The organism is Stenotrophomonas sp. 86156_Sma, from assembly GCF_056481625.1.
In genome coordinates this window covers 4,184,437-4,241,601 of the sequence record NZ_CM151157.1, presented here as the reverse complement: position 1 = coordinate 4,241,601, position 57,165 = coordinate 4,184,437, and the positions used below count along the sequence as shown (strand labels likewise).

General features: G+C 67.1%; 46 protein-coding genes and 1 pseudogene (2 of these 47 cut by a window edge). 19 read left to right on the top strand and 28 right to left on the bottom strand.

Going from position 1 to position 57,165, the window contains the following annotated elements; translation table 11 throughout:
• Nucleotides 1-800 carry the 5' portion of a pyridoxal phosphate-dependent aminotransferase gene (locus ACZK33_RS19615; RefSeq protein WP_005414441.1) on the bottom strand. 475 nt of this gene lie to the left of the window's left edge, so 800 of the gene's 1,275 nt are visible here — the first part of the coding sequence; its start codon is at nt 798-800; its stop codon lies beyond the left edge, outside the window.
• Between the two features lie 114 nt (nt 801-914).
• Between ACZK33_RS19615 and rsgA the strand changes: the two genes are divergently transcribed.
• Nucleotides 915-2,024, top strand: coding sequence for a ribosome small subunit-dependent GTPase A (gene rsgA / locus ACZK33_RS19610; protein ID WP_032129866.1), 1,110 nt, complete (start codon nt 915-917; stop codon nt 2,022-2,024).
• A 228-nt stretch (nt 2,025-2,252) separates the two neighbouring features.
• On the top strand, nt 2,253-3,506 hold the full coding sequence (locus tag ACZK33_RS19605; protein ID WP_423175638.1) for a flavohemoglobin expression-modulating QEGLA motif protein: 1,254 nt from the start codon (nt 2,253-2,255) through the stop codon (nt 3,504-3,506).
• A gap of 440 nt (nt 3,507-3,946) precedes the next feature.
• Here ACZK33_RS19605 and ACZK33_RS19600 read toward each other — a convergent pair whose 3' ends face one another.
• The 5 genes from ACZK33_RS19600 to ACZK33_RS19580 form a co-directional block, all read right to left on the bottom strand.
• Nucleotides 3,947-6,244, bottom strand: coding sequence for a TonB-dependent receptor (locus ACZK33_RS19600; RefSeq protein ID WP_423175807.1), 2,298 nt, complete (start codon nt 6,242-6,244; stop codon nt 3,947-3,949).
• 137 nt (nt 6,245-6,381) lie between these two features.
• Nucleotides 6,382-6,918, bottom strand: a complete 537-nt coding sequence (locus ACZK33_RS19595; RefSeq protein WP_478453765.1) for a hypothetical protein — start codon at nt 6,916-6,918, stop codon at nt 6,382-6,384.
• 148 nt (nt 6,919-7,066) lie between these two features.
• Nucleotides 7,067-7,807, bottom strand: a complete 741-nt coding sequence (gene phbB, locus ACZK33_RS19590) for an acetoacetyl-CoA reductase (RefSeq protein ID WP_012481221.1) — start codon at nt 7,805-7,807, stop codon at nt 7,067-7,069.
• 24 nt (nt 7,808-7,831) lie between these two features.
• A complete protein-coding gene (locus ACZK33_RS19585; RefSeq protein ID WP_032130486.1) occupies nt 7,832-9,160 on the bottom strand; it encodes a CitMHS family transporter in 1,329 nt (442 codons plus the stop codon).
• A gap of 75 nt (nt 9,161-9,235) precedes the next feature.
• Nucleotides 9,236-10,375, bottom strand: a complete 1,140-nt coding sequence (locus ACZK33_RS19580) for an OprO/OprP family phosphate-selective porin (protein ID WP_153854486.1) — start codon at nt 10,373-10,375, stop codon at nt 9,236-9,238.
• Between the two features lie 242 nt (nt 10,376-10,617).
• On the opposite strand from ACZK33_RS19580, the gene ACZK33_RS19575 reads away from it, so the two are divergent.
• From ACZK33_RS19575 to ACZK33_RS19560, 4 genes are read left to right on the top strand one after another with little or no spacing between them, the layout of a single operon-like run.
• A complete protein-coding gene (locus ACZK33_RS19575; RefSeq protein WP_049463657.1) occupies nt 10,618-11,307 on the top strand; it encodes a response regulator transcription factor in 690 nt (229 codons plus the stop codon).
• Complete coding sequence (locus ACZK33_RS19570) at nt 11,300-12,691, top strand: sensor histidine kinase N-terminal domain-containing protein (RefSeq protein ID WP_423175812.1); 1,392 nt, start codon at nt 11,300-11,302, stop codon at nt 12,689-12,691. Before ACZK33_RS19575 ends, ACZK33_RS19570 begins: the two co-directional genes overlap by 8 nt.
• Nucleotides 12,688-13,743, top strand: coding sequence for an ABC transporter substrate-binding protein (locus tag ACZK33_RS19565; RefSeq protein WP_423175810.1), 1,056 nt, complete (start codon nt 12,688-12,690; stop codon nt 13,741-13,743). The genes ACZK33_RS19570 and ACZK33_RS19565 overlap by 4 nt, the downstream gene beginning before the upstream one ends.
• A gap of 28 nt (nt 13,744-13,771) precedes the next feature.
• Nucleotides 13,772-14,422 carry a response regulator gene (locus ACZK33_RS19560; protein ID WP_197612228.1) on the top strand — a complete coding sequence of 217 codons (651 nt, stop codon included), beginning with the start codon at nt 13,772-13,774 and terminating at the stop codon, nt 14,420-14,422.
• A gap of 638 nt (nt 14,423-15,060) precedes the next feature.
• Here the strand turns inward: ACZK33_RS19560 and ACZK33_RS19555 are convergent.
• Together ACZK33_RS19555 and ACZK33_RS19550 are read right to left on the bottom strand one after the other, a co-directional pair.
• Nucleotides 15,061-17,703 (bottom strand): hybrid sensor histidine kinase/response regulator, encoded by a 2,643-nt coding sequence (locus ACZK33_RS19555; RefSeq protein ID WP_423175212.1) that lies wholly within the window; start codon nt 17,701-17,703, stop codon nt 15,061-15,063.
• Between the two features lie 66 nt (nt 17,704-17,769).
• Nucleotides 17,770-18,939 carry an OprO/OprP family phosphate-selective porin gene (locus ACZK33_RS19550; protein ID WP_423175211.1) on the bottom strand — a complete coding sequence of 390 codons (1,170 nt, stop codon included), beginning with the start codon at nt 18,937-18,939 and terminating at the stop codon, nt 17,770-17,772.
• A 332-nt stretch (nt 18,940-19,271) separates the two neighbouring features.
• Between ACZK33_RS19550 and ACZK33_RS19545 the strand changes: the two genes are divergently transcribed.
• On the top strand, nt 19,272-20,615 hold the full coding sequence (locus ACZK33_RS19545; protein ID WP_049398388.1) for a dicarboxylate/amino acid:cation symporter: 1,344 nt from the start codon (nt 19,272-19,274) through the stop codon (nt 20,613-20,615).
• Nucleotides 20,616-20,845: 230 nt separating this feature from the next.
• Nucleotides 20,846-23,137, top strand: a complete 2,292-nt coding sequence (locus ACZK33_RS19540; RefSeq protein WP_032129106.1) for an NADP-dependent malic enzyme — start codon at nt 20,846-20,848, stop codon at nt 23,135-23,137.
• 496 nt (nt 23,138-23,633) lie between these two features.
• Here ACZK33_RS19540 and ACZK33_RS19535 read toward each other — a convergent pair whose 3' ends face one another.
• The 4 genes from ACZK33_RS19535 to ACZK33_RS19520 all read right to left on the bottom strand — a co-directional run bounded on the left by ACZK33_RS19535 (nt 23,634) and on the right by ACZK33_RS19520 (nt 29,180).
• Complete coding sequence (locus ACZK33_RS19535) at nt 23,634-24,086, bottom strand: hypothetical protein (RefSeq protein WP_478453761.1); 453 nt, start codon at nt 24,084-24,086, stop codon at nt 23,634-23,636.
• Nucleotides 24,083-24,898 carry a hypothetical protein gene (locus tag ACZK33_RS19530; protein WP_071228138.1) on the bottom strand — a complete coding sequence of 272 codons (816 nt, stop codon included), beginning with the start codon at nt 24,896-24,898 and terminating at the stop codon, nt 24,083-24,085. Before ACZK33_RS19530 ends, ACZK33_RS19535 begins: the two co-directional genes overlap by 4 nt.
• 206 nt (nt 24,899-25,104) lie before the next feature.
• Nucleotides 25,105-25,839 carry a basic secretory protein-like protein gene (locus ACZK33_RS19525; protein WP_049421780.1) on the bottom strand — a complete coding sequence of 245 codons (735 nt, stop codon included), beginning with the start codon at nt 25,837-25,839 and terminating at the stop codon, nt 25,105-25,107.
• On the bottom strand, nt 25,836-29,180 hold the full coding sequence (locus tag ACZK33_RS19520) for a GH92 family glycosyl hydrolase (protein WP_423175209.1): 3,345 nt from the start codon (nt 29,178-29,180) through the stop codon (nt 25,836-25,838). The genes ACZK33_RS19525 and ACZK33_RS19520 overlap by 4 nt, the downstream gene beginning before the upstream one ends.
• 421 nt (nt 29,181-29,601) lie before the next feature.
• Here ACZK33_RS19520 and ACZK33_RS19515 point away from each other — a divergent pair, with 421 nt between their 5' ends.
• From ACZK33_RS19515 to ACZK33_RS19500, 4 genes are all read left to right on the top strand, one after another.
• The gene (locus tag ACZK33_RS19515) at nt 29,602-29,799 is read left to right on the top strand and encodes a zinc-finger domain-containing protein (protein ID WP_005410967.1); all 198 of its coding nucleotides are present in this window, start codon (nt 29,602-29,604) and stop codon (nt 29,797-29,799) included.
• 15 nt (nt 29,800-29,814) lie between these two features.
• Nucleotides 29,815-30,930 carry a glycosyltransferase gene (locus ACZK33_RS19510; protein ID WP_032129103.1) on the top strand — a complete coding sequence of 372 codons (1,116 nt, stop codon included), beginning with the start codon at nt 29,815-29,817 and terminating at the stop codon, nt 30,928-30,930.
• Entirely contained in the window at nt 30,911-32,242 is a 1,332-nt protein-coding gene (locus ACZK33_RS19505; protein ID WP_049398384.1) for an O-antigen ligase family protein, read from the top strand. Before ACZK33_RS19510 ends, ACZK33_RS19505 begins: the two co-directional genes overlap by 20 nt.
• 203 nt (nt 32,243-32,445) lie before the next feature.
• Nucleotides 32,446-32,895: an REP-associated tyrosine transposase gene (locus ACZK33_RS19500; protein WP_423175208.1), complete on the top strand. Its 450-nt coding sequence runs from the start codon at nt 32,446-32,448 to the stop codon at nt 32,893-32,895.
• Nucleotides 32,896-33,041: 146 nt separating this feature from the next.
• On the opposite strand, the gene ACZK33_RS19495 is transcribed toward ACZK33_RS19500, so the two are convergent.
• Entirely contained in the window at nt 33,042-33,959 is a 918-nt protein-coding gene (locus ACZK33_RS19495; protein WP_049398382.1) for an LpxL/LpxP family Kdo(2)-lipid IV(A) lauroyl/palmitoleoyl acyltransferase, read from the bottom strand.
• A 60-nt stretch (nt 33,960-34,019) separates the two neighbouring features.
• Between ACZK33_RS19495 and waaA the strand changes: the two genes are divergently transcribed.
• Both waaA and ACZK33_RS19485 read left to right on the top strand, forming a co-directional pair.
• On the top strand, nt 34,020-35,318 hold the full coding sequence (gene waaA, locus ACZK33_RS19490) for a lipid IV(A) 3-deoxy-D-manno-octulosonic acid transferase (protein ID WP_049398381.1): 1,299 nt from the start codon (nt 34,020-34,022) through the stop codon (nt 35,316-35,318).
• A gap of 229 nt (nt 35,319-35,547) precedes the next feature.
• A complete protein-coding gene (locus ACZK33_RS19485; protein WP_423175207.1) occupies nt 35,548-36,765 on the top strand; it encodes an APC family permease in 1,218 nt (405 codons plus the stop codon).
• Nucleotides 36,766-36,865: 100 nt separating this feature from the next.
• Here ACZK33_RS19485 and ACZK33_RS19480 read toward each other — a convergent pair whose 3' ends face one another.
• From ACZK33_RS19480 to ACZK33_RS19470, 3 genes are all read right to left on the bottom strand, one after another.
• A complete protein-coding gene (locus ACZK33_RS19480) occupies nt 36,866-38,224 on the bottom strand; it encodes a TolC family outer membrane protein (RefSeq protein ID WP_132810755.1) in 1,359 nt (452 codons plus the stop codon).
• A gap of 16 nt (nt 38,225-38,240) precedes the next feature.
• Nucleotides 38,241-38,888: a protein-L-isoaspartate O-methyltransferase family protein gene (locus ACZK33_RS19475; protein ID WP_049398378.1), complete on the bottom strand. Its 648-nt coding sequence runs from the start codon at nt 38,886-38,888 to the stop codon at nt 38,241-38,243.
• Nucleotides 38,889-39,024: 136 nt separating this feature from the next.
• Nucleotides 39,025-39,705, bottom strand: coding sequence for a TetR/AcrR family transcriptional regulator (locus ACZK33_RS19470; protein WP_032129095.1), 681 nt, complete (start codon nt 39,703-39,705; stop codon nt 39,025-39,027).
• A 119-nt stretch (nt 39,706-39,824) separates the two neighbouring features.
• Between ACZK33_RS19470 and ACZK33_RS19465 the strand changes: the two genes are divergently transcribed.
• Both ACZK33_RS19465 and ACZK33_RS19460 read left to right on the top strand, forming a co-directional pair.
• On the top strand, nt 39,825-40,955 hold the full coding sequence (locus tag ACZK33_RS19465; protein WP_423175206.1) for an efflux RND transporter periplasmic adaptor subunit: 1,131 nt from the start codon (nt 39,825-39,827) through the stop codon (nt 40,953-40,955).
• 4 nt (nt 40,956-40,959) lie between these two features.
• Nucleotides 40,960-44,121, top strand: a complete 3,162-nt coding sequence (locus ACZK33_RS19460; protein WP_423175205.1) for an efflux RND transporter permease subunit — start codon at nt 40,960-40,962, stop codon at nt 44,119-44,121.
• A gap of 312 nt (nt 44,122-44,433) precedes the next feature.
• On the opposite strand, the pseudogene ACZK33_RS19455 reads toward ACZK33_RS19460, so the two are convergent.
• The 3 genes and pseudogenes from ACZK33_RS19455 to ACZK33_RS19445 form a co-directional block, all read right to left on the bottom strand.
• Nucleotides 44,434-44,577, bottom strand: a pseudogene (locus tag ACZK33_RS19455) (LysR family transcriptional regulator); the annotation flags it as partial.
• 79 nt (nt 44,578-44,656) lie between these two features.
• A complete protein-coding gene (locus ACZK33_RS19450) occupies nt 44,657-44,788 on the bottom strand; it encodes a hypothetical protein (RefSeq protein WP_440862312.1) in 132 nt (43 codons plus the stop codon).
• Nucleotides 44,789-44,919: 131 nt separating this feature from the next.
• Nucleotides 44,920-45,825 carry a LysR family transcriptional regulator gene (locus tag ACZK33_RS19445; protein ID WP_423175204.1) on the bottom strand — a complete coding sequence of 302 codons (906 nt, stop codon included), beginning with the start codon at nt 45,823-45,825 and terminating at the stop codon, nt 44,920-44,922.
• 117 nt (nt 45,826-45,942) lie between these two features.
• On the opposite strand from ACZK33_RS19445, the gene ACZK33_RS19440 reads away from it, so the two are divergent.
• The gene (locus ACZK33_RS19440) at nt 45,943-46,716 is read left to right on the top strand and encodes an SDR family oxidoreductase (RefSeq protein ID WP_012512043.1); all 774 of its coding nucleotides are present in this window, start codon (nt 45,943-45,945) and stop codon (nt 46,714-46,716) included.
• 168 nt (nt 46,717-46,884) lie between these two features.
• Here ACZK33_RS19440 and leuB read toward each other — a convergent pair whose 3' ends face one another.
• From leuB to ilvC, 9 genes are all read right to left on the bottom strand, one after another.
• Nucleotides 46,885-47,946 carry a 3-isopropylmalate dehydrogenase gene (gene leuB, locus ACZK33_RS19435; protein WP_423175203.1) on the bottom strand — a complete coding sequence of 354 codons (1,062 nt, stop codon included), beginning with the start codon at nt 47,944-47,946 and terminating at the stop codon, nt 46,885-46,887.
• A complete protein-coding gene (gene leuD / locus ACZK33_RS19430; protein ID WP_423175202.1) occupies nt 47,936-48,514 on the bottom strand; it encodes a 3-isopropylmalate dehydratase small subunit in 579 nt (192 codons plus the stop codon). Before leuD ends, leuB begins: the two co-directional genes overlap by 11 nt.
• Nucleotides 48,514-49,932: a 3-isopropylmalate dehydratase large subunit gene (gene leuC / locus ACZK33_RS19425; RefSeq protein ID WP_423175201.1), complete on the bottom strand. Its 1,419-nt coding sequence runs from the start codon at nt 49,930-49,932 to the stop codon at nt 48,514-48,516. Before leuC ends, leuD begins: the two co-directional genes overlap by 1 nt.
• Nucleotides 49,933-49,992: 60 nt before the next feature.
• The gene (locus ACZK33_RS19420) at nt 49,993-50,772 is read right to left on the bottom strand and encodes a class I SAM-dependent methyltransferase (RefSeq protein WP_423175200.1); all 780 of its coding nucleotides are present in this window, start codon (nt 50,770-50,772) and stop codon (nt 49,993-49,995) included.
• Nucleotides 50,773-50,782: 10 nt separating this feature from the next.
• Nucleotides 50,783-52,369 carry a 2-isopropylmalate synthase gene (locus ACZK33_RS19415; protein ID WP_032130450.1) on the bottom strand — a complete coding sequence of 529 codons (1,587 nt, stop codon included), beginning with the start codon at nt 52,367-52,369 and terminating at the stop codon, nt 50,783-50,785.
• Nucleotides 52,366-53,457 carry a threonine dehydratase gene (locus ACZK33_RS19410; protein WP_032130451.1) on the bottom strand — a complete coding sequence of 364 codons (1,092 nt, stop codon included), beginning with the start codon at nt 53,455-53,457 and terminating at the stop codon, nt 52,366-52,368. The genes ACZK33_RS19415 and ACZK33_RS19410 overlap by 4 nt, the downstream gene beginning before the upstream one ends.
• Nucleotides 53,458-53,553: 96 nt before the next feature.
• Entirely contained in the window at nt 53,554-53,805 is a 252-nt protein-coding gene (locus ACZK33_RS19405) for an ACT domain-containing protein (RefSeq protein ID WP_014038403.1), read from the bottom strand.
• Nucleotides 53,789-55,525, bottom strand: coding sequence for an acetolactate synthase 2 catalytic subunit (gene ilvG / locus ACZK33_RS19400; protein WP_423175199.1), 1,737 nt, complete (start codon nt 55,523-55,525; stop codon nt 53,789-53,791). Before ilvG ends, ACZK33_RS19405 begins: the two co-directional genes overlap by 17 nt.
• Before the next feature lie 39 nt (nt 55,526-55,564).
• Complete coding sequence (gene ilvC, locus ACZK33_RS19395; protein ID WP_032130453.1) at nt 55,565-56,539, bottom strand: ketol-acid reductoisomerase; 975 nt, start codon at nt 56,537-56,539, stop codon at nt 55,565-55,567.
• A gap of 196 nt (nt 56,540-56,735) precedes the next feature.
• Between ilvC and ACZK33_RS19390 the strand changes: the two genes are divergently transcribed.
• Together ACZK33_RS19390 and ggt are read left to right on the top strand one after the other, a co-directional pair.
• Nucleotides 56,736-57,155, top strand: a complete 420-nt coding sequence (locus tag ACZK33_RS19390) for a hypothetical protein (protein ID WP_423175198.1) — start codon at nt 56,736-56,738, stop codon at nt 57,153-57,155.
• On the top strand, nt 57,152-57,165 hold the 5' portion of the coding sequence (gene ggt, locus ACZK33_RS19385; RefSeq protein ID WP_423175197.1) for a gamma-glutamyltransferase. Its footprint extends 1,780 nt past the window's final position; 14 of the gene's 1,794 nt are visible here — the first part of the coding sequence; it begins with the start codon at nt 57,152-57,154; the stop codon falls past the right edge of the window. Before ACZK33_RS19390 ends, ggt begins: the two co-directional genes overlap by 4 nt.

Below are 57,165 nucleotides of genomic sequence, written 5' to 3'. Positions count from 1 at the left end.
CCCAGGCGGGCATCGTCGCCGCTGAGGTGGGCCCAGCCCACGCGCCAGCCGCAGGCGCGGTGCACCTTGCTCAGGCCGCTGAAGGTCAGGCACGGATGATCACCGGCCAGCGGTGCGACCGGCTGGAACACCGCGTCGTCGTACAGGATCTGGTCGTAGATCTCATCAACCAGCAACAGCAGGTTGTGGCGGCGCGCGATCTCCACCACGCGCTCCAGCAGTTCGCGTGGGTAGCTGGCGCCGCTGGGGTTGTTCGGGTTGATCAGCACGATGGCGCGGGTGCGCGAGGACACCAGCGTCTCGATCTCGCTCGGGTCCGGCTGGAAGCCGTTCTCCGGTGCGCAGCGGTAGTACACCGGGCGGCCATCGTTGAGGATGGTCGAGGCCGACCACAGCGGGTAGTCGGGCGAGGGCACCAGCACTTCGTCGCCGGGATTGAGCAGCGCACGCAGCGACAGGTCGATCAGTTCGCTGACGCCATTGCCGAGGAAGACGCGGTCCGGGTGCGCATCGGGCGCGCCACGGCGGGCGTAGTAGCTGGCGATGGCTTCACGCGCGACCGGCAGGCCCTGCTGGTGCGTGTAGGGGTCGGTGCGGCCCATGTCGTCGGCGATCGCACGCTGAAGGTGCTCCGGCGCGCGGAAACCGAAGGCGCCGGGATTGCCGATGTTGAGCTTGATCAGCTTGCGGCCCTGCGCCTCCAGCTCCCGGGCTCGCCGCGCCAGTTCTCCGCGGATTTCGTAGCGCACTTCGGAAAGGCGCTCGCGGATGGCCAGGGGCTTGGGCGAGTTGGTGGACATGGGAGCTGGGCCGTCAAAAGGCATGGGGCTTCCATCCTACCGGAATTGCTGCAATGCATGGCAAGGGCTCCGGGCCCGTCATTGCTGGGCTGGCAGGGCGCCGGCACAGGTAGAATGGCGGCGATGACCCAGACCCCCGATTTCATCGCCCTGCAGACCATTGGCTGGCCCTGGCCGGGCCCGGCGCAGCAGGCCGACTGGCAGGCCGCGATGGCCGCACATCCGCAGGCCCGCCCGGCACGGGTGATCGAACAGCACCGCACCCACTACGTGGTGGCCGATGGCCCGGATGCGTCGATCAAGGCCGAGTCGCTGCCGGAATGGCAGCGCCCGCGCTTCCCCAGCCATGAACGGCCAGCGGTGGGTGACTGGGTGCTGCTCGATGGCATCCGCATCGTCGCCCTGCTGCCGCGGCGTACCGCGATCAAGCGCGGTGCGGCCGGCGAGCATTACCACCAGCAGGTGATCGCCGCCAACATCGATACGGTGTTCATCGTCTGTGGCCTGGATGCCGACTTCAATCCGCGCCGCATCGAACGCTACCTGCTGCTGGTCGGTGGTGGCGGTGCAGAACCGGTGGTGGTGCTGACCAAGGCCGACCAGACCGAGTACAGCGAGGATGCGCTGGCGGTGCTGGAAGAGCTGGAGATGCAGGGCATCGCGCTGCATGCGATCAACGGCCTGGATGCCGACAGCGTGGCGGTGCTGCAGCCGTGGCTGGGCCCGGGCCGCACGGTGGTGCTGGTCGGTTCCTCCGGTGCCGGCAAGTCCACGCTGACCAACACCCTGCTCGGCGAGCAGCGGATGAAGACCAACGCAGTGCGCGCCAACGATTCGCGTGGACGCCACACCACCACGCACCGCGCGCTGATGCCGCTGCCGACCGGCGCCTGCCTGATCGACACCCCGGGCATGCGCGAGCTGAAGCCGACCGGCGAAGAAACGCTGTCCGAAGGTGGCTTCGCCGACATCGAAGCGCTGGCCGCACAGTGCCGTTTCAACGACTGCAAGCACCAGCAGGAACCAGGCTGTGCCGTGCGTGCAGCGATCGAGGCCGGCGAGATCGAAGAGAGCCGGCTGCTGAACTACTTCAAGCTGAAGGAAGAAGTGGCCGCCGCTGCCGCCAAGCTGGCAGTACGCCAGGCTGAGACCGCGCAGGAACGCGGTGGCAAGAAGGGCAAGGGCCAGCAGTTCCGCCCGGCCGGCAAGCCGCGCAGGCGTTGATCGGTATCGCGGGGTCGGATCCCATTGCACCGCAATGGGCTCTGACCCCTGCAATGAAACCCGCCTCTGCCTGCTTCGGGTGGATGCCAACTGCCCGCTCCTGGTAGGTGCCAACCTTGGTTGGCACGGATGTATCCGAAGCCCGCCTTCGGCGGATGCCAACCAAGGTTGGCAGCTACCCGATCCATTGCACCTACCAACGTGCGGGCAGAGCGCTATAGTCCGCGCATGGAACCGACTGCGACGCTGGACCGTGACGTGGCCCACCATGCAGCGCTCGATGCGCGCCTGGTCGAGGCCGTGGGAGGCATCCGCCTGCTGGGCCTGACCAGCTGGCCAGCCACGGTGCAGGCACCGTTCCTGGACAGCGTGGCGCGTGGCCAGCCGGTACTGCCGAAGGTGGATTACCCGAAGCTGGACTTCAGCGAAGAACGCCGCGCGCTGACCGCGATCGCCGCCGACTGTGACGACAGCCACCCGCTGGGCCACTACGTGCGGCAGTCGGCACAGAGCTGGGACCTGGCCGCACAGCTGCTGGAAGGGCTGGGTACCGCTGCAGTCGATACCTGTTCGGTGCAGCTGTTCGGCGCCCCCGAGCAGCCGCTGCCGGGCAATGGCCCCAGTACGCGTGAGGCTGCACGCCACTTCATCCAGATCGCCGCCGAACTGGACCACGAACTGCTGGCGCCGGAAGAACAGGTGCCGGTCTCGGCTATCGCCCTGCAACTGCAACTGCAGAACGATCTGGACGCGTTCTTCGAATCGCGCATCATCCAGGTACAGCTCGACCCGGAGCTGGTGTCCAAGGCCGCCGCCGGCCCGACCCGCATCCGCCTGCGCACCAGTGCACGCTTCAGCGCCTACGACCGCGCGCAGCTGTTCCACCATGAAGCGCTGGTGCATTCGCTGACCGCCCTGAACGGCCGCGAGCAGCCGGTGCTGCCGAGCCTGGCACTGTCCTCGCCGCGGGTGACGGCAACCCAGGAAGGGCTGGCCACCTTCGCCGAGCAGATCACCGGCAGCATCGACATCGAGCGCCTCAAGCGCATCAGCCTGCGCACCGAAGCGATTGCGATGGCCCGCGAAGGTGCCGATTTCATCGAAGTGTTCCGCTATTTCTGCGATGCCGGGCAGAACGCGGAAGAGAGTTTCGCTTCGGCGCAGCGCGTGTTCCGTGGGGTACCGCCGAGTGGCGGCCTGGCCTTCACCAAGGACACGGTGTACCTGCGCGGCCTGGTGTCGGTGCACACGTTCTTCCGCCACATGCTGGCCGAGGACCGCCTGCAGGTCTGCCGCTGGTTGTTTGCCGGCAAGATGAGCCTGACCGATGCGATCGCGTTCGCGCCGTTGTTCGAGGCGAGGGTGTTGAAGCCGCCGCGCTGGCTGCCGCACTGGATGAGCCGGGCGAACGGCCTGGCCGGCATGCTGGCGTTCTCGCTGTTCGCCAACCGGATACGGATGGACCAGCTGGCGCCGGAATGAAATGCGTTGGCGGGATGATGCGCTGGCGCCTCGATTGATATCGCTGGGCGGCGGTGGGGCACCCTGGCCAGGACACGCCGTAAACCCATCCATGGGGGCTCGATCGGCGCATCCATGCGCCTCACGGTCCTGGCCAGGGTGCCCCACCGCCGCCAGACAGTTTCCCGCGCGGGCGGCAGCACATCACCGCGCCGAAGGGATTGCGCTTGAAAAGCAAAGAGCCGGGTAGTGTCCGGCTCTTTGCTTTTGCTTTTGCTCTCAATTGCCTCCGCGCCGGCGCGGGGAACTGTCCAGCGTGGGTAGGCAGGCCCATGCAGGACCGTGAGGCGCATGGATGCGCCGATCGAGCCCCCATGGATGGGTTTACGGCGTGTCCTGCATGGGCCTGCCTACCCACGCTATGCAGGAACAATCAACGCGCCGCAGCGCCCGCTTTCGATTTAGAACTCCGCCGCCACCGTCATGAACAACTGCCGCGGTGCGCTCGCATGGATCGCATAGCGCTTGCCCTCCGGATCGGTCGGTGCGAACGAACTCAACTGGCCCGCATAGCGCTTGTTGGTCAGGTTGGTCGCGTTCAACGACACCCGCACATTGCGCAGGCCCAGGCCCGGGCCGAAATCGTAGCCCGCACCGGCGTCGAAGGTGGTCACGCCCGGCACCGACTGGTCGTTGGTGTAGGTGTAGTAGCGCTTGCCGGTGTACTTGGCACGCAGGCTGGCGAAGAAGCCATCGCGGTTCCAGCTGATTTCACTGGAGGCCATGCGCTGCGGCGTATCCACGGTGATCTTGCCGGCCACCGGCACCACCGCGCCGCCGGACAGGTAGTCGTCCTCGTAGGTGGTCTTGTTCCAGGACAGCGCGTTGTACCACTGCAGGCCGTCGATCGGCTTGAGGATGAAGGTCAGTTCCGCGCCGTAGCTCTTCACCGAACCGACGTTGATGAAGCGCGTCACGCACTCCGGACGCGTGCCGACTTCGATGCTCGAGCACGGGTTCAGCGACAGCAGGCGGTTGTCGAACTTCACGTTGTAGCCCGCGATCGACGCCTGGTACTTCTCGCCGAAGGTACGGAAGCCGGCTTCCAGGCTCTTGGACTTCTCCGGCTCCAGCCCGGCACTGGCCGCGAACGATTCCGGCGACACCTGCAGCGGGCCGCCGCTGCCACCGCCGACGAAGGCAGCGATGTTTTCGGCATACGAGGCGAACAGCTCGTTGTTGGCGTTGAGCTTGAAGCCTACGCCCACCTGCGGCAGCACCGATTCCTTGGCGGTCAGCGTGCCCGAGGCGATGCTGGTTTCCACGCCGGGGTTGGCGGTGGCGCGCATGCGGGTGTTCGGGCTCTTGATGCCCACGTCCACGGTCAGGCGCTGGTCCAGGAAGCGCATGCGGTCCTGCACGTAGAACTGGCGCGTGCGGATGTCGAAGTCCTGGTTGAACAGCAGGCGGTCCGGGTTCTTCAGGTACAGGTCGTCCAGGAACGGGCCGCTGATGTAGTAGAAGTTGCGCGAAACGTTATGGTCGTTCTGCTCGTACCACAGGCCGGCTTCCAGCTCGTGGATGCCCACCGTCCACGACAGTGCGGCGGTCAGGCCATCGCGGTTGATCGTGTAGTTGGTGCTGCGGATCGAGATCGGCAGCATCTTGTCGGTGCCCGGGTAGGACGGCTGGCCCGGTGCCCACCAGTGGCCCTGGCCACGGTTGTCGTGGTGGTAGGCCAGCAGCTTCAGGCGGCCCTGCTCACCCAGGCGCAGGTCGGCATCCACCGAGTACAGGTTGTCGTCACGCAGTGCACGGCTCTGGTAGTACGCATCGTCGATGCTGGTGACGCCACCGCTGAACCTGCACTTGCTGCGGTCCAGAGTACCCGGCGCGCAGTACGCAGCAGCCACGGCTCGATCCCAGTCCGGCGCGTAGATGTTCCAGTCATAGCCCAGGCCACGTGCCAGCATGTCCTTGGACAGGTAGGCGTAGTTGGCCTGGCTGGCGCGCGAGGTGGCCACGAACGCACCGAAACGATGGTCGCCCACGTTCCACACCGCCTTGGCGTTGAACTGGCGGGTGGTCTGGTTCTGGTACGGCGCAGCCCACATGTCCTGGTCCTGGTGCACGCCGGACACGTAGGCCGAGAAGCCGTTGATGTCGCCGGTATCCACGCGCAGGTAGCCACGGCGCTGGCTGTTGTCGCCAACGGTGACGCTGGCGCGGCCGCCGAATTCGGTGGACGGGTCCATCGAGAAGTACTGGATGGTGCCGCCCAGGTTGCTGGTCGAGGCCACGCCCAGCGAACCGATGCCCTGCGACAGTTCGGCACCGGCCAGGTTCTCGGCGATGATCGCGCGGGCGATGCTCAGGCCGTTGTAGTTGCCGTAGCTGTTGTCGCCCAGCGGGATGCCGTCCAGCGTGTAGCCGAGGCGGCTCTTGTCGAAGCCGCGCAGGCTGATGGTCTGCGATTCTTCGTTGGCGCCGAAGGCATCGTTGGACTGCACCGACACGCCCGGCAGCCGGTCGAGGATCTTCTGGCCGCTGGTGCCCGGCGGCAGCACCTGCTTGTCGACGGTGGTGATGCGCTGCACCTGGCGGGTCTCGCCCTGGCCGATCACGGAGACGGTATCCAGCGTCTGCGCGCTCAGCGCGGCATCGGTGCTGGCGCCGGCATCGGCGGCGGTGGCGGCATGGGCGCTGGCGGCGGCGGAGAGCGCGATCGCCACGGCGATCGTCAGGTGTCGGGTCTGCATGGTGGTCCGTTGCATTGGGGGTGGTCACCGGCACGCGTGCGCGGTGCATGGCCACTATGCGAACGGAACATGAAACCTTCTTTACGGAAAACCAACGAACGGTGCAGGACAGTGGTGTGCGTCCTGCAACATTCCTGTCATGGCGGCGATGCGTCTGCCGGCTTGAGGATCACCTCCGCGACGCACGTGTGATGCAATCCGGGAAAGAGGTAGCTCACCCATCGGTCCAGGGCCGGGTAGCTCAACGTCAATGCCTGCTCCGGGGCGTGGCCTGAAGGAGGAAGAACATGCGCTGGCGCGGCCTGGCGCTGGACGATCTGCCGACGCGTCACACAGACGCCTCCGACATCCAGGCGCACGGAGTGCACGTGCTGGCGATCGGCCTGCAGCAGGACTATGCCGCCGGTGATCCGAAGCGGTGGGGACAGGGCCACCGGCGGCAGCGTGATGCCCGGCAACGCATAAGGTGTTTCGATGACGGCCGCTGTCGCCGGCAGCATGGCGCGAAGGTCTTCCAGACGTGCTGCGCGTGGCAATGGTGCGCCCCAGCTGCGGGTCAGTTCGACCAGACGATCGGCCTGCACATCGTCAGCCATCGGCAACTGGTCGGGTGCGGCCGCCGCACACAGTGCAGGCAGCAGGATCGCAAGGTTTCCCCACCACAGACGCTGCATGGGCGAACTCCCGGTGCACGGATGCTGCCGGTATAGCACGCACCGGGTACAGGTAGAAAAAAGGGGCCGGATCACCCTCGCAAGCGAAGGTTCACCGGCCCCGCGCACTCCGTGGGGGAGGCGGTCCACGTACTGCGTGGACGAGGGCTTAGCCCATGTACAGGCCACCGTTGACCGGATAATCGGCGCCGGTCACGTACGAGGCTTCATCCGAGGCCAGCCACGCACACAGGCCGGCTACTTCCTCCGGGCGACCGAGGCGGCGCACGGGCACCGAGGCGGCCAGCCGGTCCAGCACATCCGGCGGGAAGCTGCTGATCGCCTGGCTGGCGATATAACCCGGCGACAACGTGTTGACGGTCACCCCGCGCGAGGCCACTTCCGCGGCCAGCGCACGGCTGAAACCATGCATCGCGGCCTTGGCGGTGGCGTAGTTCACCTGGCCGATCTGGCCCTTGTGGGCGCTGACCGAACCGATGTTGATGATGCGGCCCCAGCCCCGCGTGGCCATGCCGTCGACGACCTGCTTGGTCAGGTTGAACAGCGAGTTGAGGTTGGAGGCGATCACCGCATTCCAGTCCTCCACCGTCATCTGCCGGAACAGCAGGTCGCGGCTGCCACCGGAGTTGTTGACCAGCACGTCCACTTCACCGACTTCGGCGCGGACCTTGGCAAACGCCGCGCTGGTCGAGGCCCAGTCGGTCGCGTTGCCTTCGGAGGCGATGAAGTCGAAGCCCTGTTCGCGCTGCTCGCGCAGCCAGTTGGCCTTGCGCGGTGAGTTCGGCGCGCAACCGGCGACCACGGTGTGGCCGCTGCGGGCCAGGCTCTGGCAGATGGCAGTACCGACACTGCCCATGCCGCTGGTGACGTAAGCGATTCGAAGCGTCATTGCAGAAGGCTCCTTGGTAAGGGGTCAGGCCGCGAGCGGGTACAGGCCGAACAGCAGGCTGCCGACCATCAGCAGCATCGAGATGGCGATGGCCCACTTCAGGGTGAACTTCTGGTGGTCGGCGAACTCGACCTTGGCCAGGCCAACCAGCAGGTAGGTGGACGGCACCAGCGGGCTGAGCAGGTGCACCGGCTGGCCGGCCAGCGAGGCGCGCGCCATTTCCACCGGGGTGATGCCGTAGTTGCCGGCGGCCTCGGACAGGATCGGCAGCACGCCGAAGTAGAACGCGTCGTTGGACATGAAGAAGGTGAACGGCATCGACGCTACTGCGGTGATCACCGCCAGGTACGGGCCCCACGATTCCGGGATCACCGCCAGGAAGCTGTGCGACATCGCCTCGACCATGCCGGTGTTGTTGAGGATGCCGGTGAAGATGCCTGCGGCGAAGATCAGCGACACCACCGACAGCACGTTGCCGGCGTGGTTGACCACGCGGCGGCGCTGCTCGGCCAGGTTCGGGTAGTTGATCACCAGGGCGATGGCGAAGCCGACCATGAACAGCACCGGCATCGGCAGCACGCCGATGATCAGCGCGGTCATCAGCGCCACGGTCAGGGCCAGGTTGACCCACAGCAGCTTCGGACGCTTGATGTCCTCGGCGTCTTCCACGGTCGGCAGCGGGTTGCTGTCGTCGGACACGCTGTTGTCCATCCAGCTGCCACCCTTTGGCAGGGTCACCACACCCAGCCGGCGGCGTTCCTTCAGGCCCAGGTACCAGGCCAGCAGCAGCACGCCGGCGCAGGCGATCACCATCGACGGGATCAGCGGCACGAACACATCGGCCGGGTCCACGTGCAGCGCAGTGGCCGCGCGTGCGGTCGGGCCGCCCCACGGGGTCAGGTTCATCACGCCGCCGGCGAGGATGGTCACGCAGGTCATGTTCAGCGCGTTCATGCCCAGCCGCTGGTACAGCGGCAGCATCGCCGAGACGGTGATCATGTAGGTGGTCGAGCCATCACCGTCGAGCGAGATCAGCATCGCCAGCACCGCGGTGCCGAGCACGATCTTCATCGGATCGCCCTTCACGAAGCGCAGGATCACCCGCACCAGCGGATCGAACAGGCCGGCGTCGATCATCACCCCGAAGTAGAGGATGGCGAACATCAGCATCACGCCGGTGGGCGCGATCTTCTTGATGCCCTCCAGCATCATCTCGTCGATGTTGGCGCCGAAGCCGCCGATCAGCGCGAACAGGATGGGGATGGTGATCAGGGCGACGAGCGGCGACAGGCGTTTGCTCATGATCAAGTACATGAACGTAATGACCATGCCAAAGCCGAGGATGCTCAGCATCATCTGCGGACTCCTTGCGAATACAGGACGTGGGGGAGTGGAAGGGGCCCGGGCGGCATGCCCGGAACATCAGGTCTAGAAGTCGTACTGCAGGCGCCCGGTGACCGCGCGCGTGCGGTCCACCGTGACCCCGGCGAGGCGGTCGCGGTTGCGGCTTTCGATCACGTTGAGCATGAAGCGCAGGTTGTCGCGCAGGTACCAGTTGCCACCCAGCGTCCATGCTTCGGTGCTGCCGCGGCGCAGGTCGGGGGCACCGTCGAGGTGCTGTGCGCCCCACATCTGGTCGTAGCGCAGCGCCACTTCGAAGGCACCGGCCTTGTGGCGGATATCCTTCACCCGCGCGAAGCGGCCGGTCTTGCGGTCGTAGGCGCGGCTTTCGCCGGTGACGAACCAGCTGAGCATGCCGTAGGCGGCCATCACGTCACCGCGCTGCGCGCCGTCGTCGAAGGTGGCGCCACTGAATTCGCCCTGCCACGACAGCGGGCCGCGCACCTGCGCGTATTCCAGCGACCACTTGTTGACGTCGGTATCGCGGCCGGCGGAGAAGTTGACCAGGGTCAGGCGGCTTTCATCGGACAGATGGCCGGCCGGGCGAGGGCGGATGCTCAGGCCCGGGGTGCCGTTGGCGCCGGGGTTGTCGTAGGCCTCACGGGCCAGCGACAGTCCCAGGTGCAGCACGTCGCCCTCGCTGGGCGAAGGTGCCCAGGTGACGCGGCCACCGGCGGCGCGGCCCTTCACCTGCCAGGCGTCGATGCTTTCCAGGCTGTAGATGCTGGCCGCCCAGGTGAAGTCACCGGGGTTGGCCTGCCACGACGCACCCAGGCGGTACAGCGGCGCCAGCGTGGTGCCGGCGTTGCCGCGCTCCAGGAAGCTGCCGTAGTTGGAGCTGGTGCGGTCATCCAGCGAGAAGTACTGCTTGAACTGGCCCACGGTCAGCTTGCCGGCCTTGCCGAAGCTGCGTGCCAGGTACACGTCCTTGGCCTCGACGCGGTCGCCGGAGAAGTCAGCTTCCAGCTTGTAGTCGACCACGAAGAACTTGCCGGACACGTCCAGCCAGGCGCGACGGATCTCGGTGTCGTCCTTGTTCGGCGTACCGCGGTTGTCGTTGTCGAAGGTGGCGAAGTCCAGGTGCAGGCGGCCACCGAGGGTGGCGGTGACCGGGCGGTCGTCTTCGGCGGCGAAGGCCGGCGCCGACAGGGCAGCCAGAGCCATCATGGCGGCAGGACGCCGCCAGGCAAACGTGAATTCCACAAACCCTCCCAGGTGCGCGCCAGGCGCGCGGCAATCGTGGGCACCGGACGGTGCGCGGCCGCAGTCTGGGTCGGGCAAGCTGTCATCGTCCTGTCAACGGTTTGTGCAGTGCAGCGTAAAACCGGCCGCTGCGCTCACTGGGCCACGCCCGGCAAGCGCGGCGGCGGCATGCGGTAGCATTCGTTTCCCCTCCCACCCGTGTGCCCATGCGCCTGCTGCTGGTCGAAGACAACCCGGATCTGGCCGATGCGATCATCCGTCGCATGCGTCGCAGCGGCCACGCCGTGGACTGGCAGGCCGATGGCCTGGCGGCCGCCAGCGTGCTGCGCTACCAGAGCTTCGACCTGGTGGTTCTGGATATCGGCCTGCCCAAGCTCGATGGCCTGCGCGTGCTGGCCGGCATGCGCGAGCGCGGCGACAGCACACCGGTGCTGATGCTGACCGCGCGCGACGGCATCGAAGACCGTGTGCAGGCGCTGGACGTCGGCGCCGACGATTACCTGGGCAAGCCGTTCGATTTCCGCGAGTTCGAAGCGCGCTGCCGCGTGCTGCTGCGACGCGCGCGCGGCCAGGCCAGCGAAGTGGTGCAGATCGGTGGCTTCCAGTTCGACAATGCCGCGCACCGGGTCAGCCTCGACGGCGAACCGATCGAACTGCCGAACCGCGAGTACCGGCTGCTGGAGATTCTGGTCGGCCGCCTCGGCCAGGTGGTCGGCAAGGATGAGATAGGCAATGGCCTGTTCGGCTTCGACGATGAAGCCGGCCCGAATGCCATCGAGCTGTATGTGGGGCGCCTGAGAAAGAAGCTGGCAGGTGCACCGCTGCGCATCACCACGGTGCGCGGCGTTGGCTACCTGCTGGAAGCCAGTGATGACAGCGCCGACGCCGATGGCTGACGCGCGTACCGCGAACGCCGCACCGGGCTCGCTGCGGCGCACGCTGCTGCTCTACCTCGGCGCGTTGCTGGCGGTGTTCGCGGTGGCTCTGCTGTTTGCCGCGCGCGGCTATGGCCAGCGCGCCGCCAACCGTTCCTACGATCACCTGTTGGTGTCCTCGGCGTTGTCCATTGCCGATTCGGTGGCCCTGGTCGATGGCCAATGGCAGGTCGATCTGCCCTATGCGGCGCTGGACCTGCTGGCGATGGCCCCGGAAGACCGCGTGTTCTATCGGGTCGCCGACAGCCGTGGCAACCTGATCACCGGCTATGGCGACCTGCCGGCGCCGCCGCGCCGGCCCGGCACGCAACCGCAGCTGTTTGATGCGGCGTACAGTGGCGAGACCGTGCGCTTCGTGGTGGTCGGCCGCAGTTTCGCCGCCGCCTCGGCGCAGGGCGAAGTACAGGTGCAGGTCGGCCAGACCCGGCGTGCGCGTGAAGCGGTCGCGCAGGACATGGTCAACCGCGCACTGCTGGCGATCGGTGTGCTGTCCGGCCTGCTGCTGGCGCTGGTGGCCTTTGGCGTGCATCGCGCATTCCGGCCATTGGTGCGGGTGGAACGCGAGCTGTCACGCCGCGAGCCCTCTGACCTGAAGCCGCTGGATGCCCGTGTACCGCGCGAGATGGACCAGATGGTGGCGGCGTTGAACCGCTTCATGGAACGGCTGTCCAGCAGCAACGAGACGCTGCGCGCGTTCATGGCCGAGGCCGCGCACCAGATGCGCACGCCGTTGGCGGCATTGCGTGCGCAGGCACAGCTGGCGCTGGATGACGACGATCCCGAAGACATGCGGCGCAGCCTGCAGGCGATCGAGCGCAACGCCACCCACATGAGCCGGTTGTTGAATCAGTTGCTCAGCGATGCCAGCGTGATCCATCGTTCGCATCTGCAGCGCTTTGTTGCAGTGGATCTGGCCGAGACCGTGCACCAGGCCCTGCATGAAGCGCTGCCGCAGGCCGGCCCGGCGCCGCGCGTGCAGCTGGCGATGACCGCCGAGCCGGTACAGGTGCATGGCGATGCGCTGCTGCTGCGCGAGGCGATCAAGAACCTGGTCGACAATGCACTCAAGTACGGCGGCGACGGTCCGTTGCAGATCGCATTGACCGTGGAAGGCGGGCAGGCCGTGCTGACCATCGCCGACCACGGTGCCGGCATTGCCGCCGCCGATGCCGAACGCGTGTTCGAGCGCTTCGCCCGTGGCGAGGGCGCGCCGTCCGGCGGCGCCGGGCTGGGCCTGGCCATCGTCAAGCGCGTGGTCGACAGCCATGGCGGCCGCATCGATCTCAGCAACCGTCCGGAGGGTGGTTTGATCGCTACCATCCGCCTGCCCCGGAGCAGTTCATGATCCGCCTGCTCGCCACCGCCGTTGCCCTGCTGTTGGCCCTGCCGGTGCTGGCCGCGCCCGGCGATGTGCGCCGTTTTCCCGCACAGGCAAAGACCACGGCGCAGCTGCGCATCCACGGCACCACCGACATCGAAGTGTTCGCGGTGGTCATCGCCGACTACCAGCGGCTGCACCCGGGCACCGAAGTGGTGTACGAGGACATCATCACCCAGGACCTGTACGCGCGGTACCTGCACGACCGCGGCGGACCGGCATCGCCGGACCTGCTGATCTCCAGTGGCATGGACCTGCAGACCAAGCTGGTCAACGATGGTCATGCACTGCCGCACCGCTCCGCTCAGACCGCCGCGCTGCCGGCCTGGGCGCAGTGGCGCAACGAGGCATTCGGCATCAGCTACGAGCCGGTGGTGATGGTCTACAACACCCGCGCGCTGACGGCTGCGAGGGTGCCGCACACGCGCCGGCAACTGCTGGACCGGTTGCGCGCCGAAGGCGCACCGCTGCGCGGCAGGGTCGGCACCTATGACATCGAACGCAGCAGCGTCGGCTACCTGCTGTCAACGCAGGATGCGCAGCGTGGCAGCATCGCCGGTGCGCTGCTGGGCGCGCTGGGCGACAACGATGTGGTGCGCGAGGAGCGCACCGGCGTGCTGCTGGACAAGGTGGCCAGCGGACAGCTGTCGCTGGTCTACAACGTGCTCGGCTCTTACGCGCAGGCGCGCATCGACGCGGGTGCTCCGCTGGCGATTGTGGAGCCCGAGGACTACACGCTGGTGGTGCTGCGTACCGCGGTGATTCCACGCACCGGCCCACACCCGGAAGAAGCCCGGCGCTTCCTCGACTACCTGTTGTCGCCGCGTGGCCAGCAGGTGCTGTCACGCGAGGCACGGCTGATGCCGATCGTCACCGGCAGCGCACGTGGCGACGATGCGCCCGGCCGCAGCCGTCGCCCGATCCAGCTGGGCCCGGGCCTGCTGGTGTACCTGGATGCACTCAAGCGCCGCCAGTTCCTCGATGCCTGGCGCAGCAGCGTGGAGCCGGCAGGGCGCTGAGGCGACGGCCTGCCCGTACAATGGCGGCATGAGCGAATACACCATCCTGATCGCCGATGACCACCCGCTGCTGCGTTCGGCGGTGGTGCAGTCATTGCGGCAGAGCCTGCCGCTGGCGCAGGTGCGCGAGGTCGCCAGCGCTGATGCGCTGGCCGAGGCCCTCGACGCGCACCCGGATGTGGACCTGGTGCTGCTCGACCTGACCATGCCTGGCGCGCACGGATTCTCCGCGCTGCTGCACGTGCGTGGCTCGCATCCGGACATTCCGGTGGTGATCCTCTCGTCCAATGACCATCCGCGGGTGATCCGCCGCGCGCAGCAGTTCGGCGCCGCCGGTTTCATCCCGAAGTCGGCCCCGGCCGAGACCATCGGCGAGGCCCTGCAGGCGGTGCTGGATGGTGGCCTGTGGTTCCCGGCGATGGCCGCCGAGCGTTCGGAGGCCGACGCACTGCTGGCCAGCCGTCTGGCCCAGCTGACCCCGCAACAGTTCCGCGTGCTGCTGTGCCTGGCCGACGGGCTGCTCAACAAACAGATCGCCTACACGCTGGGGCTGGCGGAAAACACGGTGAAGGTGCATGTCACCGCGATCCTGAAGAAGCTCGAATGCCATAGCCGAACGCAGGCGGCGGTGCTGGTGAAGGCGCTGGAGCCCGAGGGCGACGCCGGCATCGGGTTGTAGTTTCCAGCCAACGGCGCAGCCCCTCGTGGGTGGACACGTAGAGCAGTTCATGGGTGAGGCCGGGCAGGTGGACTGCGCAGGGGTCGCTGCAAGTACGTCCATGTAAGCTCGGTCGCCGCTTGCTCGTGTGCGCAGTCCTGCGCACACGGCAAGACCGGGGTTGGGCGTCCTGCCCAACCCGCCCGAGGCATGCCTCGGGCCCATGCGGCTCACGCCCCTGCGCAGCCCACCTGCCCGGCCACGGACAGGTTCCGTGCGCATCCATCCACGGAAGAGAAAAGAAGATCAAAAGCAAAGGCAGCCTGGCAGGCCGCCTTTTGTAGAGCCGAGCCCACGCTCGGCTGCTTTGCGGTCAGTCCGCGATGCCGAGCATGGGCTCGGCTCTACACGAGCAAGCGCAGCGCGCGACCGGCTTTTGTTCTTCTTTTTCTTCTCCGTGGGTGGCAGGCCACCGAAATCTGTCAGAGGCCGGTCGGGTTGGGTTCGCGGGGGTGTCAGCCGCATGGATGCGGCTGCCAAGCCTCCAGGGATGGATTCACGGCGTCCCCCGCGCACCCAACCCGACCGGCCCACCCACGGCTTCTGCTTTCCACGACCAACCAGGCACCACCCACGAGGGGCTGCGCCGTTGGCTGGAATCACCCGCGATGCCGGATCAGCAACTGACTCATCAGCGCCCGCAGCGCCGGCGGTTTCACCGGCTTGGCCATCATTCCCCAGCCACGCTCGGCAGCCATCTCACGCAATCCCGCATCGCGCTCGGCAGTGACCAGCACCACCGGCGGGCGGGCCCGCCACAGCTCTGCCAATGTCTCGTACAGCACCGGGCCGTGGTGGTCACCCATGCGCACATCCAGCAGCACCAGCTCCGGCACGGTTGCCGTCGTGGCCAACTGCAGTGCGGCCTGCGGGCCATCGGCCAGCATCACCTCGCAACCCCAGCGCTCCAGCAGCGCGCGGCTGGCCGCGCACACGTGCGGATCGTCATCGATTACCCACACACGGCGCCCTCGCAGCGGGTTGTCCGCCGCCGGTTCCTGCGCCAGCACCGGCGCGGGCGTGGTGGCGGGAATCGCGCCCGCGTCGCCGAACGGCACGCCCACGGCGAACACGCTGCCCTGGCCCAGCTGCGAGCGCAGCCGGATCGGATGTCCGAGCAGGCGGCCGATGCGGTCGACGATGGCCAGGCCAAGGCCGGCACCGCGCTGCTGGCCGTCGTGCAGGCGGCGGAATTCCTCGAAGATCTCGCCCTGCAACGCATCGGGGATGCCGGGGCCCTGGTCGTGCACTTCGATCCACAGCAGGCCTTCGCGGCGACGGCAGCCCAGAAGCACGCGACCGCGCTCGCTGTAGCGCAGCGCGTTGGACAGGAAATTCTGCAGGATGCGGCGCAGCAGCGCTTCATCGCTGACCACCACCGCATCGGTATCGACCCAGTCCACCACCAGGCCACGTGACTGCGCGGCGATGCCGAATTCGCGCGCCAGTGTCTGCAGCAGCGGCCCGAGCCGGAACGCCTGCACACGGGTCGGCAGGCTGCCCGATTCCAACCGCGCGATATCCAGCAGGCTGTTGAGGATCGCATCCTGCGCGGCCAATGCAGCGTCGATGTGATCGCTGGTCTGCTGCTGCGCCGGGTCGCTCAGCTTGCCGCGCAGCACCGAGACGAACATGCGTGCTGCGTTGAGTGGTTGCAGCAGGTCGTGCACGGCCGAGGCGACGAAGCGGGTCTTGTAGCGGTTGGCCTGTTCGGCCTCGCGGCGTGCTTCGTCCAGGTCGTGGGTACGTTCGGCGATGCGGTGTTCCAGTGCATCGGCCAGCGAGCGCAGTTCGCGTGCAGCATTCTTGTAGCTGGTGATGTCGGCGTAGCTGGTGACGAAACCGCCGTCGGGCAGCGGGTTGCCGCGGATTTCCAGCACCGTACCGTCGTCCTTTTCACTTTCGCGCATGTGCGGACGGCCGCTGCGCAGATGGTTGAGGCGACGCTCGATGGCCTCGTCGACCGGGCCGGGACCGAGCAGGCCACGGCGTGCGTTGAAGCGGAACAGTTCCTCGATGGGCCGCCCCACGCGCACCAGGTCCAGCGGGAAACGGAACAGTTCCAGGTAGCGCGAATTCCATGCGACCAGACGCAGGTCCCGGTCGATCACCACCACGCCCTGCGGCAGGTGTTCGAGGCTGCGGCTGAGGCCGCTGTCGGCATCGGTGGCGGCCTGCAGCAGGCCATCCTGTGCGGTGCGCAGTTCCTGTGCATGCTGCTTGAGCAGGGTTTCCAGCTCGCGGCGGCTGCGCAGGCGATGCTTGGCCAGGCGCCGGCGCTGCTGCACGAACAGCACCAGGAAGCCCAGCGCCAGCCACGCAGCACCTCCGGTAAGCGCGGCCGCACGGCCGGCGGCGGTGGCGGCACTGGCGTCGTGCAGCAGGTGCAGGTTCCAGTCTTCGGCCGGCAGCGCAAGGCTCTGCCACAGCATCGGCTGCGGCAATGCCGGATCCAGCAGGCGCACCATGCGGCCGCCATCGGCCAGTACATCCTCGGTACGTGCGCGCAGTGGCTGCAGGGTGCGATCGGCGTACTGGCGGGCGTCCAGCATCTCGCGGCGCTCATCGGCGCCCAGCGGTCGCAGCAGGCGGTAGCGCCAGCTGTCACGGTTGGCCAGGAACACCACGTCGTGGTCGTCGCTGGCGAGCACCACGTCAGGGCTGCTCAGCCACTCCTGCTCCAGTGCCGACAGCTCGACCTTGATCACCACCACGCCGAGCCGCTTGCCGTCTTCCTCGATGGCCTGCGACAGGTAGTAGCCGGGCACACCGGTGGTCATGCCGATGCCGTAGAAGCGGCCGCGGCCCTGGGCCAGCGCCTGGCGGTAATAGGGACGATAGCTGTAGTTCTCACCGACGTTGGTGGTCGGCTGGTCCCAGTTGCTCGCCGCCACCGCCACGCCATCGTGACCGACCAGGGTCAGGGTCGAGGCACGGGTGACTTCATTGGCGCGTTGCAGCTTGAGGTTCAGCCGCTGCCGTTCGGTGGGCGAGGGCTGCACACGCAGGGCGTGCAGAAGATCCGGATCCAGTGCCAGTACCTGCGGCAAGGTGCCGAAGCGGTCGATGCGCTGCTGCAGGCCCTGGCCATACAACTGCAGCTGGCGTTGTACCTGGCTGCTTTCCTCGCCGAGGGCGCGCCGCCAGGCGTAGTGGCCGGCGGCGACCGCACACAGCACGGTGCCGCCGACCATCACCGCGATGGTCAGCAACAGCATCCGGTGGCGGCTGAGCCAGTACATGGCGGCAGTCTACGCAGGGCCGGCGGGCGTGGCGTGCACGCCCGCCGGGATCTGACGTGGAAGGGGTCAGAAGTGCATCTGCGCGCGCAGTTCGAAGATCTCCGGCGTGCTGTGCACGCCGCGACGGCTGGCGTCGACCTTGACGTAGTTGGCCTGGAACTTGAAGTGGCTGGTCAGGTACCAGTTCGCACCCAGAGTGAGGTCGTGCTGGCGGCCGCCGAGGATGCTGCCATCGTCGAGGTCCATGCGGCTGTAACGGGCCACCAGTTCCACCGCGCCGTAGTCGTGCGCCGGCTTGATGTTGGCCACCGCACCGGCGTTGTACGGGCGCGATTCGCCGGTCAGCACCCAGCTCGCCATCGCGTACTGGCCGCTGCCGGTGTAGTCGGGCTTGCCGTCATGGCGGGTGACCGTGGCGCGCAGGGCTTCGGCCTGCACCGAGAACGGGCCGCGGATCCAGATACCTTCCAGGCCGGTGCGGCGGATCTGGTCGGCGGTGACCAGCGCGCCGGAATCGACATAGCGGATGTCGGTCAGGCCGGCTTCCGGACGTGCGCGCAGGCGCGCGCTGGCCTCGTGGTGCACGTCGCGGCCATCGCTGTAACCGCGCGGATTTTCCTGCGAGTAGGCCAGGCCCAGGTGGATCACGTCACCCGGCGCCTTTACCGGGGTCCACACCGCACGCACGGCCTGGGTGGTGCCCGGGTTGTCACCCTGCAGGTCCTTGCCGCCATAGGCGCCGGCCTGCAGCAGGTACTGCGGGCGCTCAAGCACCCATTCCACACCCGTGCGGCGGCCAGCGTAGAAGGCCTGCACCGGCAGCGCGGTTTCCAGGAAGCTGCCGGCGCGCGAGGACGTGTTCGCGTCCAGGCCGACCGGGGTCTTCATGTAGCCGAAGCGGAAGCGGCCGATGTCGCGGCCGAAGAAGGCCTTGCTTTCGAAGCGCACGAACACGTCCAGCCAGGTATCGGACTGGAAGTCGTAATAGACCATCGCGTCGTAGACGCCCTTCTTCTTCAGCGTCGCACCGAACTCCTTGCGGCGCACGGCGTCGTCGTCCTCAAGGCCGCTGCCCCAGGAGAAATCGTTGTAGTCGTAGGCGATGTTGGCGGTAGCGGCCAGCTCGGTGCCGTCGCCGAAGGCGTACTTGGTCGGCCAGTTGTCGAAATCGGCAGCCGAAGCGAAGGCGGGAAGCGCGGCCAGCGACAGGGCCAGCAAGGTGGGAATCGGGCGCATGTTGGGTGCGGCTCTCTCAGATTGCGTGTGGACAGGACAACAACGGCCGCAAGGGCCGGAACTTTCGCAATGACGCGCCCGGCCGTTCAGCTCGGGCCACCGGCCTCCCCGTGATCGGGCGGTGCGGCGCCAGTGTAGGCATCGCGGCCACCTGAACCGGGGGGCTAGTACCAATAGGTTATCTGCGCCAGCGTGCCCGGCGCGTACAAAGGCGTCCATTGGTCGCACCCCCTGCGCGTGCTGCACAGGGCCTGCGGTCAGTTTCCACGGTAACGGTTCCCGTGCAGTCCCGGGGCCGTACGTGCCTGAAAACGCCCCTTCCGGAGTCCGCCATGCACATCCCGACCGCAGCACCGGTGCCTGCAAAGCCGTTGCCGATCTATCGCCAGCTGTACTTCCAGGTGATCGTGGCGATCGTCCTGGGCGCCATCCTCGGCCACTACGAACCGTTGATCGGCGAGAAGATGAAGCCGCTCGGCGATGCCTTCATCAACCTGGTGAAGATGATCATCGCACCGGTGATCTTCCTGACCATCGTCACCGGCATCGCCGGCATGACCCACCTGCGCACGGTGGGCCGCGTATTCGCCAAGGCGATGGCGTACTTCCTGTTCTTCTCCACGCTGGCGCTGATCGTCGGCATGATCGTGGCGCACGTGGTGCAGCCCGGCGCCGGCATGAACATCAATCCGGCCGAGCTGGACCAGACCGCGGTGCACAGCTACGTCGAGAAGTCGCATGACCTGACCCTGGTCGGCTTCCTGATGGACATCATCCCGAAGACGCTGCTCAGCGCGTTCGTCGATGGCAACATCCTGCAGGTGCTGTTCGTGGCCGTGCTGTTCGGCATCGCGCTGGCATCGGTGGGCGAGAAGGGCAAGCCGATCGTGAACTTCCTGGAGGCGCTGGTCGCCCCGGTGTTCAAGCTGGTCCACATCCTGATGAAGGCCGCGCCGATCGGTGCCTTCGGCGCAATCGCCTTCACCATCGGCAAGTACGGTGTTGGCTCGCTGATCAACCTGGCCTGGCTGGTGGGTTCGTTCTACCTCACCGCCTTCCTGTTCGTGGCGGTCATCCTGGGCCTGGTCTGCCGCCTGTGCGGCTTCTCGGTGTTCAAGCTGGCGCGCTACCTGAAGGCCGAACTGCTGCTGGTGCTGGGCACCTCCTCGTCGGAGTCGGCGCTGCCGTCGCTGATGGAGAAGATGGAACGCGCCGGCTGCAGCAAGTCGGTGGTGGGCCTGGTGGTCCCAACCGGCTACTCGTTCAACCTGGACGGCACCAACATCTACATGACCCTGGCCGCGCTGTTCATCGCCCAGGCCACCAACACCGAACTGACCCTGGGCCATCAGATTGCCCTGCTGCTGGTCGCCATGCTCAGCTCCAAGGGCGCGGCCGGCGTCACCGGCGCCGGCTTCATCACCCTGGCCGCCACCCTGGCCGTGGTGCCGGAGGTGCCGGTGGCCGGCATGGCGCTGATCCTGGGCGTGGACCGCTTCATGAGCGAATGCCGCTCGCTGACCAACTTCATCGGCAATGCCGTGGCCACCGTGGTGGTCTCGCGCTGGGAGGGGGCGCTGGACCGCAACCGCCTGAAGCTGGCGCTGGACGGCCGCGAAAGCGAACTGCCGCCGCTGATCGATGCCGTGCCCGAGGCGCTGCCGGCCAGGGGCTGATCCAGGTGTGTGGTACCGCGGGGCCGATCACGACAGTGGTACGGCCCCGCGGCGTTTCAAGGCGTCCCATGGCTGTCATGGGACGCACCGAAGCTGGTGTCGCGGTACCGTCGCATACGGCACGGAATTGTGCGGTCGCAGCATGCCTGCGACAGGATAGCGACAGGTCCAGACGCTCCAACGGGGGTATCATCCCCTGTCCCTTCTGCCCATTCATGTAACCCACATCGATGTCCAACGAAGATTTCAAACAGGCCGCCCTCGATTACCACCGGATGTCCCCGCCGGGAAAGATCAAGGTTTCCGCTACCAAGCCCATGCTGACCCAGCGCGACCTGTCGCTGGCGTATTCGCCGGGCGTGGCGTACGCCTGTGAAGCGATCAAGGCCGACCCGCAGCAGGCCAGCGAGCTGACCGCCCGCGGCAACCTGGTGGCGGTGATCTCCAACGGCACCGCGGTGCTGGGCCTGGGCAACATCGGCGCGCTGGCCGGCAAGCCGGTGATGGAAGGCAAGGGCGTGCTGTTCCAGAAGTTCGCCGGCATCGATGTGTTCGACATCGAAGTGGATGAAACCGACCCGGACAAGCTGGTCGACATCATCGCCTCGCTGGAGCCGACCTTCGGCGGCATCAACCTGGAAGACATCAAGGCGCCGGAGTGCTTCGTGGTCGAGCGCAAACTGCGCGAGCGCATGAAGATTCCGGTGTTCCATGACGACCAGCACGGCACGGCGATCATCGTCGGTGCGGCCGTGCTCAACGCCATGGCGATCACCGGCAAGAAGATCGAGGAAGTGAAGCTGGCGACCACGGGCATGGGCGCAGCCGGCATTTCCTGCGTGAACATGCTGGTGCAGCTGGGCCTGAAGCCGGAAAACATCCTGGCCTTCGACCGCGAGGGCGTGATCCACACCGGTCGTACCGACCTGGACCCGGAAAAGCAGCGCTATGCGCGCGACACCGACAAGCGCACCCTGGCCGAGATCGTCGACGGCGCGGACATCTTCCTGGGCCTGTCGGCGCCGGGCATCCTGACTGCCGACATGGTCAAGACCATGGCGCCGGATCCGGTGATCTTCGCGCTGGCCAACCCGACTCCGGAAATCATGCCGGAACTGGCGCGCGCCGCCCGTCCGGACGCGATCATCGGCACCGGCCGTTCGGACTACCCGAACCAGGTCAACAACGTGCTGTGCTTCCCGTACCTGTTCCGTGGTGCGCTGGACGTGGGCGCGACCGCGATCAACGAGGAAATGAAGATCGCCTGCGTGCGCGCCATTGCGGCGCTGGCGCGTCGTGCGGCCACCGACATGGGTTCGGCCTATGGCGGCGAGACCCCGAGCTTCGGTCGTGAATACCTGATCCCGCGCCCGTTCGACCGCCGCCTGCTGGTGGAGCTGTCGGCCGCCGTGGCCCAGGCCGCGATGGACTCGGGCGTGGCCTCGCGCCCGATCGACGACATGGGCGCTTACCGCGACAAGCTGGCCCAGTTCGTCTACCGCACCAGCCTGATGATGAAGCCGGTCTACGACCGCGCGCGCAGCGACAAGCAGCGCGTTGTGTATGCCGAGGGCGAAGAGGAAGTGGTGCTGCAGGCGGTGCAGAACGTGGTCGATGACGGCCTGGCGCACCCGATCCTGATCGGCCGCCCGGAAGTGATCGAGTCGCGCATCGAGCGCCTCGGCCTGCGCCTGAAGATCGGCGAGAACGTTGAAGTCACCAACATCAACGACGACCCGCGCTTCAACGAGTACTGGCAGTACTACCACGGCCTGACCGGCCGTCGTGGCGTGACCGTGGCCGCGGCGAAGAACCTGATGCGTTCGCGCCCGACCCTGATCGCTGCAGTGATGGTGGCCCGTGGCGAAGCCGATGCGATGCTGACCGGCATCGTCGGCCGTTTCCACAAGAAGCTGGGCTACGTGCGCAGCGTGCTGCCGCTGGAGCCGAAGGTCACCTCGACCTCGGCGATGACCGGCGTGATCAACCAGCAGGGCGTGTTCTTCTTCGTCGATACCCACGTGCAGGAAGACCCGACCGCCGAGCAGCTGTGCGAAGCGACCCTGCAGGCGGCCTACCGCATGAAGCTGTTCGGCATCGAGCCGAAGGTGGCGCTGCTGTCGCACTCCAACTTCGGCAGCCACGACTCGAAGGACGCGCTGAAGATGCGCCAGGTGCGCGAGCTGCTGCTCAAGCGCAACCCGCGTCTGAACGTGGACGGCGAAATGCAGGGCGACACCGCATGGGATGAAGCGCTGCGCCAGAAGCTGCTGCCGGGCTCGACCCTGCAGGGTCGAGCCAACCTGTTCGTGCTGCCGAACCTGGAAGCGGCCAACATCGCCTACAACCTGGTGCGTGTGTTCACCGACGGCGTGGCGATCGGCCCGATCCTGATGGGCGTGAACAAGCCGGTGCATATCCTGACCACCAGCGCGACCTCGCGCAGGATCCTGAACATGACCGCCATTGCGGCGGTGGATGCGCAGATCCGCAAGCAGCTGGAAGCGGAAAAGAAGGCGTAAGCCTTCTTTCCAGCGTCAGCTGCAGAAGCGCGCCCCCCGGGGCGCGTTTCTGCTTCCGCAAAGCGAAAACGGGTAGTGCCGGCCGCTGGCCAGCAACCGCAATCATGTCCACCACCACCGCAGCCGGCCAGCGGCCGGCTCTACCGCCAGCCGGCCTGTGCCACACGCGCTACGCCGCCCGGTCATGTCCCTGCAACGCCGTTGCGGCCCAATACGCCCACGCGGCCCGGCCGTGGGAAGGGACCGGACCGGCCTTCCCACCCTGGGCCCGACCAACTTTTCATGGGCGAGGGTGTCATGCGCAATCGAGTGACGCGGCGGTACTTCCAGCAGCTGTTCGCGCTCTATGCCGGCTTCGTGCGGTCGCGCTGAGGCAGCGATGTGGTAGCGCCGGGCCATGCCCGGCGAGCGCGCAGCGTGGCGAATCAGGCATTTCGCCGGGTGTGGCCTGGCGCTACTGAGCGAACGTGGCAACCAAGGTGTGCCGCAGTGGTAGCTATTGAGCTACCGAAATATCTCCGATGGTCACCCTTCCGCCGCCACCGCCACCGCCACCGCCACCATATCCCCAGCCACCTCCGCCACCAAAACTGCCGCCTCCGTCGCCACCGCCACCTCCTCCACCTACGTTGGAGCCAACCCAGTTGCTGCTGTACTCAGAGATCTTTTCCCACAGCACAGTTCCTTTCCTGTAGCGATATTTCGCGCAGACGCTGCCGTTGCAAAGCTCCACAGTCTTGGGGGATCCTTTCGCGTCAATCCAAGAATCAACTTTTGGATTGATCGTTGATCGGAGGAATCCATGTGCTTCACCGTCCTGTAGGTAGGGTCCATCGAAACTGCAAGACTTGCCGCAGTAGAATTTCCCAACCGACGCTGCGATTGCTGCGCCTCCCAGGCACGCGACCACGATCATCAGCCAGCGATTGCGTTTCGACTTTCCTTTCATTTCATTTCTCCTTTTCTTCGATTCGATATCTCGATATGCCATCGGTTCGATTCCCGTTGCTGGTCCGGTGAGAGTTGGCTCCAGAGCCGCTCGGCATAGCGAAGCCCCTTGCCGCCACTGGCCTGGCTGAATGCGCGCGCATAGGCGTGTGCGCGTGCTGCATCGCGAGGCACATGCAGGCCATCCTCAAAGGTGGCCGCAAGAAGCATCAGGGCATTGCTGTCACCCGAGTCCGCGGCTTCGTTGAGGAATCTCACTGTCGCTTCCTTGAATCGCTTGACGAGCTCTTCATCGAACATGGAGTGCTCATCGTCGAACTGATGAGACGCCAGTCCCGAGAACATCAATTTCGCAGTGGAGTCGCCGTCTGACGCCGCGTAGTAGGCGAGGTCATAGATGGAGTGTTCTGATTCAAGAGCGGAGCAGTCTGAGTCACCCAGAACGTTTTCCCGGAACTCACGCTGCTGGTCGGGAGTCAGTCCCGTCGGAATGTCTGTTTCCGCCAAGCTTGCGGCGTTTGTGCAACGCGCTATGTCCTGCGCCAGCAGAAGGGCCTGCTGGGGCGACAACTTTCGGCGAATTGCAATCAACTGAGTCCCGGCGGCGGCAACGCTTGCGGCCTGCGTCGTCTCGATCGCAGCATCTTTTCCGTTGATACGAACCCGTACGGTCTGCTGCTCTTGGGGGGCAACAGCGAGAACGCTCGGCGTGTTGCTTCTCGTCCAGATCGCGGTCGTGATCAGTGCAATGGCTGCTCCTGTCACCAGCACAACGACCGCTTTGCGCCTACCGACCTTGGTTCTGATTTTCATGCAAGCAAGGTTAGCGACCCTCGCTCAGTCACGATGTCGGTTGCTGCCGCGTGCTGTTGTGAACAGGCGCCTATCCGACTTGTCGGATTACTCCGCGTGAGATCGTAATGAGATCCCGTTGGGCAGGTCATGCCGGGCCATGCCAGGCGGGCGCGCAGCGCGGCGAAACAGGCGTTTCGCCGGGCAAGCCACGGTGCTACCTGCGGTCAGCGCTTGCCGCGCCGTGCCGGCGCCGGTGCATCCGAACGCGGCTTGGCGTACTGCGCCCACAGCGCCGGCAGTGCCTTGCCGGTGTGCTTCTGCCACAGCGCCGGTGCATAGCGGCCGTCGCGCAGGGCCTTGTCCAGTGCCAGCACCAGGCCGGGATGTTCCGCCTCCGCCCACTTCAGGAACGCACCGGTCACCCGGTAGCCGCTGTCGACGTTCTGCCCCTTCTCGACCTTCACCGGCAATGCCCAGCCAGCGGCGGCGTTGTCCATGCCGTAGCGGTCGCGCGCGTAGTCGGCGATGCCTTCCACCAGCCAGCCCGGTACCCGTGCATCGCCGTAGCCGGGATACCCCTGCACGATGTGCATCGCCTCGTGGGTGACCAGGTCGATGTCGTTCGGATGCTGCGCCAGCCAACCCGGATTGATGGTGATCGTCGCTGCCTGGTCCTTGTCGCCGACGAAGGCGATGCCGGTGTAGGCCGGATCGATCACGATGCGCACCATTGACGGCGCAGCGGGATGGAAGTCCGCACGTTCGCGCAGGTACGCGAAGAAGAACGTATCGATCACCCGCTTGCGCTGCGGTGCGGCCAGGGCGCCACGGGCGTCCTGGTAGTTCAGCGTCACGCCGTCGCGGGTCAGCTGCGTATCGAACGCCTGGGTCTGGCCGAAGCTTGAGAAGGACAGGGCAACAAGGGCCAGAGGCAGTAGACGGAAGCGCATGCAGCTCATTGTACGGTGCCGGCCGCCAGCAGTTCGATCTCCGCCAGCGGCAGCCGTGCCGGTGCCGCCAGGCGCAGGCGGTACTCGCTGTAACGACCGGGTTTGGCGATGCGGAACGGACGGGTCTGGCGGGCGGATTCGAAGTCTTCGCCGCTGCGCTGGTCGAGCACGGCCCAGCTGCCGCCGCCGTTGCGCGCCTCCAGCGTCCACTCACCGCCCTGGATGCGGCCGTCACCGCTGGTCAGCGTGTACATCGTCGGGGTGCCCTCGGCCAGGCCGGTCAGCGCGATGGTTGCACCGGCGCCCAGACCCACCGTGGTGCCGGCATCGTCATCGACCAGCGCGGGCAGGGCACGGCCATCGGCCAGCGTCGCCTTCGCGCCGCTGCCGAGCAGGTCGTGCAGCAGCTGCGGGTGCTGGCCGCGCGCGGTCAACGAGCGCGGCACATCGTCCACGCCGCTGCCCCAGCGCGAGGGGCGGGGTCCCATCACGAAGTCGAGGGTCGCGCCCTTGGCGATCAGGTCGTGCGGCACCCAGGTCTTCGTCCACGGCGTACCGTTGATCTTCAGCGACTGCACGTAGACGTTCTCACGCGAGTTGTTGGCCGCGTTCACGGTCAGCACCGCGCCACCCTGCAGCTCCACCCGTGCATGCTCGAATGCCGGCGAGCCGATCACGTACTCCGGGGCGCCCATGCGCAGCGGGTAGAGGCCCAGCGAGGCCAGTACGTACCATGCCGAGGTTTCACCGTTGTCCTCATCGCCCGGGTAGCCCTGGCCGATCTCGCTGCCGACGTACAACCGCGACAGGATCTCGCGCACGTGCTGCTGGGTCTTCCACGGCTGCCCGGCGTACAGGTACATCCACGGGATGTGGTGCGCCGGCTGGTTGCTGTGCGCGTACATGCCCATGCGCACGTCGCGTGCTTCGGTCATCTCGTGGATGGTGCCGCCGTACGAGCCGGCCAGTGCCGGGTCCGCGGTTTCCGGCGTGGCGAAGAAGGTATCCAGCTTCGCCGCCAGCTTTTCGCGGCCGCCATACAACGCGGCCAGGCCTTCGCCGTCATGGGCGGCGGTGAAGGCGAAGGTCCAGCCATTGGATTCGGTGTAGTCGTGGCCCCACACGCGCGGATCGTAGGCCTTGGCGTCCACGCGCCAGCGACCATCGGCCTTGCGGCCCTGGAAGAAGCCTGCCGCCGGATCGAACATCGTCGCGTAACTGGCGGCGCGATGGCGGAAGTAGTCGGCCTCGGTGCTGTAGCGCTCGCGTGCGGCGGGCGCGGTCGCGCGCTTGGCCAGGGCATCGGCCATGTTGGCGATGCCAAAGTCATTGAGTGCGCCTTCCATCGTCCACGACATGCCTTCGTGCACGTCGGCACTGGCATAGCCGCGGAAGGTCGAACGGTTCATGCCCTTGCGGCCGACATGGCGGTCCGGCGGCACCACGGTCGCGTTCTTCAGCGCGGCGGCATAGGCCTCGGCCGGATCGAAACCGCCGACGCCCTTCAGCCATGCATCGGCGAAGGCCACATCGGAGCTGGTGCCGACCATCAGATCGGCGTAGCCCGGCGACGACCAGCGTGCGATCCAGCCGCCGGCGCGGTACTGCTCGATGAAGCCCTGCACCAGCTGCCCGGCATCGTCGGGCGTGAACAGCGCATAGGCCGGCCAGGTGGTGCGGAAGGTGTCCCAGAAGCCGTTGTTGACGAACACCTTGCCGTCGCGCACGGCGGCATAGCTGCGGGTCGCGCTGCCCTCGGTGTTGTCATTGCTGGCGCTGGCCTGGTTTGCGTAGCGCCACTCCGGTGCGGCGGCGCTGCCCACGTTCTCATGGCCGGAATTGGGGTACAGGAACAGCCGGTACAGGCTGGAGTACAGCGTGGTCTTCTGGTCGTCGCTGGCATCGCCGATGTCGAAACGGGCCAGGCGCGCATCCCATGCATCCTGCGCACGGCCGGCCACGCTTTCCAGCGTATCGGCTGCGGCCATTTCCAGGGCCAGGTTGTGCCGTGCCTGCTCCACCGAGATCAGCGAGGTGGCGATGCGCATGGTCACCCGCCGGTCGCTGCCGGCATCGAATTTGATGTAACCGGTCGGTCGGCCGGTGTTGAGGCGCCCACTGCTGCGCCACGGCCTGTCGAAGCTGGCCACCACGTACATGCGACTGGCGCCGTTGGACAGCCCGCTGCGCGTATCGGTGTAGCCGGACAGTGTCTGCGTGGCAGCGTCCAGGGTCAGGCCACCGCGTCCATCGACATTGTCGAACAGCAGGTTGGCGTCGCCGCCCTCGGGGAACTCGAAGCGGAACAGCGCGGCATGATCGGTCGGCGCGATGGCGGCCGCGATGCCGTTGTCGAAGCGCACGTCGTAGCGATACGGGCGCGCGCTTTCATGGCTGCGCTCGAATGACAGCGCGCGCTTGCGACGGTCGGCCTCCGGCACGCCACGGCTGGCCGAGGGCATCACCTGGAAGGTCTGGCGGTCGCCCATCCACGGGCTGGGCTGATGGCTCAGCGCAAGCGCCTGCAGCTGCGGGCGGTTCTGTGCGTCGTTCTGTTCGTTCCAGCGGTACAGCCAGTTCAGTGCGCCAGCATCGGTCACCGGGGTCCAGAAGTTGAAGCCGTGCGGTACCGCGGTGGCCGGGAAATTGTTGCCGCGCGAGAAGGTGCCGTTGGCCTGGGTGCCACGGGTGGTCAGCACCCAGTCGGAGACGCGCGCTGGCTGATGACGTGGCACTGTGTCCAGGCGCACGTCATCGATCCAGCCCGAGACCGGTGCACCGTCGGCACTGGCCACCTCCAGTTCGATCGCCAGCACGCGGCGGCCCTTCAGCGCGGGCACGCCGCCCAGCCGCACCGCCTTGCGCGCCCACTGCTGCGGATACAGCGTCTTCGAATCGCCCTGCGCGCGCGCACCGATGGCCACGCCATGCTGGTCGCGTGCAGCGCTGGCCGAAACGCGGCTGCCATCGTCCAGCAGCAGGTCCAGTGACACATAGGTCGAGGCCACGGTGTCCTTGCCGACGATCTCCGGCAGCACCAGCCACGACAGGGTGGTATCGGCCTCGATGGTCATGTCCGCCTTGAACAGCTCGCGTCGCGCGCTGCCGCCTTCGCTGCTGTAGCGCAGTGCATGCAGGCCGCTGTAGCCCGCATTGCGCTTGGCGGCGTAAGGCGCAGCAGGGCCGTTGCCGATCGTGACCTGCAGTGCGCCTGCGGCCGGTGCCGGAGCCGGCTGGCCCGGTTCGAACGAGGTCTGCAGTCCCTGTGCCCGCACCGGCATCGCGGTAGTCGCACAGGCCAGGGCCAGGGCAAGCGGAAGCAGGGCGCGGCGTGGATCGGACAGGGTCATGCAAGGGTCTCCCGGAAGGGCAGGCGGCGGGCAGAACCCGCATCGGCGGACACCACGGACAGCATCGCTCCGCCCGCCGGGATGGCAGTGGAAGAAGCGATGCCGGTCCGGTGGGGGCGGGCCATGCGATCGGGTCGGATTGGAGTGGGCCGGTTTACGACCTGGCCCGATCCTGCAACAGCCGTGGCAACCTGACAAGTGCCATTTAGTTCGATCCAAATGCGGGAAATATCGTTGTCGGCGGATTTTCGGCGTGAACCTGCAGGATCGATCGGGAATTTCCACCGGCACCCCGTCCCGAGGTGGCATGCAAGGCTGCAGGAAATCGGCCCGGTACGCGCAAAGACCCGTTGCGGCGCAATGTCGGGGCGGCCCAGATGCTAGAATCACAGGCCTCGCAACCCGTTCATCGACATCCGCCATGAGCCATACCGCCACTGCGCCCGCCAACGCCGAGAAGCGCTACACCGTGCACCGCAGCGATCTGCCGCTGAGCTGCCCGACCCCGGAAATGGCGCTGTGGAACTCGCATCCGCGCGTGTACCTGCCGATCGAAGACGAGCCCAACGGCGAAGCGCAGTGCCCGTACTGCGGTTCCGTGTTCGTGCTGGCCGACTAAGCGGCCGCCCCTTCGATGCGCCGATTGACCGTGGTGCAGTTGCTGCCGGCGCTGCACTCCGGCGGTGTCGAGCGCTCGACCCTGGAAATCGCTGCGGCCCTGGTCGCTGCCGGCCATCGTGCGCTGGTGGTCTCCGCCGGTGGCCGCCTGGTGCAGCCGCTGCTCGATAGCGGTGCCGAGCACCTCACCCTTGATATCGGCCGCAAGTCGCTGCTGACCCTGCGCCACCTGCCGACCCTGCGCCGCCTGTTCGCTGAAGTTGGCGCCGACATCGTGCATGCCCGTTCGCGGCTGCCGGCCTGGCTGGGCCTGTACGCGATCCGCGCGATGCCTGCCGCACAGCGCCCGCATTGGGTGACCACCGTGCACGGGTTGAACTCGCCCAGCCGCTACAGTGCGGTGATGACCAGCGGTGAACGCGTGATCTGCGTGTCCAACACCGTGCGCGACTACGTGCAGCGGCACTACCCGACGGTTCCCGAAGCGAGGCTGCAGGTGATTCCGCGCGGCGTCGATGTCGCACAGTTTCCCCGCGTGGCCCGCGCCGACCGTCGGCCACGACTGGCGCTGGCAGCCGATTACCCGTGGCTGGCGCAGGTTGAGGGCCCGCTGCTGCTGCTGCCGGGGCGGGGCACCCGGCTGAAGGGGCATGCTCATGCGCTGCAGTTGCTGGCGGATGTGCGCGCGGCCGGTGTGCCGGCACAGCTGTGGATGCTGGGCACCGATGAACCCGGCCGTGAAGCCTACGTGGCCGACCTGCGCCGGCAGGCGGCTGCTTTGGGCGTGACCGACGCCGTGCAGATCAGCACGCCGACCGCGCGCATCGCCCAGGCCTATGCGGCCAGCGATCTGGTCCTGCAGCTTTCGGACAAGCCCGAAGCGTTCGGCCGCACCGTGGTAGAAGCGTTGTCGGTCGGTCGCCCGGTACTGGGCTGGGACCATGGCGGCGTCGGCGAACTGCTGCAGCAGCTGCAGCCGGCCGGCGCCGTGCCGCTGGGCGATGCACGGGCGCTGGGTGAACGTGCGCTGGCCCTGCTGGCGCAGCCGCCGTCCTTGCCGACCCGCATCCCGTTTACCCTGCAGGCCATGCAGCGCGACACCCTCCGCCTCTATGCCGACCTCGCCGGCTGACCCCGCAACCCTCGTGCGCGAGGACCGCGCCGGGCGCTGGGCGCCCTGGTGGGTGCTGGCGTACGTGGCGCTGTGGCCGTTGCCGGGCATCGCCGAAACCGTGCTGGGTCTTGGCGCGCTGTATGCCGCGGTGCGCATGATCATGCGCCGCCTGCAGCGCCGCCCGCACCTGCTGACACCCGCCGCGTGGGCGCTGACCTCGATCCTGTTCCTCGGTTACTGGCTGCCGCAGGCGTTCTCCGCCTTCGATGCGATCGATCCGGCGGCGTCGTGGACCAAGGCGGCCGCCGGCCTGCGCTACCTGCCCTTCATGTGGCTGGTGGCGATCGCCGTGGCCACGCCGGAACGCCGGCGGCTGACCTTCGGTGGCCTCGCATTGATTACCGCTGCGTGGACGCTGGATGCACTGGTGCAGGCGGTTGTGGGTACCAGTCCGTGGTTCTGGTCACTTGAGCAACTGAAGTTTGCAGTAAGCGGTCACGCGTTGTGCCCGGCCAGCGAGGCAGCATGGGTCGATCGCCTCAGTGGCGCGCTGGGGCCGTGCAACCTGAAGTTCGGCCAGGTCCTGGCCAGCCTCTCACCGTTCCTGTTGCTGCCGCTGGCGCGCCGCTTCGGCAATCCAGGGTGGGTCCTGGCTGCGGCGGCGCTGGGCTGCGTGCTGCTGCTGGCCGGCTCGCGCGCGTCGTGGATCACCTTCGCGCTGGTGCTGGCCTACAGCGGCGTGCGCCAGTTCGGCTGGAAGCGGTTGGTGCTGCTGGGGCTGGTCGCTGTCCTCGGAGCGGGTGTGCTGACCGCCAGCGTGCCGCAGCTGCGTGAGCGCTTCGCACGTACGGCGATGGCCTGGGAGGGGAGCGAACGCGGTGTCGACGAGGCGTTGTCGGGGCGCGCGCGGATCTGGGACGCCGCGGCCTGCATGATTGAAGAGCACCCGATCAACGGGGTCGGCGCGCGCGGTTTCCGCGATGCCTATCCGGCCTGCGTGTCTGGCGACGAACCGGCGGTGTGGGGCGATGCCCCGGCGTTGCATGCCCATCAGATCGTGCTGGAGATCCTGGCGGAAACCGGTGTGCTCGGCCTGCTGCTGTGGTTGGCTGCGGTGGCCCAGGCCTGGCGGGCCTGGCGCTATGCACCGGTGGCTGCGCGTGACCGGGCCCGCCCGGCGATGCTGGCGCTGGCGGTCACCGTATTCCCGCTCAATACCCATCTGGCGTTCTATTCCGCGTTCTGGGGGGGGCTGACGGTGATGCTGGCCGCGTTGTTCGCCGGCAGCCTGTTGGCCCGCGAAACGGACGACACGCCGACGGTGGTGTGATCGTCCATCCACGCATGGCGTGGCTCTACTCCACGTACCGAACAAACGTCCCCATGGTGGATCCACGCCATGGCGTGCATGGGGCGGTCACCGAACGAACGTCGCCGTAGTAGATCCACGCCATGCGTGGATGGGGCTTTACCGACGCAAACACGCGCCAACCTCCACTAGCCGTGCCTCCGTGTGTATCGCACGCAGAGGCCATGGCCAGCCCAAGACTCCGCTACGGTCGTTACTCCTGCACCGGTAACGTCTATTCATTGACTACGGTAACCCTCGATCGTGAACCCTTCTTTGCCGATGCTTCCAACGTAGTGATTCTGGTTGAGGCACTGCGCTTCGTAGAGCGCAAGGGGGTGAGCCACAGCTTCACCTGGGTGGTGATGCCCGACCATCTGCACTGGTTGATGGAATTGCGCGGGGGAACCCTGGCCGAGTGCATGGCCCTGCTCAAATCACGCAGCAGCCGGCTGCTGAATCGGCGATTGGAGCGGCGAGGGTCGCTGTGGCAGCACGGTTACCACGATCACGCCGTACGCAGCGATGAATCCCTTCACGAGAAGGCGATGTACATCCTGGCCAATCCGGTCCGTGCGGGCTTGGCGTGCGTGATGGGGGAGTACCCGTACGCCTGGTGCCGCTGGCCGTTGTGAATCCCGGCACGGAATCGAAGAGCATCCACGCATGGCGTGGATCTACTTCAGAATGCCCCACGTCATTGAATCCACGCCATACGCGGATGAAGCCGCACAAGGCAGTAGATCCACGCCATGCGTGGATGAAGCCATCCCTCCCACCGCTACTTGTAGAAATCGCTCCGCCCGCCCGGCTGGCGCTTGAACCGCCGATGGATCCACAGGTACTGGTCCGGGGCTTCGCGCACCATTTCTTCGATGGCCTGGTTGACCCGCGTGGTATCGGCTTCCACATCCTCGCTGGGGAAATTCTCCAGCGGTGCGCCGATCTTCAGGAAGTACTTCCCGCCCTCGCGGCGGTGGAAGTACGGAATCACCGCGCAGCCGGTCATCCGCGCCAGCTGGTGGGTGGCGGTAATGGTGGATGCGGTATGGCCGAAGAACGGCACGAACACGGTGTCCTTGCCACGCATGTCCTGATCCGGCGCATACCAGAGGAAGCCGCCCTTCTTCAGGTGGCGCACAGTCGCGCGGATGTCCTCGTTGGCGAACATCGCCTTGGCATAACGCAGGCGGCCGAACTTCACCGCCCACTCGTACACCGGGTTCTTGTGCTTGCGGTACATGCCTGAAAGATCGACGTAGTCGCACAGCAGGCGGCCGCACATCTCCAGGGTCATGAAGTGGCCGGAGACCAGCAGCACGCCGCGGCCTTCGGCCTGCATCTGCCGCAGATGCTCGAGGCCTTCGATCTTCACCTGCGGGCGGATGCGGTCGATGCTGCCCCACCAGGCGCGGATGCACTCGAGCACGCCCACGCCCAGCGCGTCGAAGCTGTCGCGCACCAGGCGCTGGCGCCAGGCTTCGTCCTTCTCCGGGAAGCACAGCTGCAGGTTGACCTCGGCGGCGCGACGGCGGCTGCCGAGCAGGCGCCAGCTGATCCAGCCGACGCCCCGGCCGAGCGCACGCTGCAGCATCCACGGCAGGCGGGCGATGGCGAAGGCGCCGAGCATGGCGGCGAACATCGGCCAGTTGCGGGGATCGCGCAGCGACGGGCGGACGGCGGTGGTGGCATCTGACATGGCGCCATTCTACCAACCCGGCTGCGTGTCTTTCCCGGGGGGCTCCCGTATCCTTGCCGCATGCGTAAAGACCCTGTCGAATGGATCCTGCGCGGCCTGTACTCGGCCGTGCTCTACATCCTGCTGCCGATCACCGTGTACCACCTAGTCTGGCGCGGTTTCCGGGTCCGTGAATACTTCCGGCGCTGGGACGAGCGTTATGCCTCGTATCCGCAGCCGACCGGCCAGCCGCGGGTCTGGCTGCACGCGGTCTCGGTGGGCGAGGTCAATGCCGCCGCGCCGCTGGTGAATGCCCTGCGCCAGCAGCGTCCGGACATCCGCTGGGTCATCACCACCATCACCCCGACCGGCTCGGAGCGCGTGCGCGCGCTGTGGGGAGACGCGCTGGACCATGTCTATCTGCCGTACGACGTACCGGGCAGCGTCAACCGCTTCCTCGGCCATTTCCAGCCCAGCCTGGCACTGATCCTGGAAACCGAGCTGTGGCCGAACATGCTGTTCGGCTGCCGCGACCGTCGCATCCCGGTCTACATCCTCAACGCCCGCCTGTCCGCGCGTTCGTTGCGCGGTTACCGGGTGCTGGCGGCGCTGATCCGCCGTGCGCTGCGCACCGTCACCTGCGTGGCCGCGCAGTCGCAGGACGACGCCGAGCGCTTCGTGCAGCTGGGTGCTGCGCGTGAACAGGTGCAGGCGCTGGGCAACCTCAAGTTCGATATCGCCACGCCGGATGTGCAGGGCTTCGTCGAGCAGTTCCACGCCTGCGTGCCCGCCGGGCGCCCGGTGTGGATCGCGGCCAGTACCCACGATGGTGAGGAGCAGGCGGTGATCGACCTGCATCGGCGCCTGCGCCAGCAGCACCCCGACCTGTTGTTGCTGTGGGCGCCGCGGCACCCCGAGCGCTTCCCGAAGGTGGAGGCGCTGGCGCGCGAGCAGGGCTGGAACGTGACGACCCGTCGCGCGAAGCAATGGCCGGAGGCCGGCACGGATGTATTCGTCATCGACACCCTGGGCGAGCTGATGCCGTTCTATGCCTGCGCGCAGGTCGCTTTCGTCGGCGGCAGCCTGCAGCCGATTGGTGGCCACAATCTGCTGGAACCGGCGGCGATGGGCACTGCCGCTGTGACCGGTCCGCACCTGCACAACTTCGCCGAGATCTCACGGCGCATGCGTGAGGCCGGTGCCTTGCTGATCGGCGAGGACGTGCAGGCGGTAGGTGACCTGCTGCAGCACCTGCTGGGCGACGCAGCGGCGCGCGAGGACATGGCCCGTGCTGGATGCACGCTGGTCAGCAATGGCCGCGGTGCCCTGCAGCGCACGTTGGCGCTGGTCGCGCCACATCTGCCGCCGCCGCGCAGCTGAGCCGGGCAGCAACACCGCCAGGGCGGACACTACGTGGACCGACTGACGTGATCGACTGCATCAATTCTGCTTAGCAGCCGGATTCCTGTCGCAGCAGAACCGGATGCGTGGCTGCGAACGTGTTTGTGGTCACATCGCGATGCGCACGGTACGGATTCTGATACCGCCCTTTGGCGCAGGCTGCCAGCCTGCTGTCGACCGCGCTTGGGCGGAATCAAGAGGGCTTGCGATGGACAGCGACAACCGCCGTGGCCGGCACGCGCTGCTGGGAATGGATCACTTCGCGTTGGTGGCGTTGACCCTGTTGCTGGGGGGCAGCGTGATCGCCCTGGTCGGCCAGTACACCGCCGCCCAGGCCGGCCCGGCCATCGTACTGAGTCTGCTGCTGGCCGCACTGGGCACAGCGCCGATGCTGTATTGCCTGCACGTGCTGAACCAGCAGCAGCCGGAAGCCGACGGCCTGTACGGCCCGCTGCGAGCCGCTTGGGGCACCGCAGTCGCGCGCCTGCTGGGTGCTGTGCTGCTGCTGGAGCTGGTGGTGACCAGCGCCGGCGTGGCGCAGTCCATGGCGGGCCACGCGCGTGCGGTGTTTGCCAGTCGCGGTATTGAAACCGGCAGCGCATTGCCGGATCAGGTAATGGCCGTCACCAGCCTGCTGGTGCTGGGGGCGTTCGTGTTGCTGCCTCCGCGTCGCATCGCGCTGATGGTCTGCGTGCTGTTGACGGCGAAGATCGGTGTTGGGCTGTTGCTGCTGGCGCTGGCGGTCCGCCACGTGCACTACGCGAACTGGATTCCGTGGCTGCCGGACGCCACCGCGCCCTATCGGTTCGGACCCGGCGGGGTGCTGGCGGCAAGCGTGCCATTGCTGGCGGTGTTTGCCAGTGTGGGTCTGGCATTGGGGTTTCCTGGGCGTGGCCCGCAGGTGCGTGCGCGGTCACCAGGGCTGCTGGCGGCCGCGCTGCTGCTGGCAATGCTGCTGCTGATCGTACTGGCGGCGTTGCAGGCCGGCCTGGTCGAGTTTCCGGCATTGGCCAGTACGCGGCCGTTGTCGGTGGCATTGCAGGGCCATCCGCAGTTGCAGTGGTTGCTGCCGATGCTGCCGCTGGCGGGCATGGCCGGGCTGGCAGCACTGCTGCTGGTGCTGTTGTCGCTGGCCACACATCTGGCAGCGCAGCTCTGGCCTGTGGCCGTGGATGAAGCGCCCGGGTTCCGGACGCGGCTGATACCGGTTACCGTGGTGCTGGCGGCGCTGCTGGCGTTGGGAACGCCCGTCGATGCATTGCCGGTGCTGCCGGGTCCGGCAACCCTGCTGGTGATGGCGGCTTTGTGCCTGGCAGTACTGCGTGTGCGCGCGCCGATGCCGGGTGCTGCGATGGTGCTTGCGCCCCTGGCCGCGGCGCTGTGCGTGCTGGCCGCAGTGGAGCGGGCAGGCGCGTGGCCGGGCTGACGGCCGGCGGATCTGCGCCATGTCTGGGTGGGGCCGTACGCGCTGCCCACAAAAAAGCCACCCTCCCGGGTGGCTTCTTCGTTGCTGGCAGGGCGACGACTCAGTGCGTGGTCGTCGCCGGGTTGCCCGCGTCCTGGGTCAGCAGGCGGTTCACGTCCTGCAGCTCGGCTACGTCCAGCGCACCCAGCGACTGGCTCAGCAGCAGGCGGTTCTGCAGGAAGGTGTAGCGGGCCTGGGCGTAGTCCAACTGCGCCGAGAACAGGATGCGCTGGTTCTGGATCACGTCCAGCACGGTACGGGTACCGACTTCCAGGCCGACCTGCGACGCGTCGTATGCGCTCTGTGCCGAAACCACCGCCAGGCGGCGCGCTTCCACTTCGCTGATGCCCTGCACCAGGGTCTGGTAGGCATTGCGGGTATTGCGGTCCAGGGCACGCTTCTGCTGCTCGTAGCCGTCCTGGGCGATGTCGCGCTGGGCCAGTGCCTGGCGCACGCCGGACTGGGTGGCACCACCGGCGAAGATCGGCACGCTCAGGGTCAGCCCGATGCTGTTGGTGCGTGCATCCGGCGACAACGAGCCAGCACCGGTGCTGTCGCCCCAGGTGGCGGTCTTGCCCCAGCTGCCGCCCAGCGACAGGGTCGGGTAGTGGCCACCACGTGCGGCCTGCACGCCGGCCTCGGCGGCGCTGACCTTCAGTTCCTGTGCCTTCAGTGCCGGATTCTGGTTGGTGGCCTGGTGCACCAGCTCATCGATGTTGCCACGGTTGGCCGGCACTTCCGGGCGGAAGTCCGCCGGCAGACCGCGCAGGTTGACCACCGGCTGGCCGGTCAGTTCGGTCAGGGCCTGGTAGTTATCGGCCAGGGTGTTCTGCGCAACGATGGTGTTGGCGCGCGCCTGGTCGTACTGGGCGCGTGCTTCGTGCACGTCGGTGATCGGCGCCAGGCCCACTTCCAGGCGCTTGTCGGCGAAGTCGAACTGCTTCTTCGCGGCCGCTTCATTGGTCTGTGCGGCGTTCAGCGATTCGATTGCCACCAGCACGTTGAAGTAGGCCGCCGAGGTGCGCACGATCAGGCTGTCGTTGGCCGAATCGAGGGTGAAGTCCGCCGCCTTGCTCAGCTCGCGCTGCGAACGCAGGTTGTTGATCTGGGTCCAGTTGAACAGCGTCTGGCTCCCTTCGATCGTGTAGTTGCGGCGCTTGCTGGTCACGGTGCCGGAGTTGGCGTCATGGTCCGCCTCGCTGCGCGAGCGGTTCAGCGTGGCCTGGCCGTTGATCTGCGGCAGCAGGGCAGCGCGGGCCTGCACGGCGCCTTCCTTGTCGTACAGCCGGGTGGATTCGGCGGCGGACAGCTGCGGATCGCCATTGCGCGCCATTTCGTAGACCTGCAGCAGGTCGGCGGCATGGGCGGACAACGGCAGCAGGGCAGTGGCCAGCGCAACAGCGAGGGATCGGCGGATCATTGCGGCTTCCTTGGACTCAGAGGTGGAACTGGGGGGCCGGGGCGGCACCACGCAGGTAATCAATATCGGTCTCGAACAGGGACTCGGTGCTGCCGTCGGCCTTGACCAGCAGGGCCTCCATCGCCGGCGAACGGCCATGGATGACGAACAGGCGACCACCCGGACGCAGCCACGAGGCGAACTGTGACGGCACCACGTCGACCGCACCAGTGACACAGATCACGTCAAAGCGGCGTTCGGTCTGCCAGGACAGGGCGTCGGCCACTTCCACGCGGACGTTGGTGCCCAGGCCGGAAGCGTCCAGGCGGGCACGCGCGGCGGCGGCCAGTTCCGGGTCGATCTCCAGGCTCAGCACGTCGCGCGCCAGCGCGCCGATGCAGGCTGCCAGGAAGCCGCTGCCGGTGCCGATTTCCAGCACTTCGTCACCCGGCTGCAGATCCAGTGCCTGCAGGGTACGGCCCTCGATGACCGGCTTCATCATCTTCTGGCCATGGCCGATCGGGAGTTCAACATCGGCATAGGCCAGTGCCCGGTGTGCATCGGCGACAAAGGCCTCGCGCGGCAGGCGGGCCAGGACGTCGAGCACCTTGATGTCCAGCACGTCCCAGGGACGGATCTGCTGTTCCACCATCAGTTCGCGGGCGTGGGCGTAATCAATCGTCATGAGGTTCAAATCCAGCGCAGTGGGCCGGCCATTTTACCGGTGCCGGAGGCCGGCGGCGCGCCCAGAGCATCAGCTGCCGGGTGGCCGGGGTCGCAGTGCCGGAAGTCATCGCGACCTCCGGTTCGTTCAGTTTTGGTTATTCAGCCGTCCCGGCCCCTCGCGGCGCATAGGCGCGCAGGAAGAAGTCGATGCTGGCGGTCACATGGGCAAGAGGGTCGCACTCCACCGGTGACAGTGGCATGCCGCACATCATATGCATGTGCACTTCGCCCTTGACCAGGGTCAGGAACTGCTGGCCGGCCAGGTAATAGTCGGGGATGTCCAGCTCGCCGCGTTCGCCGCGCGCGCGCAGGAAATCGGCCAGGGCCTCGCAGGTACGTTCCGGGCCGGCCTGCCAGAACAGCTCGCGCAGGCGTTCGTCGGTCTCCGGCGCCATCATCATGCGCTGGATCGAGATCGCTGCGTCGGAGGTGATCAGCTCGAAGAAGGCCAGGCCGATGCCGATCAGCTGGTCGCGCAGGGGGCCGTCCGCGTCGGCCACGAACAGCGCATCAGGCAGCATTTCAATGCATTTTGACTGCACGGCCTCGGAGAACAGGGTCTCCTTGTCGCCGAAGTGGCTGTACACAGTCAGCTTCGAGACGCCGGCCTGAGCGGCGATGGTGTCCATGCTCACGCCGGTATAGCCCTGTTCGATGAACAGTGCCTTGGCTGCTTCAAGGATCGCCGCGCGCTTGCCGAGGTCCTTGGGACGCCCGGGTCCGGCGGCCTTGGCAGCGGGCTTGGCCGACGGCTTGCGGGAAGTGGGAGAACTCATCGCGACAATACTAGACCAAGCGGTTCGATATTTATACTATACCGGCCGGTTTATTAAACTGGGCCGGCAGTCGCGGCTCCCCCCTTAGTTGCAACCCTGCGTTTTCAGGACGTTGACCGATGAAGATCGTGCGCTGGATGGGCGGTATGGTGTGGGTGGCTGCGCTGGCAGCCTGTTCGGGACAGGAACAGGCGCCACAGGCGGCCGTACCGGTGCTGGTGGTTCACCCCGGCGAACAGGCCGGGCAGGCCCCGGCGGCGTTCCCGGGCACGGTGCGTGCCCGGCAGGAAAGCCCGCTGTCGTTCCGCGTCGGTGGCAACCTGGTCAAGCGCCATGTCGATGCCGGGCAGCGGGTCAAGAAGGGCGATGTGCTGGCCGAGCTGGACGTGGCCGACTTCGCGCTGCAGGCCCGCGCCTCGCAGGCGCAGCTGGCTGCGGCCGAAGCCGATCTGGTACGTGCCCGCGATGACCTCAAGCGCTACCAGGTGCTGGCCGACCAGCAACTGGTCAGCCGCTCGCAGCTGGACCAGCAGTCCGCCGCCTTCAAGGCCGCGCAGGGCCAGGCCAACGCCGCCCGCGCCAACCTCGATGTGCTGCGCAACCAGGCCGATTACGCCCAGCTGCGCGCACCGGCCGACGGCGTGATCGCCAGCCGCGAGGCCGAGGCCGGGCAGGTGGTGTCGGCCGGCCAGACCATCTTCAACCTGGCCGCCGATGGCGGGCGCGAAGTGCTGATCGACCTGCCCGAGGCCACCATCCGCGACTATGCGGTGGGCCAGCCGGTCGAGGTGGAGCTGTGGAACCGTCCTGGCCAGCGCCTGCCGGGCACGATCCGCGAGATCGCCGCCGCCGCCGATCCGCAGGCACGTACCTACGCGACCCGGGTCAGCCTGGCCGCCGATGCGCTGGCCGATGTCGAACTGGGCCAGAGCGCACGCGTCTACAGCAGCGCCGGCCGCCACGGCACCCTGCAGCTGCCGCTGGGCGCGCTGCAGCGCGGTGCCAACGGTACCGCCAGCGTGTGGCTGGTCGACCCGGCCAACAGCACGCTGAAGGCTGCAGCGGTCACCACCGGTGCGTTTGGCAGTGAGACCGTGCCGGTGCTGTCCGGCGTGAGCGCAGGTGACTGGGTGGTTGCTGCTGGTGGCCATCTGCTGCGTGCCGGTCAGCCGGTGATCGCCGTGGACCGGCAGAACCGTCCGGTGCTGAAGCCGGCCGCGCCGACCGCTGCCGCCAAGGCCAAGGAGTAAGCCGGTGCGCCGCTTCAATCTCTCCGAGTGGGCGCTGGCCAACCGACCCCTGGTGCTGTTCGCGATGCTGGCGTTCGCGTTGATCGGCGCGTGGTCGTACAAGCATCTGGGCCAGTCCGAGGATCCGCCGTTCACCTTCAAGGCGATGGTGGTGCGCACGCTGTGGCCGGGCGCTACCGCCGAACAGGTCTCGCGGCAGGTGACCGAGCCGCTCGAGAAGGCGCTGATGAATACCGGCGAGTACGAGTTCATCCGCTCGTATTCGCGCCCGGGTGAATCGCAGGTCATCTTCATGGCGCGCGACAGCCTGCGCTCCAAGCAGATTCCGGATCTGTGGTACCAGGTGCGCAAGCGCGTGGGCGACATCCGGCCGACGCTGCCGCGCGAGATCGTCGGCCCGTTCTTCAACGATGAGTTCGGCGACACCTACGGCAACATCTATGCGCTGACCGGCAAGGGCTTCGACTACGCGGTGATGCGTGATTACGCCGACCGCATCCAGCTGGAGCTGCAGCGCGTGCCCGACGTCGGCAAGATCGACCTGGTCGGCCTGCAGGACGAGAAGGTGTGGATCGAGCTGTCCAACACCCGCCTGGCCACGCTGGGCGTGTCGATGCAGCAGGTGCAGCAGGCACTGGCCGACCAGAACGCGGTCACCGGTACCAGCTTCTTCGAGACCGCCACCGATCGCGTGCAGCTGCGCGTGACCGGCCAGTTCAATGACATCGACGCCATCCGCCAGTTCCCGATCCGCGCTGGCGACCGCACCGTGCACCTGGGCGACATCGCCGAGGTCAAGCGCGGCTTCGCCGACCCGGCGTCGCCGAAGATGCGCTTCATGGGCGAGGAGGCGATCGGCCTGGCCGTGGCAATGAAGGACGGCGGTGACATTCTCAAGCTTGGCGCCAACCTTGATGCCGAGTTCGAACGCCTGCAGAAGACCCTGCCGGCCGGCATGCAGCTGCGCAAGGTGTCCGACCAGCCGCAATCGGTGGAGGAGTCGGTCGGCGAGTTCGTGCAGGTGCTGACCGAAGCGGTGGTGATCGTGCTGCTGGTCAGCTTCTTCTCGCTGGGCCTGCGCACCGGCCTGGTGGTGGGCGTGACCATTCCGCTGGTGCTGGCGATGACCTTCTTCGTCATGCACTACTTCGACATCGGCCTGCACAAGATCTCGCTGGGCGCGCTGGTGCTGGCGCTGGGCCTGCTGGTGGACGATGCGATCATCGCGGTGGAGATGATGGCCACCAAGATGGAACAGGGCTACGACCGCCTGCGTGCGGCCAGTTTCGCCTGGGAATCGACCGCGTTCCCGATGCTGACCGGCACCCTGATCACGGCGGCCGGCTTCCTGCCGATCGCCACCGCCGCATCGAGCACGGGTGAGTACACCCGCTCGCTGTTCCAGGTGGTGACCATCGCACTGGTGGTGTCGTGGATTGCCGCAGTGCTGTTCATCCCGTACCTGGGCGACAAGATGCTGCCGGACCTGTTCAATCCGCAGCCGCCGAAGCCGGGCAGCCTGTCCGCGCGCTGGCTGGCCAAGCGCCAGCAGTGGGCCGACCGCTATCCGGCGCTGGCCAACCTGATCGCACCGCCACAGCACGGGCACGACCATGATCCGTACCAGCGCCCGTTCTACCGCAGCTTCCGCCGCTTCCTGGATGCCTGCCTGCGTCATCGCTGGTGGGTAATCGCCGCGACCATCGGCCTGTTCGTGTTCTCGCTGATGATGTTCCGCTTCGTGCCGCAGCAGTTCTTCCCGGATTCGACCCGGCCGGAACTGATGGTGGACATCGAGCTGGCCGAGGGCGCGTCGCTGCGCTCGACCCAGGCCCAGGCCGAGAAGCTGGAGAAGCTGCTGTCCAACCGCGAGGGCATCGCCAACTATGTGTCCTACGTGGGCACCGGTTCGCCGCGCTTCTACCTGCCGCTGGACCAGCAGCTGCCGGCCACCAACTTCGCCCAGTTCGTGGTGCTGGCCAAGGACATCAAGTCGCGCGAGAGCACCCGTGACTGGCTGCTGCATGAGGTGATCCCGAAGTTCCCGGACGTGCAGATGCGCGTGACCCGCCTGGAGAACGGCCCACCAGTCGGCTATCCGGTGCAGATGCGTATTTCCGGCGAGCACATCGAGAAGGTGCAGGCGATCGCACGACAGGTCGAGGCCAAGGTGCGTGAGAACCCGCACGTGATGAACGTCAACCTGGACTGGAGCGAGCCGAGCAAGGTGGTGCGGTTGGTGATCGACCAGGAGCGTGCGCGCGCGCTGGGTGTGAGCAGTGCCCAGGTCAGCCAGTTCCTGTCCAGCTCGCTGGCCGGGCAGTCGGTGAGCGTGTATCGCGAAGGTAACCGCCAGATCGAGATGCTGCTGCGCGGGCCGGCCGATGAACGCAACCAGCTGGAGCTGCTGTCCAGCCTGTCGATGCCGACCGCCAACGGCGGCAGCATCACGCTGTCGCAGGTGGCGACGATGGAGTACGGCTTCGAGGATGGCATCATCTGGCACCGTAACCGTCTGCCGACGGTGACCGTGCGCGCCGACATCAGTGATGGCATGCAGCCACTCGACGTGGTGCATCAGATCCTGCCGACGCTGGATGGCATCCGTGCCGAGCTGCCGAATGGCTACCTGCTGGAAACCGGCGGTACCGTGGAGGATTCGGCACGTGGCCAGAACTCAATCAAGGCCGGCATGCCGCTGTTCCTGGTGGTGGTGGCCACGCTGCTGATGCTGCAGCTGCGCAGCTTCTCGCGTGCGGCGATGGTGCTGGTGACCGCGCCGCTGGGCATCATCGGTGCGACCCTGTTCCTGCTGCTGTTCCGCGCCCCGTTCGGCTTCGTGGCGCTGCTGGGCACGATTGCACTGGCCGGCATGATCATGCGCAACTCGGTGATCCTGATCGACCAGATCCAGCAGGACATCGATGCCGGGCATGACCGCTGGCATTCGATCATCGATGCCACGGTGCGCCGTTTCCGCCCGATCGTGCTGACCGCGCTGGCGGCGGTGCTGGCGATGATTCCGCTGTCACGCAGTGCGTTCTATGGCTCGATGGCGATTTCGATCATGGGTGGCCTGATCGTGGGCACGGTGCTGACCCTGGTGTTCCTGCCGGCGCTGTACGCCGCGTGGTTCCGGGTCAAGCCGGACGAATCCGGGGCGTAATGCCCCGGGTTCGGCGGCCACTGCCCTGGTAGGTGCCAACCTTGGTTGGCACTGATGCACGCATCCACGCATGGCGTGGATCTACCGCAGCGGGTCTTGGCCCTGGTAGGTGCCAACCTTGGTTGGCACTGATGCACGCATCCACGCATGGCGTGGATTTACCGCAGCGGGTCTTCGCCCTGGTAGGTGCCAACCTTGGTTGGCACTGATGCACGCATCCACGCATGGCATGGATTTACCGCAGCGGGTCTTCGCCCTGGTAGGTGCCAACCTTGGTTGGCACTGATGCGTGCATCCACGCACGGCGTGGATCTACTGCAGCTGCAGGCCGCTCCGCAGCGCTGGCAGCAGCCATTCAATGAACACCTGCACGCGTTGCGCGCGGTGCTGCCGATGCGGTTGCAACAGGGTCACCGGCAGCGGTTGCGCCACGTGCTGTGGCATCACTTCCACCAAGGTTGGTAGTTTCTGCAGTAGAGCCACCCCATGGGTGGCTGCGGAGGACCAGGCTCAGTCATCCACGCATGGCGTGGATCTACTGCAGCTGCAGGCCGCTCCGCAGCACCGGCAGCAGCCATTCGATGAACACCTGCACGCGTTGCGCGCGGTGCTGCCGATGCGGTTGCAACAGGGTCACCGGCAGCGGTTGCGCCACGTGCTGTGGCATCACTTCCACCAAGGTTGGTAGTTTCTGCAGTAGAGCCACCCCATGGGTGGCTGCGGAGGACCAGGATCAGTCATCCACGCATGGCGTGGATCTACTGATCTGCGCGGCATGCATCTACGCAGGGCGTGGATCTACTGCAGCTGCAGGCCGTTCCGCAGCACCGGCAGCAGCCATTCGATGAACACCTGCACGCGTTGCGCGCGGTGTTGCCGGTGCGGCTGCAGCAAGGTCACCGGTAACGGCTGCGCCACGTACTGCGGCATCACTTCCACCAGCGCACCGGATTGCAGTTCGGCCTGCACGTCGTAGCGCGGAATCTGCAGTAACCCCAGCCCCGCCACGCAGCACGCGATCGAGGCCTCGGCGCTGTTTACCCGTACCCAGCCAGGCATCGGCAGCGTGCGCAGCTGGCCACCGTCCTGCCATTCCCACGGTTCCACCCGCGCCGTGGTCGGCGATGCGTAGTTCACCGCGCGGTGCTGCTGCAGGTCGGCAGGATGCTGCGGTACGCCGTGTTCGCGCAGGTAGGCCGGCGCGGCGACGTTGACGAAGTCGAGCTGGCCCAGTGTGCGCGCCACCAGGCTGGAGTCACCCAACTGACCGACCCGCAGGACCGCATCGCAACCGTCTTCGATCAGGTTCACCGCGCGGTCGGTCATGCCCAGGTCCACTTCCACCTGTGGATGGCGCGCGAAGAAGTCGGGCAACGCCGGGGCAATGATGCGGCGGCCGATGCGGCTGGGCACGTCGATCTTCAGCAGGCCAATCGGTTGCGCGTCATCCTGGCGGAACAGCGATTCGGCGTCTTCAACCTCGGCGATCAGGCGCAGGCAGCGGGCATGGAACACGTCCCCATCATGGGTGGTGGACACCCGACGGGTCGATCGCTGCAGCAGGCGGGTGCCGAGCCGCTGCTCCAGCTCGGCCACCGCCGCGGAAACGGTGGAGCGGGGCAGGCCGAGCTGGTCGGCGGCGCGGGTGAAGCTGGCGCTCTCCACCACCCGGGTGAAGATGCGGAAGCGGTCGATCCGGTCCATTGTTCGCTGACTCTGGAAAGTTAAGTCAATGTAGCGGGCTTTATCCGCATTTTCTGCACGATATCGTCGTCAGGGCAGGGTTGCCACCCCGGGCAGCCCCCTCCTGAGACAAACGCCATGACTGACCATTCCCTCAAGGGCAAGACCGTGCTGATCGCTGGCGGTGCCAAGAACCTGGGCGGGCTGCTGGCCCGCGACTTTGCCAGCCAGGGCGCCAAGGCCATCGTCATCCACTACAACAGTGCCGCCACCCAGGCTGATGCGGAAGCAACGGTCGCCGCCGTGCAGGCCGCTGGCAGCAAGGCGGTGGCGCTGCAGGGCGACCTGACTTCGGCCGCAGCGATGGAGCGCTTGTTCGCCGATGCCGTGGCTGCAGTCGGCCGGCCCGACATCGCCATCAATACCGTCGGCAAAGTGCTGAAGAAGCCGATGCTGGAGATCAGCGAAGCCGAGTACGACGAGATGAGCGCGGTCAATGCGAAGTCCGCGTTCTTCTTCCTCAAGGAAGCCGGTCGAAACGTCAATGACGGCGGTCGCATCTGCACCCTGGTCACCTCGTTGCTGGGCGCGTTCACGCCGTTCTATTCCAGCTACGCCGGTACCAAGGCGCCGGTCGAGCACTTCACCCGTGCGGCGTCGAAGGAGTTCGGTGAGCGCGGCATCTCGGTGACGGCGATCGGCCCCGGTCCGATGGACACGCCGTTCTTCTATCCGGCCGAGAGTGCCGATGCGCAGGCGTATCACAAGACCGCGGCCGCACTGTCGGCATTCACCCGCACTGGCCTGACCGACATCGCCGACATCGTGCCGTGGATCCGCTTCCTGGTCACCGACGGCTGGTGGATGACTGGCCAGACCATCCTGGTCAATGGCGGTTACACCACCAAGTAACGCAGCCACGCAGGGCGTGGCTCTACTGCGGTGGTAGGTGCCAACCTTGGTTGGCACGGATGGCGCATCCACGCATGGCGTGGATCTACAGTAGAGCCCCCCCATGGGGGGGGGGCTGCGCACAATGTCCAAAGGGAGGGGCGCCACGCATGGCGTGGCGCTATCGGATCAGTTGAGTTTGGCCAGCACCGCTTCGGTGGCGGCAGCGGTGCTGACGGCCTGGCCCTTCGCCGCCAGATCGGCGGTGAACACACCATCATCCAGCACGGCGTGCACCGCCGCTTCAACCGCGGTGGCTTCCGCTTCCAGCCCCAGCGAATGGCGCAGCAGCATCGCCGCGCTGAAGATCGTCGCGTATGGGTTGGCGATGCCCTTGCCGGCGATGTCCGGGGCCGAACCGTGGATCGGTTCGTAGATGCCGACCGCACCGGGTTCGCCCAGCGAGGCCGACGGCAGCAGGCCGAGCGAGCCGGCCAGCATCGACGCCTCATCGGTGAGGATGTCGCCGAACATGTTCTCGGTGGCGATCACGTCGTACTCGCGCGGCTTGGCCAGCAGGTGCATCGCCATTGAATCGACCAGCTGGTGCTCCAGCGCAACGTCCGGGAACTCCTCGCGGCCGATGCGCGCGGCCACGTCACGCCACAGGCGCGAGGTTTCCAGCACATTGGCCTTGTCCACCGAGGTGACCTTGCCGCGACGCTGCTGCGCCAGACGGAACGCACTGCGCAGCACGCGCTCGATCTCGGCCACGGTGTAGCGGCACAGATCGCTGGCGCTGTCGGCGTCGTGGGTCTTGTCGCCGAAATAGATGCCACCGGTCAGTTCACGCACCACCACGAAATCCACCCCCTGCAGCAGCTCGGCCTTGATCGGCGAGGCGTGCAGGGCGGCTTCATGGGTACGCACCGGGCGCAGGTTGGCATACAGGCCCAGCGCCTTGCGGATCGCCAGCAGGCCCTGCTCCGGGCGCACCTTGGCATTCGGGTCGGACCACTTCGGGCCGCCGACTGCACCCAGCAGTACGGCGTTGGCGGCCTGGCAGGCGGTCAACGTAGAGGCGGGCAATGGCTCGCCATGGCGATCGATGGCGACGCCACCGATGTCGTGCTCGCTGAAGGTGAAGGTGTGGTTGAAGCGTTCGGCGACGGCCTTCAGGACGGCGACTGCCGCGGCGGCCACTTCCGGGCCAATGCCATCACCGGGCAGGACAACAATTTCAGCGTGCATGCTCACTCTCGTAACGTTCGATTTCAGGGACACGGCCCAACAGATACCCCAACTGGTCGACACCTTCCAGCAGGCAGGTCTGCGAGAAGCCATCCAGCGGGAAGGAATAGACGCGGCCGTCAGGCGTGCGCAGCTCGCGCGCGGCGACGTCGATGGTCAGTTCATCGTCCGGGCGCTGCATCAGCGCCTGTACGTCGGGCTCGTCCAGCACGATCGGCAGCAGGCCATTCTTCAGCGAGTTGCCGCGGAAGATGTCGGCGATCTCGCTGCTGACGATGGCACGCAGGCCGAGGTCGGTCAGCGCCCATGGTGCATGCTCGCGCGAGGAACCGCAGCCGAAGTTGCGGCCCGCCAGCAGGATGCTGCGGCCGGCGTTGTGTGACTGGTTGAAGGCGAAGTCGGCCACCGGGGAACCGTCGGCCTGCCAGCGCCAGTCATTGAACGCGTTGCGGCCGAGGCCGGCGCGTTCGGTGGTGGACAGGAACCGGGCCGGGATGATCTGGTCGGTGTCGATGTTGGTCTGGCGCAGCACCACGCTGGCCGAGGTCAGGGTACGGAAACCGGCCATCACGCCACCTCCTGTGCGAACAGGTCGCGGGTATCGGCAACGTGCCCGTTCACTGCGGCCCACGCGGCGCTCATCGGTGAGGCCAGCAGCGTGCGCGAACCGGGACCCTGGCGGCCCTCGAAATTGCGGTTGCTGGTGCTCACGGCCAGCTGGCCAGGCGCAACCAGATCGCCGTTCATGGCGATGCACATCGAACAGCCCGGCTCGCGCCATTCGGCACCGGCCGCGCGTACGATCTCATGGATACCTTCGGCCTCGGCCTCGCGCTTGACGATTTCCGAGCCCGGCACCACCAGCATGCGCACCCGCTCGGCGACGCGGCGACCGCGCAGGACCTGCGCCACTTCGCGCATGTCGCTCAGGCGGCCATTGGTGCACGAACCGACGAACACCACATCCACCGGCGTACCCGCCAGCGCCTTGCCGGCCTGGAAGTGCATGTAGTCCAGGCCCTTCTGTGCGGCGGCATCATTGGCCGCTGGAATCGGCGCATCCACCGCGATGGCGGTGCCCGGGTGGGTGCCCCAGGTCAGGGTGGGGCGGATATCGGCGGCGTCGATGTGCACCTCGTTGTCGAAGCGTGCGCCTTCATCGCTGCGCAGCTGCTGCCAGCGTGCCACGGCAGCGTCGAAGTCGGCGCGCTTGGGACCACGCGGGGTCGCGGCGACGAAGTCGAAGGTGACCTGGTCCGGCGCCACCATGCCGGCGCGTGCGCCGGCCTCGATCGACATGTTGCACAGGGTCATGCGCTGTTCCATGTCCATCGCTTCGATGGTGCTGCCACGGAACTCGATCACGTGGCCGGTGCCACCGTTGACGCCGATCACGCCGATGATGTGCAGCACCACATCCTTGGCACCGACGCCCGGCGCCAGGACGCCATCGACGGTGATTGCCAGGGTCTTGGCCTTGCGCTGCAGCAGGCATTGCGTGGCCAGCACGTGGCCGACCTCGCTGGTACCGATGCCGAACGCCAGCGAACCGAACGCACCATGGGTGGAGGTGTGGCTGTCGCCGCAGACGATGGTCATGCCGGGCTGGGTGAAGCCCTGCTCGGGCGCGATCACGTGGACGATGCCGCGGTTGTCCGAAGCCATGTCGAACAGCTCGATGCCGTGCTCTGCGCAGTTGCGTGCCAGCGTGGCGACCTGTGCCTCGGACGCCGCGCTGGCGTAGGGCAGCGTGCCATCGGCGGCAGCCGGCAGGGTCGGCGTGGAGTGGTCCATCGTCGCCTTGGTGCGATCCGGGCGGCGTGGCGACAGGCCGCGCTCGCGCAGTTCGGTGAACGCCTGCGGCGAGGTCACCTCGTGGATCAGGTGCAGGTCGATGTACAGCACGGCGGGCGCGCTGTCGGATTCAGGGACAACCACGTGGGCGTCCCACAGTTTGTCGTACAGGGTGCGGGGTGCGGAAGTCATGCGTGTGCCTGGCAGAAGTACGAAGGTGCGGACATCAGGAAAGATAGCGAAAAGGTCATGTCAGCGGCGGCGAGCGAGCACCCGCAACCGCACGTAGTCGGCCAGCGGCTGGCCGGCGGCATTGCGCGGCAGCTCGGCCAGCAATGCGGTGGCGGCCTCGCGCACGGTGGCGCGTGCCTCGGCTGACAGGTCGTCCAGCAGCGGTGCGGCGAATACCCGCAGCCAGCCGGCCACGCCGGTCGGCAGTGCGGTCGGTCGCGGCGTGCACTCGATCAGCTGCACCTGGAAGCCATGCTGGCGCAGGCGGTCGGCGTAGGCATCGGCAGTGGGGAAGTACCACTGGAATGCGCTGGCGCCGTGGCCATGGGCCGCGCGTGCAGCCTGCACCGCCGCGATGATCGTGGCCACGTTGCCATGGCCGCCGAACTCGGCAACGAAGCGGCCGCCCGGGCGCAGTGCGCGGCGCACACCTTCCAGCACATGGTCGGGGTTACCCATCCAATGCAGTGCCGCATTGCTGAACACCGCATCGAACTCGCTGTCGAACGACAGCGCGTGGCCATCCATCACCTGCGCATCGACGCCGCGCGCACGCGCGGCGATCACCAGCTCCGGCGAGGCATCCACGCCGTGGATGTGCGCGCCGCTGAGCGCCAGCTCAGTGCTGAGCACGCCATCGCCACAGCCCAGGTCGAGGATGCGTTCACCGGCGCGCGGGTCGAGCAGGCGCGATACCGCGCCGCCGAGCAGCGGCACGAAGCCGGCGTCGATCGCATAATCCTGGGCGTTCCACTGCTGGCCAGCGGCGCTGGTCGGGGTGGGGGTGTCGAAGGCGCTCATGGCGGGGTCCTCAGGCGGTGGCGGGGGTGGCAACGTCGGTGTTGCTGTGGGCGGCAGCCTGGCGCTGGCGCAGCAGGCGGTTGGCCACATCCAGCCAGGCCAGCGCGGAGGCTTCGATGATGTCCTTGCTGGTGCCGGTGCCGTCGTACTCCACGCCCTCGTGGCGCACGCTCAGATTGGCTTCGCCGCGCGCATCGGCGCCGATGCCGACGCTGTGCACGTGGTAGCTGTCCAGCATCAGCTGCACGCCGGTAGCGGCCGACAGCGCGCCGAACAGCGCATCGACCGGGCCATCGCCCTGCGCGGTCTCGGCCACGCGGTTGCCGTCCGGGTCGGACAGTTCGACCAGTGCATTGGCGCGGCTGCCGACGTCGCTGATGGTCATCGACGCCAGGCGATAGCCCTGCGCGTTGGAGCCACCCTGCATCAGCGTCTGCAGGTCGGCATCGGTGACCACGCGCTGCTGTTCGCACAGGCCCTTGAACTGCTCGAACACCAGCTTCAGTTCGTCTTCGTCCAGCCAGAAGCCCAGCGCACGCAGGCGCGCTTCGACGGCGGCGCGGCCACTGTGGCGGCCCAGCACCATCTGCGAATCCTCCCAGCCCACGTCTTCCGGACGCATGATTTCGTAGGTGCCGCGGTGGCGCAGCATGCCGTGCTGGTGGATGCCCGATTCGTGGGCGAAGGCATTGGCACCGACGATGGCCTTGTTGCGCTGTACCGGCATGCCGACCAGGCGCTGCAACAGCTGCGAGGTGCCGACGATGCGCGGGGTGTTGATCGAACTGTCCTGTTCGTAGAAGGCCTGGCGCACCTTCAGCACCATCGCGATCTCTTCCAGCGAGCAGTTGCCGGCGCGCTCGCCGATGCCGTTGATGGTGCACTCGACCTGGCGCGCGCCGCCTTCGATGGCGGCCAGCGAGTTGGCCACGGCCAGGCCCAGGTCGTTGTGGCAGTGCGCGCTGAAGATCACATTGGCGGCATTCGGCACGTCGGCGACGCCGGCGATGACCTGCTGGAACATCGCGCGGATCTCTTCCGGCGTGGTGAAGCCGACGGTGTCGGGCAGGTTGATGGTGGTGGCGCCGGCAGCGATGGCCACGCGCGCGACTTCGATCAGGTAGTCCAGCTCGGTGCGGGTGGCATCCTCGGCCGAGAATTCGACATCGTCGATATAGGACCGGGCCAGCGATACGTGCTTGCGTACCGACTCCAGTACCTGCTCGCGGGTCATCCGCAGCTTGTGCTCGCGGTGCAGCGGGCTGGTCGACAGGAACACGTGCAGGCGCGGGTTGGCAGCGGCCTCCAGCGCACGTGCGGAGGTTTCGATGTCGGCCTGCAGGCAGCGCGACAGCACCGCCAGGGTCAGGCTCGGGCGGCGCAGTTCGCGGCCGATCAGTGCCATCGCCTCACGGTCGGACTGCGAGCTGGCCGGGAAGCCGGTCTCGATGATGTCCACGCCCAGTTCGTCCAGCGCACGCGCCATCACCAGCTTCTGCGGCGGGCTCATGCTGCAGCCGGGGGACTGCTCGCCGTCACGCAGGGTGGTGTCGAAGATGCGGATGCGCGGGGTGGTAATTCGTTCGATGGTGGTCACAGGGAAATCTCCTCGACAGCGGGTGCGACGGCTTGCAGGGGGGAAGGGGAAGAGGTGGGGGAAGCGATGGCGCTGGCCTTGGCGGGCGAGCGCGGTGTTTCGCTGCGCCGTCGCCGTGGTTTGCGTGGCGGGCGCGGGCGGATGTCGGTGAGCAGGCCGGCCAGGACGCCGGCATCGATGTTGCCGCCGGAGACCACCGCACACTTGCGGCGGCCGGCGACGCGGCGGCCGGCGGCCAGCGCCAGCGCACCGGCGCCCTCGGCGATGATGTGTTCTTCCAGTGCCAGGCGGACCAGGGTTTCGCGCAGTTCGGCTTCGCGCACGATCACCACGTCGTCCAGCAGCGAGGTGCACAGGCGGCGGGTCAGGAAGCCGGGAATCTTCACCCGCACGCCGTCGGCCAGCGAAGCAACGGGGGCGATCTCGCGCACGTCACCGCGGATCGCGCGGGCCATCGAATCGACGCCTTCCACCTGCGCGCCAACGACGCGGACGCCCTGCGATTTCAGTGCCAACGCAACGCCGGAGGCCAGCCCGCCGCCGCCGATCGGCACGATCACCACGTCCGGCGCGTGTGCGGCCAGCTCAATGCCGACCGTGCCCTGGCCGGCGATCACGTCGGCATCGTCGAACGCGGACAGGAAGCGGTAGCCGTGGCGTTGTGCCAGTTCGACCGCGAAGGCGTAGGCCTCGTCATAGCTGGTGCCGTGCTGGCGCACGGTCGCGCCCCAGTGGGCGACGCCGGCGATCTTGGTGGCGGGTGCGCCGTGCGGCATCACGGTGATGGCCGGCACGTCCAGGCGGTAGGCCGCCCACGCCACGCCCTGGGCATGGTTGCCGGCCGAGGCGCAGATCACTGGCCGGGTATCGCCGCGCTCGCGGCCGGCCAGCAGCGCATTCAATGCGCCGCGTACCTTGTAGGAACCGGTGCGCTGCAGGTTCTCCAGCTTCAGCCAGGTACCGAAGCGTTCGGCATGGTGCAGCGGGGTGGGCGGCAGGAAGCGGCGCAGACGAGCCTGCGCCGCCAGTACGTCGGCGACGCTTACGTCGCCGACATCGCTTTCCTGGCTGGTGTCAGCGGCCGGCATGGGCCACCAGCGCAGTGCAGAAGACCGCCGCATGCGGGCGCGGGCGGCGAAGAAGACGCCTCCGTACCGGCACCGTGGTCGCTACGGTACGGGTGTTCATACGGATGCTCCTTCCACGGCGGTGACCTGCACGGACACGCAGTCGTAGATCTTCTCGATCTGCCGGCACAGCGTTTCCGCCGGACGCTGGCCATCCACCACCAGCTGCAGGTGCCAGCGGCCATCGTCGGCGGCCACCGGCGCACCACTGATCGCACGCGGCGCGAAGCCACGGCGTTCGGCCATGCCGATCACGCGCAGCAGCGCGCCTTCGGCCGGGTGCAGCACCAGGTCAAGCCGGTATTGCATTGGGGGTCTCCTGGCGGGCGTGGGCGGGATTGCTTTCCAGCATCGTGCTGTTGGCGGTGTTCGGCGGCACCAGCGGCCACACGTTGGCGCGCGCATCGATGGCCACGTGCAGCAGTGCCGGGCCCGGTTCGGTCAGCAGCGCGGCCAGGCCGCCTTCCACGTCGTCGCGGTTGTCGATGCGGGTGGCGGCGATGCCGAACACCTGTGCCAGTGCCACGAAGTCCGGGTTGTCGGACAGGTCGATCTCGCTGTAACGCTCGGCGAAGAACAGCTCCTGCCACTGCCGCACCATGCCCAGCGAACTGTTGTCCAGCAGCACGATCTTCACCGGCAGGCGGCAACGCGCGATGGTGGCCAGCTCCTGCACGTTCATCATGAAGCTGCCGTCGCCGGAGACCAGCACCACGGTGCGCTCGGGGCATGCGAACTGCGCACCCATCGCGGCCGGCAGGCCGAAGCCCATGGTGCCCAGCGCGCCACTGGTCAGATGATTGCGCGGGTGGTTGAAACGGCAGTGCTGGGCGACCCACATCTGGTGCTGGCCGACATCGCAGGCGATCACTGCATCGGCCGGTGCCAGCTCGCTCAGGCGCTTCAGCAGCGCCGGGGCGTAGATATGCTGGCCGGGGGCGTCGTAACGCGCAGCGAAACGATCACGATGCTGTGCACAGCGCTTGCGCCATGCGTCCTGGTGGGCCTTGGGGGAGGGGAAGGCCGCACGCAGGGCGCGGATGGCATGGCCGACGTTGCCGGGCACGGCGACGTCGGCGCTGCGCAGCTTGGAGATCTCGTAGGCGTCGGCGTCGATGTGGACGACGCGGGCGAACGGTGCGAACTCGGCCAGCTTGCCGGTGGCACGGTCATCGAAGCGCGCACCCAGCACCAGCAGCAGGTCGCTTTCCTGCACCGCCATGTTGGCCGCGCGGGTACCGTGCATGCCCAGCATGCCCAGCGACTGCGGGTGGTTGGCCGGCAGTGCACCCAGGCCGCGCAGGGTCATCACGGTGGGGATGGCGCTGGCCTCGACGAAGTCACGCAGGTCCTGCACCGCGTCGCCCAGCGCGATGCCACCACCGGCGTAGACCACCGGCTTTTCGGCGGCTGCCAGTGCGGCGATGGCCTCGGCGATGGCCGCTTCGGCCGGCGCAGGCGGCGGCTCGATGCTGCTCGGCACGTGCGCTGGCAGATGACTGGCATCGGCCAGCTGCACGTCCTTGGGCAGGTCGATCAGCACCGGGCCGGGCCGGCCTTCGCGGGCGATGCGGAACGCATCGGCGACCACGCGCGGCAGGTCATCGACGCTGCGCACCAGCCAGCTGTGCTTGACGATCGGCATCGTCAGGCCGAACACATCCAGTTCCTGGAAGGCGTCGGTGCCCAGCAGCGGCGTGCCGACCTGACCGGTGATGCAGACCATCGGTACCGAATCCAGCATCGCATCGGCAATGCCGGTGACCAGGTTGGAGGCGCCCGGGCCGGAGGTGGCCACGCAGACACCCACCTGGTTGCTGGCGCGGGCAAAACCGTTGGCGGCCAGCGCCGCGCCCTGCTCATGGCGTACCAGGATGTGCTTCAGCGACGAATCCACCAGCGCGTCGTAGAACGGCATGATGGTGCCACCGGGATAGCCGAACAGCGTGCGGACGCCTTCGGCCTCCAGCGCCTGGGTCAGCCAGCGCGCGCCGTTGGGCGGCGCGCTGCGATGTGTCGAAGAGTTCATGGGGGAACCTTGCAAAGCGGGTGGGGGAGGGCCGCGCGGTTACGCGGCCTGTCCTTGCAACCAGACCATCTTGGCGCGCAGTTCCTTGCCTACCTTTTCGATCGGGTGCTCCAGGTCGGCCTGCTTGAACCTGTTGTAGTTCGGCAGGCCCGCTTCGTACTCGGCCACCCAGTTCTTGGTGAAGGTGCCGTCCTGGATGTCCTTCAGCACTTCCTTCATGCGTGCCTTGGTGCCGGCGTCGATCACGCGCGGGCCGCTGACGTAGTCGCCGTACTGCGCGGTCTCGGAGATGAACTCCAGCATGCGCGAGATGCCGCCTTCGTAGAACAGGTCCACGATCAGCTTCAGTTCGTGCAGCACTTCGTAATAGGCGATCTCCGGCTGGTAGCCGGCTTCGACCAGGGTTTCGAAACCGGCCTGCACCAGCGCCGAGGCACCACCGCACAGCACCGCCTGTTCGCCGAACAGATCGGTCTCGGTCTCTTCCTTGAAGGTGGTCTGGATCAGGTTGGCGCGAGCGCCGCCGAGGCCGGCCGCATAGGCCTGCGCGTGCTGCGCAGCCTTGCCGCTGACATCCTGGTAGACCGCCCAGATGCATGGTACGCCGCGCCCGATCTCATACTCACGACGCACCAGCGCACCCGGGCCCTTCGGCGCAACCAGCACCACGTCCAGGTCGGCGCGCGGCTCGATCATGCCGTAGTGCACGTTCAGGCCATGCGCGAACAGCAGGCAGGCGCCCTGCTTCATGTTCGGCGCCAGCACGTCGTTGTAGAGCTTCTTCTGCACCATGTCCGGGGTCAGCACGGCGACCAGGTCGGCGTCTTTCACCGCTTCAGCGGGCGCGATCACGGTGAAGCCATCGGCCTGCGCCTTGGCTTCGGTCGGGCCGCCCGGACGCAGGCCTACCACCACATCGAAGCCGGATTCACGCAGGTTCAGCGCGTGGGCGCGGCCCTGGCTGCCGTAGCCGATGACGGCGATCTTGGTCTGGGGCAGGTCGTTGGTGCTCATGGGGGAGGTTCCTTGCGGTGGGAAGAAAAAAGAACGGCCGGTCGTCGAGGTGACGTGCCGGCCGGTCAGGGGAAAGCGGTGGAGGAGGCGCCGCGCGTTGCACAGGCACAGCCACCACGAGGCGTCGCGGTGGTGCAGGTCCGGGTTGTGCGATCGGCGTTGTGCATGGTGGTTGCGTCTGAAACCAGGTTCTGAAATGAAAAAACCCGCACCGGGGCGGGTGCGGGTTTTTGAAGAGTTCCGGTGTGTTTGTTGCTTACACGCTGGCTCGTCCCGCACCTGTTGGTTGGGTAATAAGTACGAGCACAAGAATCGAACGCAGCGAGGCGGCGCCGATGTCGGCGGCTTCGATGTGGGTTCGCGGTGGCGTGTTGTGATGCAACATGTGATCGAGAGAAACACAGCCGTTTCGGCGCTGTCAACCCTCGTGACGGATTTTTTATCGGTTTCCGCTGCATCCAGCGCAATCGCTTGCGGCACAAGGATGGTTGCCGCTGAAAGTGTTTTGGTGAACCCGAATTCACTCCTTTCAGGGCAGTTTTTGCGCGGAATCCGGCGGATTTTCGCCTTGGTGGGGGCGGACCTTCCGCACCCAGCCCAGGATCAACGTCCATGACCTCTGCCCG

Coding starts and splice junctions, on each gene's coding strand:
- ACZK33_RS19420 (WP_423175200.1), bottom strand. CDS start 50,772: ATGAGCGCCTTCGACACCCCCACCCCGACCAGCGCCGCTGGCCAGCAG.
- ACZK33_RS19570 (WP_423175812.1), top strand. CDS start 11,300: ATGGCTGACGCGCGTACCGCGAACGCCGCACCGGGCTCGCTGCGGCGC.
- ACZK33_RS19565 (WP_423175810.1), top strand. CDS start 12,688: ATGATCCGCCTGCTCGCCACCGCCGTTGCCCTGCTGTTGGCCCTGCCG.
- ACZK33_RS19450 (WP_440862312.1), bottom strand. CDS start 44,788: ATGCCACAGCACGTGGCGCAACCGCTGCCGGTGACCCTGTTGCAACCG.
- ACZK33_RS19520 (WP_423175209.1), bottom strand. CDS start 29,180: ATGACCCTGTCCGATCCACGCCGCGCCCTGCTTCCGCTTGCCCTGGCC.
- ACZK33_RS19560 (WP_197612228.1), top strand. CDS start 13,772: ATGAGCGAATACACCATCCTGATCGCCGATGACCACCCGCTGCTGCGT.
- ilvC (WP_032130453.1), bottom strand. CDS start 56,539: ATGAGCACCAACGACCTGCCCCAGACCAAGATCGCCGTCATCGGCTAC.
- ACZK33_RS19535 (WP_478453761.1), bottom strand. CDS start 24,086: ATGAAAGGAAAGTCGAAACGCAATCGCTGGCTGATGATCGTGGTCGCG.
- ACZK33_RS19405 (WP_014038403.1), bottom strand. CDS start 53,805: ATGCAATACCGGCTTGACCTGGTGCTGCACCCGGCCGAAGGCGCGCTG.
- ACZK33_RS19475 (WP_049398378.1), bottom strand. CDS start 38,888: ATGACGATTGATTACGCCCACGCCCGCGAACTGATGGTGGAACAGCAG.
- ACZK33_RS19495 (WP_049398382.1), bottom strand. CDS start 33,959: ATGTCAGATGCCACCACCGCCGTCCGCCCGTCGCTGCGCGATCCCCGC.
- ilvG (WP_423175199.1), bottom strand. CDS start 55,525: ATGAACTCTTCGACACATCGCAGCGCGCCGCCCAACGGCGCGCGCTGG.
- ACZK33_RS19500 (WP_423175208.1), top strand. CDS start 32,446: ATGGCCAGCCCAAGACTCCGCTACGGTCGTTACTCCTGCACCGGTAAC.
- ACZK33_RS19580 (WP_153854486.1), bottom strand. CDS start 10,375: ATGATGGCTCTGGCTGCCCTGTCGGCGCCGGCCTTCGCCGCCGAAGAC.
- ACZK33_RS19575 (WP_049463657.1), top strand. CDS start 10,618: ATGCGCCTGCTGCTGGTCGAAGACAACCCGGATCTGGCCGATGCGATC.
- ACZK33_RS19555 (WP_423175212.1), bottom strand. CDS start 17,703: ATGTACTGGCTCAGCCGCCACCGGATGCTGTTGCTGACCATCGCGGTG.
- ACZK33_RS19470 (WP_032129095.1), bottom strand. CDS start 39,705: ATGAGTTCTCCCACTTCCCGCAAGCCGTCGGCCAAGCCCGCTGCCAAG.
- ACZK33_RS19605 (WP_423175638.1), top strand. CDS start 2,253: ATGGAACCGACTGCGACGCTGGACCGTGACGTGGCCCACCATGCAGCG.
- ACZK33_RS19480 (WP_132810755.1), bottom strand. CDS start 38,224: ATGATCCGCCGATCCCTCGCTGTTGCGCTGGCCACTGCCCTGCTGCCG.
- leuD (WP_423175202.1), bottom strand. CDS start 48,514: ATGGCCGGTTTCCGTACCCTGACCTCGGCCAGCGTGGTGCTGCGCCAG.
- leuB (WP_423175203.1), bottom strand. CDS start 47,946: ATGCACGCTGAAATTGTTGTCCTGCCCGGTGATGGCATTGGCCCGGAA.
- waaA (WP_049398381.1), top strand. CDS start 34,020: ATGCGTAAAGACCCTGTCGAATGGATCCTGCGCGGCCTGTACTCGGCC.
- ACZK33_RS19530 (WP_071228138.1), bottom strand. CDS start 24,898: ATGAAAATCAGAACCAAGGTCGGTAGGCGCAAAGCGGTCGTTGTGCTG.
- ACZK33_RS19585 (WP_032130486.1), bottom strand. CDS start 9,160: ATGCTGAGCATCCTCGGCTTTGGCATGGTCATTACGTTCATGTACTTG.
- ACZK33_RS19440 (WP_012512043.1), top strand. CDS start 45,943: ATGACTGACCATTCCCTCAAGGGCAAGACCGTGCTGATCGCTGGCGGT.
- ACZK33_RS19550 (WP_423175211.1), bottom strand. CDS start 18,939: ATGCGCCCGATTCCCACCTTGCTGGCCCTGTCGCTGGCCGCGCTTCCC.
- rsgA (WP_032129866.1), top strand. CDS start 915: ATGGCGGCGATGACCCAGACCCCCGATTTCATCGCCCTGCAGACCATT.
- leuC (WP_423175201.1), bottom strand. CDS start 49,932: ATGACTTCCGCACCCCGCACCCTGTACGACAAACTGTGGGACGCCCAC.
- ACZK33_RS19525 (WP_049421780.1), bottom strand. CDS start 25,839: ATGAGCTGCATGCGCTTCCGTCTACTGCCTCTGGCCCTTGTTGCCCTG.
- ACZK33_RS19390 (WP_423175198.1), top strand. CDS start 56,736: ATGAAAAAACCCGCACCGGGGCGGGTGCGGGTTTTTGAAGAGTTCCGG.
- ACZK33_RS19445 (WP_423175204.1), bottom strand. CDS start 45,825: ATGGACCGGATCGACCGCTTCCGCATCTTCACCCGGGTGGTGGAGAGC.
- ACZK33_RS19410 (WP_032130451.1), bottom strand. CDS start 53,457: ATGCCGGCCGCTGACACCAGCCAGGAAAGCGATGTCGGCGACGTAAGC.
- ACZK33_RS19545 (WP_049398388.1), top strand. CDS start 19,272: ATGCACATCCCGACCGCAGCACCGGTGCCTGCAAAGCCGTTGCCGATC.
- ACZK33_RS19485 (WP_423175207.1), top strand. CDS start 35,548: ATGGACAGCGACAACCGCCGTGGCCGGCACGCGCTGCTGGGAATGGAT.
- ACZK33_RS19540 (WP_032129106.1), top strand. CDS start 20,846: ATGTCCAACGAAGATTTCAAACAGGCCGCCCTCGATTACCACCGGATG.
- ACZK33_RS19465 (WP_423175206.1), top strand. CDS start 39,825: ATGAAGATCGTGCGCTGGATGGGCGGTATGGTGTGGGTGGCTGCGCTG.
- ACZK33_RS19510 (WP_032129103.1), top strand. CDS start 29,815: ATGCGCCGATTGACCGTGGTGCAGTTGCTGCCGGCGCTGCACTCCGGC.
- ACZK33_RS19600 (WP_423175807.1), bottom strand. CDS start 6,244: ATGCAGACCCGACACCTGACGATCGCCGTGGCGATCGCGCTCTCCGCC.
- ACZK33_RS19505 (WP_049398384.1), top strand. CDS start 30,911: ATGCCGACCTCGCCGGCTGACCCCGCAACCCTCGTGCGCGAGGACCGC.
- phbB (WP_012481221.1), bottom strand. CDS start 7,807: ATGACGCTTCGAATCGCTTACGTCACCAGCGGCATGGGCAGTGTCGGT.
- ACZK33_RS19515 (WP_005410967.1), top strand. CDS start 29,602: ATGAGCCATACCGCCACTGCGCCCGCCAACGCCGAGAAGCGCTACACC.
- ACZK33_RS19595 (WP_478453765.1), bottom strand. CDS start 6,918: ATGCAGCGTCTGTGGTGGGGAAACCTTGCGATCCTGCTGCCTGCACTG.